The following is a 57,671-nucleotide window of genomic DNA, read 5'->3' on the forward strand; positions in this document are numbered from 1 at the left end:
CATGGGGCTGTATCGATCTTGTTTCAGCTGGAACTGGCGAAATGAAAAAACGCTATGGATTCATTTATGTCGATCGCGATAACGAAGGAAATGGCACCTTGAAACGTTCGAAGAAAAAATCATTTGACTGGTATAAAAAAGTCATTGCGACAAATGGGGAAGATTTGACGAACTAAGAATTTCTGTTTAAAAGTATACGAAAAAAAGTTGTCTTGGACATGTTATGCTCAAGACAACTTTCTTATTATAATTTACTATAATCATGGTGAGGTTTCGGACTGTGTTTTAAAAATGAAAGAGCAGCAAACATAATTGCTGATAATGTTGCTCCTGTAACCAAAATCTTTTTCATAATACCTCATTCCTTTCATCAGATTTGTATATAGGATTAAGTACATAGAGTGCACATACGTGGACGGTAGGATTCGAACCTACACCTCATCAGGTCGAGAATAAACATCCGTTAGTCCTCAAAGAGTTTTAACACCACGTTCATCCACAAAATTATTGGTTGTTTACTATGATTAAACTATAGCCTTAATAGATTAAATCAAACATAAAAAAGGTTGAAAAAAGTGTGAATTCATTTGAAGTTGTTATGAAGAGTATGAACTTCAATATGAGAAAAAATGGAAATAAGATACAGAATAATTGAAAATCAATGAAAACTCTTAAAGATAAATTTATGCTATAATAAAATGAATAGCAATAGTACTGATTCCAGATGGAAAAGAGCGTGAATGAACAATGTGGAAAAGCAAAAAAGAGAAAATAGAGGCGTATGAACTTCTAGTCCAACAACAAGCTGCAATCATTGAAATTGAACAGGATAAAATTGCCAATTTAGCAAATTCTTCAGCATTGTTGGCGGATGCCTTACCGAATACAGTTTTCGCTGGTTATTATTTGTTTACAGGAGAAGAATTAGTTTTGGGACCGTTTCAAGGTAAAGTCTCTTGTACCCGAATCAAAATGGGGAAAGGAGTCTGCGGCGAATCTGCTGAAAAGCGAGAGACGGTGATTGTGACTGATGTGAAAAATCATAAAAACTATATTTCGTGTGATTCTGCTGCACGATCAGAAATTGTTGTACCACTGGTCAAAGCAGGAACGTTGTTTGGTGTTTTAGATTTGGATAGTTCAGTGACAGATGGCTATGATGAAATAGATCAAGAGTATTTGGAACAATTTGTTACAGCGCTCTTAAACAATACAGATTTTTCCTGAAAACGGAGCATTCCTTTCGCCTAATCTATTTTCACATGAGATAATCGAAAGAATCGATTGAGAGGATGATGAACATGTTAAAAGTGTATCTGAACTTTAAGAATGATGCAGCTGCCGCAATTGCATTTTAAGAAAAAGTATTCGATGTAAAAAGCGAAGAAGTCATGACTTTTGCCGATGCTCCCGAAGATCCAGAACACCCCACACCTGAAGCATGGAAAGACTTGATCGTCAATGCGTCGATGACGATAGAAGGAGTTCCGGTTATGTTTTCAGATGTTCCAGACGGAATGGGCTGACGTTTGTGAGAGGCAATAATGTTTCTTTAGTGATCAATACGGATGATGAAGCAAAGCTTGATCTGTTTTTCGCCAGTTTATCAGAAGATGGGCAAATAACAATGCCGTTTGGGGAAACTTTTTGGTCTAAAAAATATGGGATGGTCATAGATAAATTTGGAATCAACAGGATATTAAATTACACTGTAGATCGTTGAGTTTATATCGGTGCGATTACATATAGTCGAATAAGAATCATCGAGGGATGTTGAATGACTAAATCTTTCGATGATTTTTTAGAGTAAGTAATGGAGGAGGAGAGTTATGTGATTGGATACTTGTATCTATTTGTTGCTATAATAAGTGAGGTCATTGCAACAAATTTATTAAAGGCAACAGATGGGTTCAGCAAATTACTACCATCAGTTGAATGCTTGATTGCTTATATTGTTTGTTTTTACAGTTTATCTAAAGCAATCAAATATATGCCTTTAAATGTAGCCTATGCGTTATGGGGAGCGATCGGGATCATATTGATCACTATTTTTTCCGTGATATATTGGAAAGAACAAATCAATACCCCTACGATCATTGGTATTGGTTTTATTGTGATTGGAACGATTCTTGTCAATACATTTGGGACAGGTCACTGATTTTTAGAATGGTTGCGCCATTGTCAGTTTCTTTTGTTATCATGTATGAATAACGAGGCAGTAAATCAGCCTCTACTCCTTTGAAAGTCTGGAAAAATATGTTATACTAAGCAAAGCATAAAATATGCTATCAATCATAACGGGGACGTTACGGATTCGACAGGCATAGTTGAGCTTGAATCGCGTTTCGTAGGTTACGTCTACGTAAAAACGTTACAGTTAAATATAACTGCTAAAAACGAAAACACTACTTTCGCTCTAGCTGCGTAAAAACAGCGGGTGAAGATCCTCCCGGCATCGCCCATGTGCTCGGGTAAGGGTCTCAAATTAAGTGGGATACGTTAAATTTTTCCGTCTGTAAAATTTAAAAGAGATCATCAGACTAGCGAGAGTTTGGGCCTGTTATGCGGCATGAACTTCAGCGAAGCCTTAAAATAGTATGACTATGAGCGTAGAAGTTTAAGTGACAATGTGTTTGGACGCGGGTTCGACTCCCGCCGTCTCCATTTTTAGTAAATGTGAGAAGAAAAGTTGAAACGAAGAAATAGTTATAAACGCCTTTTTATAAGGGTTTATGGCTGTTTTTTTATTTTTTAGTAAATGGGAGAAAAAGGAAGTAATGCAAAAGTTACTGATTTTGTATTAGAAATAAAAAAAACGGCGTTAAGTATCAGCGTAAATTAAATTCATTAATCAATAATTATAGTTCTTGAACTATTAAAAATATTAAGAAGTCGTGAATCCGACAATAAAAAGAAGTAAGTTGGTCTAAATGAATGTTAATGTGCGTTATTCGTGTATTTCTTTTTATCCGTTACATATTTAAACGTTTCTTTGTGAAAAAGAGATTGTTTATAAGTGGTAGTTTAGTAGTTTTTTTGGTTAATGTTGAATGCTTTATTACCAGTGGTGGCATCAGCCGAGGATTTATCGCCTAGCGAAGTATTTTATCGAGACCACATAGTCGTGTATAATGTGGCAGCAAAAGCACCACAATTAAAAAATGAGGCACCACTTGATCCAGGAGGTTCATTTATAAGTGGCGGTGGTTTTGTAGGGGCAAGATCAAGTTCAGGTAGATCAAGGCAGACAAGTTCTCGAAGTAATTCAAATTATACATCTTCTAGTAGTAGAAGCTCATCCGGTCGTTTTTCCGCAGGACGGAGATAATAACAAAACAAGTAGATAGCGTAAAAGTTATCTACTTGTTTTGTTATTACTCAAAGTCTAAATCACCATGATATTAATTTTTGGTGTAATCCTGCTGAAAGCCTACATTATATCCACTTTTGAAAAGAATAATTTTATAGAAATTTCTAAATGATTATCCTTTCTCTCATCAAAATTTTGTATTCAACATCATGAAGCTTCAGCTTAAGGCTATTTTCATAAATAATTGAATTTTATAAAACACGACTTTTGATCGTTATACAAGTGAACGATTACAGTGAAGCTTTAATCATGCGTAAGAATTCTTTTGAAGCCCGTGAAAAGAATTGATCTTTTTTCCAAACAAGATTGACATTTGCACTCAATGGAGGTGAGAAAGGAACAAACGTTAGATTTGTATTGGTTGTATTCACAATACCATCGATACAAAGAACACTGGCGACATTCTCTTTCACCAACAGTGAAGCATTGTAAAGTAAGTTATAAGTACCAATCACATTAAAATGATCCATATTTCCACCAAGCCATTCGGAGAGTTGATTATCAACCAATGATTGGTTTGAAATGAGCAAAGGTGTACGTTGAATATCTTTTGGTTGAACTTTGTCTAGGTTCGCAAGAGGATGCAAGTTATTGACTAATATTCCCCAAGAATCGATTAGAGGTAGCCGAATATATTCGTATTTTTGTTTTTCTACAGGGTCAATAACGAGTCCAAAATCTAAAAGCCCTGTATCAATTTTTTCTAATACATCATCAGCATTTCCACTATAAAGATGGATGTCAATTTCCGGGTAGTCGTTTCTAAGATCGTGAAAAATACGACCAAGAAACTCAAACGCTTGTGTTTCTCCGCCACCGATCGTTATTCGTCCACTGATTATTTCATTTTTAATGAGGTTTGTTGTTGTTGACTCAACTAAAGATAGAATTTCTTTTCCTCTATTCATTAAATAGATACCATCTTCCGTTAAAGTGATAAATCGATTTCCTCTAGTAAATAATGTAACACCGAGCTCTTCTTCTAATTCTTTTAATTGTTTTGAAAGAGTCGGCTGGGACAGATGTAAGACTTCAGCGGCTTTACTAATTGTTTTTTCGCTTGCAACAGTTAAAAAATAGGTTAAAACACGAAGTTCCATTGACTATTCCCTCCTATAACTAAAATGAATAGTTATATATATTTAATTGGTATTAGTTAAGTATAACGGGTTTAGGTATAATTTGGATAGTGAAAAATGAACGAATATGTAAGGAGGGAAAATGAATGTCAGCTTTAGAGTTACAGCAGAAGATTATAGGGAAAGAGATATTAAAAGATTCGCCCTTATTTAAAGAAATCCATTTGGTCAAACAGGATAATGAACGATTAATAATGTTGTTGAATGCAAAATATTATTCCAATGAAGAGGTTTTACAGTATTTAGGGAGAATTACTGGACAAACAATTGATTCATCGGTAAAAATTTCTCAACCTTTCTATACTGATTTTGGGAAACATATCACTTTTGGCAAAGATATTTTTATTAATCAAAATGTTACGTTTGTTGATTTGGGTGGTATTACGATTGAAGATCAGGTGTTAATTGGTCCAGGTTCTAGATTAATTACAGTGAATCATTTGATTTCCCCCGAAAAAAGACGCGGAATTAAAGTAGAGGCGATTTGTATTAAGAAAAATGCGTGGCTTGGGGCAAATGTGACGGTTTTACCAGGCATTACTATTGGAGAGAATTCGATTGTTGCTGCGGATTCAACAGTAACAAAGGATGTTCCTGATAATGTGGTTGTAGTAGGAAGTCCAGCCAAAATAGTGCGAAAGATTGAAGAAGATGACGAAACGTAAAAGAATACGGGGCTTTTTACTGCTAAGTGTAATAACTTGCTCTAATTGCACAACAAACGAAAAAATTAAAAGATCCACTTCCAATAAGAATTTGTCCGACTACAATCAATACAAAGTTATTCGCGAAAATTACAGACTGAAAAGCCGTTGATGGAATGTTTAGTTTGAGAAGTAAATCAAAGAAAATACGACTAGACCTAGACTGAGCAAATAGAAGGAAGAAGAGCAGAATAAATCATTTAGCAACTATTTGCGATGGCTGTTTACCTTTTTCGAAAGAAGGACACAGTTCAACTATCTAACGTCAAGAAATAAGAAGAACTTCCATCTTATTTCTTGACGTTTCCTTCGCTTTCAATTGACTGAGTCTATACAGCGAAATTTGAAAAGAGAAACTGTATCACTTGTTGAGTATTTTTTTACCTATATATTGAAAGCATAGTATCCCAAAAATCAATATTGAAAAAATAACCGAAATTTTTTGAACCAATGTTTTCTTATATGAAATAGAAAGAGCATGCTCCCCTTCATTAAGTTTTACAGTAACGAGTCCTGCTTTATTATAGTTAGGAATCACTTTTTGATTATCAATGACTTCATAGCCTTTATAGAAAAACTTGGGTAGTTGGACTTCTTGAGTACCATTAGTTCGTAACGTAAAGTGGTTATAATTATATTTGTTGCTACTTGGATCAGAAAAATTAGTGGTAGAAGGAACGCCATCAATAATCAGAGCGGGACTGGCAAAATATTTTTTGAAGTCAGTGTCTTTTACTAAATATTCTTTCCCATGACCGATTTCCGATTCATAAAAATCAGAAAAATTTTCATTTGTCACGGTCACATTGTTTTGAATGCGAGCTTGCACTAAATTATTACTATTAAATCCAATTGTTAAAAAAATAGATAATGCAATAAATATTAGAAACTCTTTTTTAGAATCCAGTTGAAATTGTTCGATCAAATAAACTGCAAGTAGACTAGCAAAAAAAGAAGCAAATAATAATAGTCTCCAAGGAAATTGAATCGTTGCTAGGATTGATGTTTTAAAAAATGCCCATGGGAAAAGATTAGTAGCCAGTAAAATAACAAAAAGAGTCAGTAACGTAAGTCGTTGATTCGTTTTTGTGAGTTTAGGGTAACTAAATAGAGCAGCGATAATGGTTACTAAGAGAAACAAGCCGATATTCGGTTTTAGTTCGGTAAACGGGGCACTTAAGTTGGTAAGACTATTTATAAATAAATCGCCTAAACTAAAATGCAAACCGTTCGCCCATAATGTGGTGTTGTTAAAATTAAATTTTAGCTGTTCGATTTGTTCTAGATAAGGGAATAAAAACCAGGCGGATAAACCAACTGTTAATAAGAAAGCTTTAGTAAGGCTTTTTAGCTGAGCTAGCTTGCACTTTTTCCAATTGAATATGAGAAAAATAAGTAGCAAGAGAAAAGAATAAAAAGCTGTGATCAAATGACTGGCAATCAACAAGCTCATTCCTATTGCGAGCAGCTTCCAGTGATGTTGATGCGTATAAAAAAGGGTGTAAATACCTAAGACTAATAAAGGTAAAAAGGCAAATGCTAATGTTTCACCAAGTGCAGCTCTCACAGACTGATCGATTAAACGATAGGTAGATAGCGTATAAAAACAAGAAAATAGTAAGGATGATTTTTTTGAATGGTGTATAGAATAGAAAAAATAATAAGAGATAATAGCTGTAATAAAGCTGATAAATAGTTGAAATAGGTAGTAAGAAGATACGAAAGAGAATCCACCAATTCTAAAAAGTGCAAATGGCAGCAATAAAATAGAAGGATAAAATAAATCAGCACCGTATCCAAAATTTAGCCCCATTGTAGGAAAGATGCGTGGGAAAAAATCTAAATGCTTTACCGCTAAGGTGTAGCTTTCTAATCTGGTTCTGTGAAATAAAAGGTCATCTTGACTGAAAATATAGTTATTAAAAAAATAAGGAAAGATAGAAGTAATACTAATCAATATTAAAAATATAATTATAATTCCGTTTTTTCTAAATATAACATTCAATTTATGTCGCCTTCTTTATCTTTTTTCTTTATTTTAACAGAAAAAATAATAATTATGAAAATAATTGGACTAGTAGTATCAAAATAGAGAGGCGAAAAGACTTTGAATAAAAAGTGAACTAAAGGGTTGAAATTGATAACATGGTGTAGTATTATAAATGTACCCTAACAGTATTTCATTTTACTCAATCCGAGTAATACTCCTTATCCCACCTTGAAAAAGGTGGGATATTCTTGTTTTAAGGTGATTTCAAAACATAAAATAGACTAAGTTTCTTTTAAAAGTCCAACTGAATAGCTGCTTAATAATTTTTCACCATCTTTTTCATGGGTGAGAATCTTTACTTCTTTTTTTACTTGTGCAGCCTGCAAAGTATCTCCAGTATTTTCTAGTAAGTGAATGAAATCATAGACACGTTCCATATAAAAGGGTTCGCCTTCACGAATGTAATTTAGAAGGTTCGACAAATACTGCAAATTCAATCTGAAACTATAATTTTCACTTTGTTTATCTTGTTTCTTAGCTAATCTGATATATTTTTCAGCACCAATATAATCTTTGGCATACAATTTTAAGGAGATTAGATTAATCAGAATATTATAGGCAAATTTTTTAGTAGTGAAGTCTCGCTGTTCCTCATATTTGATGGGAAACATTCGAGCAACCAATAAATCAGCTTGTTTTGCGCTAAAAAAACGAGTTAAGTTCGCAGTGATTACATAGTCATATTGAAGATAAAATGATTTTTTTAATAGTTCTTCAAAAATATCATTGACTTCTTCTGATGTAATTGGCTCGACCTCTTTCCAGTGCGCGTGGAAAAAATTCTTAATCGCTATATAGTTTGACAGTTCTCTTAAGTTTTTTTCTCTTTTATCATTTAATGAATAAAAGTAAGTTAATAATTTTTGTTTGGTTGTTTTATTCTCTAAGTGAGCGCCACAATAATAAAAAAATTCTCTAAAATCTTGTTGCTCTTTGTCGAAAGTTGTAAAACTAAAGAATTCATCCGCATTAATAGAAATCTGTCCTAATATTTCTTCCAATTCATTTACTTTTAAAGAACGCTTACCACTTTCAATTTTTGAATACGTAGAAGGATCTGTGTATTCTGACATCATTTCTCTTTGTGTAAGTTTCAATTTTAATCTAAAAAAACGTAAGGTTTCTATGATATTCAAGCGTTTCTCTCCCTTCTTATGCGATTATAGCATGGAGTAATCATAAAATTCTTGTTTTTAATAAAAAAAAATGTAATATATTAGGTTTTTATGCCAATTTCGCACTTTTCAATATTTCTACTTTATTTTTTCGAGTCTGTTTGTTATTCTTTACTTAAGGAAAATTATTTGTTTGCAAACGTTGATCCGAAAAAAAATGATTTGGGGGTGCGCTAATGCTATCATTAATGGCTCTAGTCTCTATTGTTATTTCTGTATTTGTTATTACTGGTGGGGGCTAGATAGATTATTAAGGTGCCTTATATTTGAGTTTTAGAAGACAATGATGTAAACAAATAATTTAACTAAAAAAACTAAATGTATAAGTAAAAAGTGCGTAACAAAAAAAGTGCAAAATAATAGCTTCTGATTTACTTTTCCTGTTGAATGAAGTAAATCAGAGGCTATTATTTGTTTTTTTAAGAATCTTTAGCAAAAATGTCTTTGGCTTATGTTTCACTTAAATACTGTTCTATCTGATAATTTTCTGCTAAAGATTTTGAGTAAACTTTTTCTTGAACTTTTTTCATATAATAGAAAAAGGCACTTTCGCTTTCGGTCGGTTCTTCTGTAACCAGAATCTCTTTATAATAAGTTAGTGCAATTTCCTCAGAAAAATAATAAGAATCGTTTTTTTAAATAGACAAACGAAGTGTATCGCCAAATAATATATTATTTTCTTCAGAAAAAAGATCTTTTTTCTGATCGACCAACCATGTATTATGGAAAGTCGTCGTTATTTTGATTAAATTTTGTTTCATTTAGTTGTTCTCCAATCGTTAGCTTAATAGACTCTACTTTTATTATATCAAATAGTCCGTAATTTTAAACAAAAAGATTGTTTAGAAGGATTGTTGTTTTTGCTGAATGATTTAAATAATCATCAGATCAGGAAGAGATATGATAGAATAAGCAGTGGAATAATTTAGTGTATATGGAGGAGCAAATAAATATGAAAAAAATTACACCTAAAATGTTTATCACACTATTAGAAAATAAAGAAGAACGGTTTGTGGTGGTGATAAATCATTGGTTTTATTACATAGAACAAGGACGCATTTATAGATTTCAACAACATAATAACACAAAGATGCTAACACTGTTAAGTTCATTTTATGCAGATGAGATTGATGATCTGTTGATGAAGGATGGGTTGAAAAAGAGTATTATCGATCAAATAAAATATGATTGGTTTACAGACGTCTGGAAAGAGACGCTCATGGAGCGTATCGGACGTTCATACTATGATTTGGAAGTATTTTTTTTCTGAAAAATAGGAGAGTAAGACAAATCTATTCTAACAATAAGTTTTTTGTTTGCTCTCATGAGTAAAACTTCTTTCCTAGCTTTTTTAGTTAGATAAAGTTTACTTGTAAAGAAGTTGTAATTTCAGATTATTTTTGCTAAGATAAGATTATACAAATAAAATGGTTGGGCGTAAGCTTCAAGGATCAGGTTCTTCAAGGGGTGAGAAGAATGTTTTTTTGAACTTATGCCCTTTTTTATTTTTTAAGGGAATAAGTTTGTGCTTTTTGTCAGTTAAAGTGCAGATTATTCCCTTTTTGATTGTAATAAAGGCTGATACGTACAATAATAAAATGGAAGAAGAACGACTTAAAAGATAGGGGTGAAAAAATGGTTTTAGAAGCTTTGGACAAAATTCGTGAAGCAGAAAAAGACGTAGAAGTAATGAGACAACTAGTTAAAGAAGAACTTACTGTATACGAGCAAGAAAAAACAGATGCTTTAAAGCAAAAAAAAGAGGAAAGTCAAAAAAAAGTAACGTGTTTACTTCAAGAGTTAGAGACACAAAAAGAACAACAACTGCAAAAAGAAAAGGACCTGCTATTAAGTGAAGCAAAAGAACAAAATAAAGATTTCGAAAAAAAATATGAAAAAAATAAAGACTCGATCATTGATTATGTAATAGAAAGGGTGAAAGAAATCTATGGCAGTCAATAAAATGGAAAAAATGACAATTATTGCTGCGTCTGAAAAAGAAGAAGAGATTCTTCAAGCTATACAAGGACTGCAAACGATCGAGGTCAAAGATTTTTTTCATTCAAATGTAGATAGCTCTTATATAGAAAAACATTTTGCTTCAACGTTGTTGAAGGAAGATCCAACGCAGCAAAAACATTTTGAAGCAATGTTATCTGAAATTCAAGAAGCATTAACTTTTATTGAACGATTTTCAGAGAAGTCCTCCAAAAAGAAAAGAATAAAAAGGCAAGTCCTGACTTTGGGTTCGTTAGAAAAAAAGTTTGATGAACCTAAAATCAGTAAGTATCTAAGAGAAATTGCCTTTCTTAAAAATGAGTTAACTAGACTTGCATCAACAAGGAAAGAATTAGTAACAAAAGAAAAATGGTTGGCTCGTTGGCAATATTTAGATGTAATTCCCAAAAAAAATGTATTGGAAAGTAGCAATCTTTTATTGGGCTCAATCAATGCTGCGAACCAGTCCCTTTTCTTAGCAGATTTAGCAAATGTGAATTCTGTTTATGTAGAGGAAATTTATCACAGCCAAAATCATATATATTACAGTTTACTCTATTTAAAGAATCAAACTGCTGAAGTAGCGGAGGTTATTGCAAAATATAGCTTTAACGAATTTAATTATCCATACGATCGTTTGCCTAAGGAAGCATATCAACAAAATAAAGAAAAACTGGCTGCACTTGTAGAAGAAGAAAAGCAATTAAAAGTTAAATTGTCTTCTTATCATGCTTATTTAGAAGAGTTATATTTAGCTGAAGAGATGACTTACGCTTTTATTCATCGTGAAGCGGCTAAAAAGCATCTCTTGAACACTTCTTACTTTTTCATTATGCAGGGGTGGATTCCTATAGACGAAAAAAACGAGTTATTGACTGTCTTGCAAGAAAATAGGCCAAAAGATGAACTTTATATCGTTTTTGACTTACCTACAGATGATGAAATTCAATTGGACATTCCAGTGAAGTTAAAAAACAATTCTGTAGTAGCACCATTTGAGATGCTGACAGAAATGTATAGTTTGCCCAAATACGATGAGATTGATCCAACGCCGATCATGACGCCTTTTTACATGGTGTTTTTTGGGATGATGGTAGCCGATATTGGCTATGGACTGATTATGTTAGTGGGAGCATTGCTTGCACTCAAATTAATGGTTTTACCACGTGGAATGAAGCGATTTGCAGATTTCTTTCTGATCTTATCATTTCCGACGATTATCTGGGGGTTTATATATGGCTCGTTTTTTGGTGCTACTTTACCCAAAGTATTATTCGGAATACAGCTCCCGTTTCCTATTTTATCAACCACGGAAGATGTGAATACAATTTTGATTTTATCGGTTGTTTTCGGATTTATCCAGTTATTGACTGGTTTGATGGTCAATGGGATCGAGTTAACGAAGCGTAAGCGTTATTTAGAAAGTATCAGTGAAAGTTTTGCATGGCAAGGGTTACTGATCGGGCTAGTGATCGTAGTTTTAGGTATGTTGATTTTTAGTAATGATGGGTTTGTTACAGTGGGAATCGTTGTAGCTGCTATTTCAGCCTTATCGATCATTGTCGTACCAATCATTCAATCAAAATCAAAAGTCAAAGGGTTAGCCAAAGGGTTATATGGCCTATATGGTTTGACAGGGTATATTGGTGATCTAGTTAGCTATACGCGTTTGATGGCTTTAGGTATTTCTGGTGGAAGTATTGCGGCAGCATTTAATATGTTAGTAGAATTTATGCCGCCTGCTGCACGCTTTACCGTTGGGATTGTATTGATCATAGCCTTACATGCATTGAATCTCTTTTTAAGTTTACTAAGTGCTTATGTACATGGTGCACGATTGCAATATGTAGAGTTTTTCGGAAAATTTTATACTGGCGGTGGACGGGCATTTAATCCACTAAAAGCTGAAGAAAAATATATGAACATTGAAAAAAAATCAAAAGTAAAAGACTGATGGAGGAATAAAAAACATGATAGATTACTTAATTAACAACAATGGCGGCATTCTTTTCGCCGTTTTAGGAATGGCAATGGCAACAATTTTAGCTGGGATCGGTTCTGCTAAAGGGGTTGGTTTTACCGGGGAAGCTGCGGCAGCATTAACGACTGAACAACCAGAAAAATTTGGTCAAGCATTGATTTTACAATTATTACCAGGTACGCAAGGGTTGTACGGATTCGTTATCGCGTTCTTGATTTTTATTAATTTAGATAACAGCATGTCAATGGTTCAGGGATTGGATTATTTTGTAGCGTCTTTACCGATTGCTTTTGCGGGTTTGTTTTCTGGTATCGCTCAAGGTCGTGTTGCAGCGGCTGGTATTCAAATTTTAGCTAAAAAACCCGAACACGCAACAAAAGGGATCATTTATGCTGCGATGGTTGAAACATATGCCATTTTAGGGTTTGTTATCTCATTCTTACTTGTACTAAATGTGAAGTAGTAGGAGGATAAAAATGGATGCAATTGAAAAAATTGTCGAACAGATTCTAGAAAAAGGTCGAATAGAAGTTTCTGAGCAAAAAAAAGTAGAAATTATGCGGATCGATCAAGAATATCAAGAACAAGAAGAAGCGTTGTATTTACAAGAAGCAAAACGAATTGAAAAAAATGAAGAGCAAACTATGAAAGCCTTTAAGCAAAAGCAAAACCGTCAACAATTAGACATAAAACAAGCAACTTTAAATCAAAAACAAGGTTATCTAGAACAGCTTTTTACAGAAGCAACTGAACGTATGAATGATTGGTCGGAAGTGGAATTTCAACAGTTTGTAGAACAAATCATTCATCAACTGCCAATAGAAGGACGAGCTGGTCTGAAACTAGGAGAGTTTTCCAAAAATAAACTGTCTGATCAATGGCTACAAGTACATTCGCCAGAGAAACTAGTTTTGGTTTTAGAAAAAGAAGTGATTCCAAACGCTGGAGGCTTTATCGTAGCAAAGGATGGCATTGAGTATAACTTTTTATTTTCTAGCCTTGTGCAAGAAATCAAGAAAATAGATAGTTTTAAGGTAGCGAAATTGCTTTTACAGTAACAAAGGTTCTTTTACTCATAGTGAGTTAAATTGGATAAAAAAGCTTTTTAATAATTAGATATAGAAATAGAAATGATTTGTTTCACTTTTTATGACAGGAGGATCATGATGAAAGAAACTGCGTATAATCAAATCAATCCTTTGATTCGTCTTAAAGAAACAGAACTGCTAAGCAATGCTCAGTACGAGCAATTATTGACTGCAAAAACTGTTGAAGAACTAAAAGATATCTTGAAAAATACAGTTTACAACGCTTATATGACGGATGATTTTGCTGAAAAGTTTGACTATATTTATGCAAAAGAAAAAGGGAAATTGTATGAGTGGCTGTACGAAATGGCACCCGAACCAGAAGTGATCACAATCTATACGTCAAGAGCCACTTTTCATAATTTGAAAGTATTGACGAAAGCAGAGCTAACAGGTAGGGACTTGGATTATTTATTTTTAGATGACGGACGATATTCTATAGAAACGCTAAAAAGTGCGATTCGTACCCGAGTGTCTACAGAATTACCTGAAGCTTTGATGGATGCTATTCTTGAAGTATTGGATTATTTTCAAGAATCATCTACATTGCAAGCAATCGATATCATTTATGATCGGAATTTTTTGACCTTTCAGCGCCAATTAGCTGAATCCTTAGAGAATAAAGATATTGTGAGAGAAGTTGCTGCATTTATTGATTTGACGAATATATCCACGATGGCTAGAGGAATTATTCAAGGGCAGCACGAGAATTTTTTATCAACTGTCTTATCTAGTTCAGGGACGATCGCAAAAGAGAATTTTCTTGCCTATGCCAAACAATCATTACAGGCTTTCACCGATTTTACATTAAATACAGCGTACGGTGGACTGTTAACAGCGATTGTTTCTACTAGTACAAAAGAATTAGATTTAATTGCCTTTGAAAAGGTTAAAGATAATTATTTAACAAGTTTGTATGACAAAGCAAAAATCATGGCCTTTGGGCCGTTGCCACTCTTGGCATTTCTAAATGCTAAGGAAGTGGAGTGGAAGAATTTACGGTTGATTTTAGTTGGGAAACGAAGTGGTTTTCCACTAGAAGTCATTAGAGAAAGGATGAGGATGACAGATGACCTATAAGATCGGCGTAATCGGTGATAGAGACTCAGTGATGCCTTTCAAACTTTTTGGCTTTGAGGTTGTCTACGCAATTTCGGAAAAACAAGTGAGAGAAACGATTGAAATAATGGCCAAAGATGATTTCGGTGTCATTTTTATCACAGAAGATGCTTCTGAATTAGCTGTTGAAACGATTGAACGTTATAAAAGTAAAGTCACACCTGCTATCATTTTGATCCCAAGTCATAATGGGACAAAAGGGATCGGGCTGAAAGAGATACAAGATAATGTGGAGCGAGCAGTAGGGCAAAATATTTTGTAGGATGTTAGAGTACTTTACAATAATATGTGGGATCTAGCTTTACGAGTCAGCTTTCGACTGAGAAACACAAGGAATAACTGAAATGATGTCGAACCGTAACAAGCGACTTTAGGAGCATTACTACATTTGATAGGAGGAATGATTTTGCAAACTGGTACAATTATTAAAGTATCTGGTCCTTTAGTCATGGCAAAAAATATGTCTGATGCAAGTATTCAGGATATTTGCCATGTGGGAGAATTAGGTGTTATCGGAGAAATTATCGAGATGCGGGGAGACGTCGCATCGATTCAAGTATATGAAGAAACAACAGGCATCGGACCAGGTGAGCCTGTCGTAACGACTGGTGAAGCGTTATCGGTTGAATTGGCGCCAGGATTGATTTCAGAAATGTTTGATGGCATTCAGCGGCCACTAGATACATTTGCACAAGTAACAGAAAGTAATTTTTTAAGTAGAGGCGTTCAGATTCCAGCATTAGACAGAAGTAAAAAATGGTTGTTTGAGCCAACTGTTGCTGTAGGAGATAATGTTTCAACAGGAGATATTATTGGGCTCGTCCAAGAAACGAAAGTAATCCCACACAAGATCATGGTTCCATATGGCATCAAAGGGAAGGTCAAAGAAGTGAAACAGGGTGAATTTACCATTGAAGACACCATTTATGTGATTGAAACATCGATAGGAGATCAAGAATTTACAATGATGCAAAAATGGCCTGTTCGCCGCAGTCGTCCGATTCTGGAAAAAGTAAATCCAGATGTTCCTTTATTGACAGGACAACGTGTGATCGATACCTTTTTTCCAGTAACTAAAGGTGGCGCTGCTGCAGTTCCAGGACCTTTCGGAGCTGGTAAAACAGTGGTTCAGCATCAAATTGCGAAATGGGCAGATGTTGATTTAGTGGTTTATGTTGGCTGTGGTGAACGTGGAAATGAAATGACCGATGTGTTGAATGAGTTTCCCGAGTTAATTGATCCAAATACAGGTGAATCTGTTATGGAACGCACCGTTTTGATTGCTAACACGTCTAATATGCCGGTAGCAGCGCGTGAAGCATCGATCTATACAGGAATCACAATTGCTGAATACTTCCGTGATATGGGCTATTCTGTTGCGATCATGGCAGATTCAACTTCCCGGTGGGCAGAGGCACTTCGGGAAATGAGTGGCCGTTTGGAAGAAATGCCAGGGGATGAAGGGTATCCAGCTTATTTAGGCAGTCGTTTGGCAGAATATTATGAACGTGCCGGCAAAGTTGTAGCTTTGGGTAAGGATCATCGTGAAGGCAGTATTACTGCAATCAGTGCAGTTTCGCCATCGGGTGGAGATATTTCTGAACCAGTGACACAAAATACATTGCGTGTGGTCAAAGTATTTTGGGGACTAGATGCGACTTTGGCACAAAAACGTCATTTTCCATCCATTAATTGGCTACAAAGTTATTCTTTGTATGATTCAGAAGTTGGCAAATATTTAGATCAACAGCTTCAGGTGAATTGGTCTGATATGGTGATGGAAGGGATGAGGATTTTACAAGAAGAATCGCAATTGGAAGAAATCGTTCGCCTTGTTGGGATTGATTCTTTATCTGATAAAGATCGTTTGACGCTAGAAGTTGCGAAGTCGATTCGTGAAGATTACTTGCAGCAAAACGCTTTTGATGATGTTGATACCTTTACTTCAAGAGAGAAACAATACAAAATGCTTCGCTTGATTTTGACTTTTTATGAAGAAGGACAAGTTGCTTTGACATTAGGGGCATATTTGTCTGAGATCATGGCTGGAACCGTTGGATTAAGAGATCAAATAGCTAGAAGTAAATATTTACCAGAAGATGAAATTGACCGATTAGATGGTCTAATTGATGATATCAAATTAACCTTAAAACAAATTATTGCTGATGGAGGGATGACAAGTGATTAAAGAGTATCGTACAATCAATGAAGTTGTTGGTCCCTTAATGATCGTTGAAAAAGTGGAAGGCGTTAAATATGAAGAATTGATCGAAGTCCGAATGCAAAATGGAGAGATCAGACGTGGGCAAGTGCTTGAAATAAATGGTGACAAAGCAATGGTTCAAATTTTTGAAGGAACGAGTGGAATCAATCTGCGTGATTCAAAAGTCCGTTTTCTTGGTCATCCATTAGAGTTAGGCGTTTCAGAAGATATGGTTGGTCGGATTTTTGACGGTTTAGGACGTCCTAAAGATAACGGACCTGAAATTTTACCTGAAAAAATGGTGGATATCAATGGTGAAGTGATCAATCCAGTCGCTAGAGACTACCCTGACGAATTTATTCAAACAGGAATTTCAGCGATCGACCATCTAAATACATTAGTTCGAGGGCAAAAGCTACCAGTTTTTTCTGGATCAGGTTTACCCCATAAGGAATTAGCAGCACAAATTGCTCGGCAAGCAAATGTATTAAACAGTGATGAAGAATTTGCTGTAGTTTTTGCCGCAATTGGCATTACGTTTGAAGAAGCTGAATTTTTCATGGAAGATTTTCGTCAAACTGGCGCTATCGATCGCTCAGTAATGTTTATGAATTTAGCCAATGATCCAGCAATCGAACGAATTGCTACACCAAGAATGGCATTGACGGCGGCTGAATATTTAGCTTATGAAAAAGGCATGCACGTTTTAGTGATCATGACAGATATGACTAATTATTGTGAAGCACTAAGAGAAATCTCTGCAGCGCGTCGTGAAGTTCCAGGACGTCGTGGCTATCCAGGTTATCTTTATACGAACTTAGCCACATTGTATGAACGTGCTGGACGAATTAGGGGCTTAAAAGGCTCTGTAACACAGATCCCAATTTTAACAATGCCAGAAGATGATAAAACACATCCAATTCCCGATTTGACAGGATACATTACCGAAGGACAAATCATTTTATCTAGAGAGCTGTATAAAAGCGGGATTCAACCGCCAATTGATGTACTGCCGTCACTTTCTCGTTTAAAAGATAAAGGGACTGGAGAAGGAAAAACTCGGATCGATCATGCGCCGACAATGAATCAATTATTTGCAGCTTATGCACAAGGGAAGCAAGCGAAGGAATTGGCTGTTGTCCTAGGCGAATCAGCACTTTCAGATGTCGATAAAATCTATGCTAAATTTGCTGATCGTTTTGAAAAAGAGTATGTAAATCAAGGCTTTTATACGAATCGTTCAATTGATGAAACGTTGGATTTAGGCTGGGAACTATTATCGATGTTGCCAAGAACGGAATTAAAACGAATCAAAGACGATATGTTGGATGAATACCTGACTGAAGGAGAGTGATCGAACATGGCACGGCTAAATGTGAATCCTACTCGAATGGAGCTCTCTCGTCTAAAGAAACAACTAGGTACGGCAACTCGAGGACATAAATTATTAAAAGACAAGCAAGATGAGTTGATGCGCCGTTTTATTTTACTTGTCAAAAAAAATAATCAACTACGGATCGATGTAGAACAAGAATTAACAACAGCTTTGTCTAACTTTGTATTAGCGAATGCAACGTTGAATGAAGCTTTTATCGAAGAATTAGTTGCAATTCCAGCAAATGAAGTCACACTAGATGTGATTGAAAAAAATATCATGAGCGTGACTGTACCAATCATGAACTTTCACTATGATGAAACGGTAGTCGAAGCACCATTGAATTATGGCTATCTAAATTCAAATGCAGAATTAGACGGAGTTTTTGATAGGATTTCGACGATTTTACCCAAATTGTTGGAATTAGCTGAAGTGGAGAAAACATGCCAGCTAATGTCAGAAGAGATAGAGAAAACACGTCGTCGAGTGAATGCATTAGAATATATGACGATTCCTCAATTAGAAGAAACGATTTATTATATCCAGATGAAACTGGAAGAAAATGAGCGAAGCGAAATTACTCGTTTGATTAAAATAAAAAATATGGGTAGTTAAATAAAATAGAAGTAAGTGAGAACATTAAAAAATTGATTTGTTCTTACTTACTTCTTCATTTTCTTATGGAAATCGTATAGTTACCGATATAGTTAGTGAGTGAATAATAGTTTTTATTTGAATCAGATAAAGTGGCTAAAACAGGGCTCCCTTCATTTAGAGGAGTAGACGAATTAAAAGAAGTACCGTGATGGTTTACGATTATTTCTTTCGGTGCTTTATATCATGATCATTCAATTTGGCTGTTAGTTGTTGAATTGCTTGAAGTAATGACCGTTTCTAGTTGTCGAGATTCTCCTTTATACATAATCATATTTTTTCTTTTATAGTTAAAAATTCTGATGATACTTCGGGTAATTATTTTAAATCATCCGTATAAACATGGATATAAAAGTCAGTTTTGAGACTTTGAAAATTTAAAGAAGTATCAGAACGGCTAGAAGAATAAAACGATTGATTACTTACATCTACTTTATCAGATATCCAAGTAAACTCAGCAGGAAAATATGCAAGAGCTACACCATCAGGACGTTTAAACTTGATTACAACTGAAAATTTGTCTTTACTATAAATAGGAATATGTTCTTTCAAACGAACGGTTTCAAAACCTGGTGATTCTTTTATTCCTTCTGCAACTTTAATCAGATTTTTCAGGTTTTTATTTTCAGTACCATTAGGATTTATATAGATTTCATAAGGCGTATTATATTGAACGGTACGAATTCCAATGGCTTTAATAATTTCATGATTATTTTTTGGCGCATCATAGTTGTTACTAAGGTAGTAATGTGGACTATCAATAGAATAACTTGATTCTGTGCTAGGGGTAATGAAATCAGTTTTACTATATTGATGTGTATAATTATTATTGTTTTCAATAGAGTTGATAGCATGTGAGTCGTTCGTCATAAGATGATAATCTTCATATGACACATAAAAATAACCACCATCATTATATGAAGTACCCCAACTGTTTTTTACTATAAACGCACCATTTTGTGATGGCGGGGTAGAAAAATTACTTTTGCTGAAATTATCATCCCAACCAACAATTAGACACACATGATTGATAGCACTTGGATTATTCTTTATCGCAGTAAAGTAAGAATCAGTTTTAGCATTGTAGTGTGCGTTCGTTGATTGTAAATATTTACCATTGTTGCGAAAGGTAACACCACCATTGGTGAGTGTTTCTTTTTTTATTTCATTGACTCTGGCTACTTGTTCAGAATTGGTATAGTCTTTGCTCAATTTTGGTATATCAACAATTCCTTGGACATGGAAAGGAGTTGGTTTATCCAAATCTATCAAGGACAATGGCTTAAGTGATAATTGAAAAGGCATATCTTTTTCTAAAACTGGAGATTTCCATCGAATTGAACTGTAAAACGTAGCGGCTTCTTGTCCACCTGCCCCTAAGTAACGATTATAAGCTAAAGGGTTCTCATTTAAAATAGAAGTGGCATTTCTTGCAAAAAAATAATCACTATGACGTTCAGAAAGGGAAATCGGTGTTCCATTTTTTTTCTCGTAATGATGTTCCAATGCTGCATTTGAAGCGAAGGCCCAGCAGATATTCAAACTGCCTTGGTTTTTAACGGCTAAATTATTCGTGGTTCTTGGATCATGAATTCTTGGTAACGTTGTTCTTGTTTGTCTTTCCAATAGTTTAGGTTGCTCGATTGCAGGACTATTATCAGGAATGACACCATTTGTTGGTGGGGAGGCTAGGACCTCATTTGATGGATACAAGAATAGAACACTAAACAATAACAACCCACTTTGTTTAAACAATCTTTTTTTCATGATTCTCTCCTTTGATTTTATTTTGTCACGTAATTATTATAATATATTTTAATTAATATGTAAAATATATTTAACTTTATTTTTGGTCTATAATTAGTGAATAGGTTTTATTTCCGAAAAAAAAATTATTGAGGAAGTTATGAATTGATAACTTCGCTCAATAATCTGTTTAAAAATGATTATTCATTTGGATAATTATTTTTTTGAATCGTCCACAATTGATCAGTGATCGTTGAGATAAAAGCAATACCAGCATCTGTTTGACCCTTTGTAAACACCGTCAAGATAAAAGGCTGTTCTGTTTCCAAAATACCAATGTCATGTAGAAAGCCTTCATAGGAGCCAATTTTATGGGCCACTTTACCTGCGGTTGTTGGAGTCTCCATTCGTTCATGGAAAACAGTGTTTTTCATATAGTCATAAATCGTTTGATACTCCACATTTGATGCTTTTTCTTTATACAAAATCTTAAGAATCTTAGCCGCATCTTCAGAGGTGAATTTTGCGTCATCCCAATCCGTTTCTTTTTGTAAAAAATGAGCATAAAGTGCTTGTTTTGCTTTAACATCACCACCAAAAGTGTCATATAACATGTTTTTTGCAATATTATCAGAATAGGTGATGTTATATTCTTGCAAAGTTCTCACCGAATATTGTGGCTGGATATTATTGATAATGATCCCGGTTCCATCTTCATAATCTTCTTTTTCATTAAAAGTAAGCTGATCTTCCCATTTTAGACTCCCTGATTCAACTTTATCCGCAATCATCATTGCTAAAGGAACTTTGATCGTACTAGCGCTGTAAAATTCTTTCGTTCCATTTACAGAAATTTGCTTGCCTGTAGTTAAGTCAACATAAGTCATACCTATGTCGCCATTAAATGTTTTGGCAGCATCTATCATTGTTTGGTTGATTTTATGGTAGAAATCCGTCAGCTCAGGAGTTTCTATAGTTTTTGGTTCAGGATTTTTGTTTGCCGAAACAGCTGCTGATTTGATTGGAATACTAATTTTTTCACTTATTTCTGCTTCGTTTGCATAATCTACTGTATGAGCAGAAAAAAAGAACGATACGATCAAGAAGAAACAAATAGAGAAAATCATTCCATATAGAGTCATTTTCTTTTTTTCCAAATACCTTTCGTTCCTTTCTAACAATTGTAAGATAGCAATCTTATCTGATACTTATTTATCTAGTTCATTAAAAATAGAGCCACAATCATTTAATCATTTTTCTTGTAGATTTGCAAGGTTAGATATGGACGAAAATAATTGAAATCTGTATTTAAGGTTTGTTTAAGGTCTGTAAACTAAAGTAGTATCTGTCCAGAAGAAATAGTATTAATTGCTTTGGCAAATCATTAATACAGATGGATCAGCTAGAGTTGGCGGATTAATTTTTAGGAACAATAAAATGAGTCCGTTGCGTTTTTTATTTAAGGAGGAATTATATGAATTTTATCAAACGAGCAGCATTAAGTATGAAAGCTAAAAAGGGACGAACATTTTTATTATGTGCTGTTTTTTCAGCGATTTTAATTTTTGTTTTAGCTGGATTAACCATTCAAAGCGCTGCAATCACTGCAACAGAAAATGCCAAGAAAAGTGTTGGTGCCAGTGTCACGCTATCGGCGAATCGTGAAGCTGCGATGAAGAAAAGTCAAGACAGCATTACCAGTACAAAACCAGATCCAGGTAGTTTTAGTTTGACGCCAGTTTCATTAGCAGATGCGCAAAAAATCGCTGCTTTAGACAATGTGAAATCCTATTCATTTTTAGCCTCTTCATCGGCTGGAGCAGGTGATGGGATCACACCGATTTCAACTGATTCGGAAAGTGAGACGACAACTTCTTCAACAAGTAATAATGAACAAGCTGTTAATGAAGGGGAGGAACAAGCTCGAGGTGATGGACAAATGGGCGGTGGACCGATGGCTATGCAGCAGCAAAGCGATTTTCAAGTAAGTGGCGTAATGGATTTGTCGATGTTGAGTGATTTTTCAGACGGCATTGCTGAAATCACAAGTGGTGAAGCAATCAGTGAGGCTGATGTGGAGACAAATAATGTCGTTATTGAGCAAACCCTTGCTGAGGCAAATGAATTAAACGTTGGCGATACATTTAAACTGACAGATCCCGAAGATGAGACGAAAACTTATGAATTAACGATCAAAGGAATTTATAAGACATCTGAAAACGGAGACAGCATGGGGATGCAGTTCAATTTCTTGAATCCAGCGAACACCTTATATACATCATATACCTTTGCAAATACCTTAAAAGGAGATGACGCAACAGGAACGATTGATTCAGCAAGCTACACACTTAGTGATCCAAAAGCAATGGACACCTTTGTTGCCTCTGCTGAAAAGCTGATTGATACAGACAGCTTTAGTTTGCAAACTAACGATCAAGCCTATCAACAAATGCTACAACCTTTGAATAATGTTGCAAGTTTTGCTAAAAATATTGTGATTTTAGTCGCGGTCGCGGGAGTAATTATTTTAACTCTGATCGTCATGATGACAATTAGAGAAAGGCGATATGAAATTGGTGTATTATTATCACTTGGAGAATCACGCTTTAAAGTTGTCTTACAATTTTTCAGTGAGATCATTATTTGTATGGTTGTTGCTTTAGTCATTGCAACATTTAGTGGGAATATTGTCGGAAATGTTGTCGGTGAACAATTGATCAACCAACAATCTCAAAATGCTCAACAAACGGAAACGAATCAAGGTCAACCAGATAAAATGGGCGGTGACGGACAACAGCGCCAAGGCGGGCCAGGAGGAGCCATGGGTCGAATCGGAGCAAGCTCTGTTGAAGCAGCAGAAGCGATCCAAGAGTTAAATATTTCTGTACAACCAAAAGAAATCGCACTATTAGCAGGTTTAGGTATTCTAATCAGTTTCTTCTCGATAGTTTTATCTTCCGTTGGTATTTTGCGATTGCAACCAAAAAAAATCTTGACCACATAGAAAAGAGGAATTGCGATGTTACAAACACAAGAAGTAGGCTATTGGTATAAAAATGAAGACGAATTTCTTTATAAAAATGTGAATTTAACGTTTCAGCGAGGAAAAATGTACGCTATTTTAGGAGCGAGTGGTTCTGGCAAGACGACATTTCTTTCTTTAATTGCAGGACTAGACTTGCCAAAGGCTGGAGAGATCCTTTACAATGAAGAATCCTTGAAAAAAATTGGTCTTAGAAATTATCGTAAAAACGATGTCTCGATTATTTTCCAAGCGTATAATTTACTCCCTTACATGTCAGCGCTGGATAATGTTTTAACAGCTATGTCAATATCAAGTTCAAAACAGGCTGATAAAAAGACCTATGCTCTAGAAAATTTAGCGAATGTTGGGATTGATGAGGTCCTTGCCACTAAGAATGTGACCCAGCTTTCTGGTGGACAACAACAACGTGTGGCAATTGTTAGAGCGTTATGTTGTGACCATGAACTGATTGTAGCCGATGAACCTACCGGGAATTTAGATGAGAAAACATCCAAAGAAATCGTTCAGTTGTTCCAAAAAGTGGCACATGAACAACAAAAATGCATAATTATTGTGACCCATGAACAAGAAGTAGCGAATGCTTGTGATGCGGTTTATGAACTAAAGAATCAACGATTTGAACTGGTTAAGTAAAAAGGAAAAACGTGGAACAAAACTGTACTTTAGTTTTGTTTCACGTTTTTTTAGTTAAAAAGCTGATTGACCAGAATGTTTCAATTGATTGTTTAGCTGCTGGGTTTCTTTGATCAAAGTATGACCAATCGTTGTATCTTTGACCTTTAAACGTTCAATTTTCCGGTCAACGATTTGGCGGGTAGAAATAATATCATCATTTTTTTCGATGGCAGTTTCTTGATCAGAGAAGGGTTTATGGGCGGCTAACTGCATTCCAAAAGAATTATATAAAAGTGTATAACCGCCAATTCCAGTGACTTTTTGATAAGCTTTTGAAAAACCGCCATCAATAACGATCATTTTGCCGTCAGCTTTGATTGGTGATTCGCCTTTGATTTGTTTTACAGGAGTATGGCCGTTGATAATGTGGCTATCAGGTTCATTAAGCCCGAAAGCTTTTAAGATATTTTGGCATACTTGAGGATCATTTCTTAATGAGTAATAAGCATTTTTTTCTTCCACGTGGGTTTGACATTCTTCAATAAAATAGCGCTCGAATGTTTTCATTGCTTTTTTTCCAAAGAGTGATGAACGCTCACCACACCATAAGTACCAAACGAGATCTGTTGAAAAATCTTCGGTTAACCATGGTTTTGAAAAGGCCTGCTGAATATTCGTTTCAAAAAAATCTAGTAACGCTTTACCCGCATACTTATTTTTGTTAAAGCTAATTTCTTGAAATGATCCATCATCATTAAGAGGAATACAGCCATGAATCAATAAATTGTGGTTATAAGACAGATACAATGCGCCTTTTTCCATAAGAAAAGTCATGTGCTGTTTTAATTTTGGGGAATTTTGAAACTGCTCCAATAAATCACTGATGACCAATTCTTCTTCTGCTGATAATTGACAAGGCTGCTTCCAGTCAACTGTTTGAAAACAGGTATTGACTAACTGATAAGCTTGACCATCGATCATAAGCTGATTTTCATGAATCTTGTCTAATAATAATCGATGGTCCATTTGAAATTCGGGACGGCGCTGAATTAATTGTCCTTCTAATTTTTCTTGGATCATTGCCATCGCCTGCTGGATTTTCATTGCATCTGTGCTTTCTAGAGTTGTAAGTTCTCTGTAAGGATTTTTTTTAGGGAAAAAATCCTTATTTTCCTGATAGATTTTACGGCTAAATGATTTTAGTAACTGTAAATCAATACCGTAGGCCTCTTCCAAGAGGTCTAAGTTGCCATAACGGGCACAAATTCGTAATACATTCGCTAAACAAGCTTTAGAGCCGCTGACAGCGCCAAGCCAAATGATATCGTGATTGCCCCATTGAATATCAAGTGAGTGGTAGTCGAGCAAAGAATCCATTATTTTATCAGGGTGAGGTCCTCGATCATAGATATCTCCAATCACGTGAAGATGGTCGATCACAAAACGTTGCGTTAAATAAGACAAGTCGGCTATAAAACGTTCAGCTTCTCCAAGTTCGATGATTTTTTGAATGATTTGTCGATAATAGGCTTTTTTATCTGTGGTTTCATCGTATTGATAAATCAATTCTTCTAAAATATAGGCGTAAGTTTGTGGTAATGCTTTACGGACTTTAGAACGTGTATATTTACTTGATGCAAATCGGACAATGATCAGTAACTGTTCAATCGTTTCAAACCACCAATTTTGCGGTAAACTTTGCGCCTTCTTTAATGACTGTATCTTTGCTTCTGGATAATAGATTAAAAAGCAGAGTTCATCTATTTTGTCTTGAGAAAGTTCTTGACTGAACAGCGTACTTACTTTGTCACGAATACTTCCTGAGCCATTTCTCAAGATATGATTGAAGGCGGCAAACTCACCATGAAGATCACTGATGAAATGTTCCGTTCCTTTTGGTAAATTTAAAATAGCTTCTAAATTAATAATTTCGGCAATCAGCTCATTTGAGTGAAGATTACTCATCAAGAGGACTCCTTACTATTGGTTTTGTGCCAAATCTTCGATTATTGTTGTCGTTTCTTCAATTGATTTTTTATCAACATTGATTACTAGGGCATTATATTTTTCAAAGATTCGATTAGCATAATCTAGCTCTTCTTGGATACGCTGCGCGTTTGTATAAGCAGAATCTTCTTTCAATCCCAGTGAATGTAAACGCGATTTGCGAATGCCCATCAAGCTATCAATACTGGTTGTTAATCCGATGATTTTCTTTGGATCGATCTGGTCTAGTTCTGCAGGTAAAGCAACTTCTGGAATCAAAGGTAAATTAGCTACTTTATGATTGCGATTGGCCATATACATACTTAATGGCGTTTTGGATGTACGTGAAACACCTAATAAGACATAATCAGCGTCCAAGAACCCTTTTGCATCTTTTCCATCGTCATATCTTACGGCAAACTCAATTGCAGAAACGCGGCTAAAATACTGTTCGTTTAGCTTGTGAATAGCACCTGGTTCTTGCAAAGGCTGAACCCCAAAAGTTCCCTCAACAATTTCACTTAAAGGACTCATGTAATCAACAAATTGTAATCCAGTTCGAGTAGCGAAATCTTTCACTAAATTGACTAGTTTTTTGTTGACTAGCGTTGTAACAACGATTGCTTTATCGTGAAGGGCATCTTTTAGAATCGGCTGTAATAATTCTTCATCTGTAATAAATGGGAATCGTTGAATATCGCTCATATCAATGCTCGGATATTGAGCTGAGACAGCAGAAATGATTTTTTGTGCGGTTTCTCCAACTGAATCTGAGACTAAATAAATTTTAATTTTATCCTTTTGCATGAATACACTCTCCTAATTTTTAAAGGTTCGGTTGTTTGATCCGTTTTTTGATTAATAATTTTCCTTTTCAATATCATTGCCTGCATTGATAAAATAGGCCATCATTCTCGTTTTTGTGACTTTTCCAATCACTTTTTTTGGTTGATCAAGTGTAACAACGGGCAAGGTATCAATACTATGCTGCATCAATAAGCCGCCAGCTTCTAAAATCGTACGATCACGAGTGATGGTGATGATGTTGGGCATACGACTCATGATCATGGCTACTGGTGTTTTTTCAGTATTTGGATTACTGATAGCTGCTCGAAGCAAATCCTTGCGAGAAAGGATACCATTCAACTCATCATTGTCATCTTTGACGTATAAAGAACCAACATCATACATGAATAAATTGGTTACAGCATCATAAACTGTCGTACTTTGATGAATGAGGATAGGAGGTAACATGATGTCTTCCACCTTTTTTTTGTACAATTTTTCATAGAGTAAGGGTTCAATTGTTTGACCAGTATAAAAATAACCGACTTTTGGTCTAGCATCAAGCAAACCAGTCATCGTCAAAATAGCTAAATCACTGCGCAAGGTCGCCCGACTCAATCCTAGTATTTTTGCAATATTATCACCACTGATCGGTTCATTCTCCTTAACGATTTTGATGATTTCTAATTGCCTTGAGGTAAGTTTCATTTTATTGACCTACTTTCTAAATGTGACACACTAATTATTATATATTTCTTATAAAAATAAAGCAACCATAAAAATAAGATACACTAATAATGATTGACAACAAATGTGATACACAATATAATGATTTTTATACAAATGTGATACACTATTAGAGAGAAGGAGAGTTTGCGAGTGAAATATGTGATTGATTTTTTAGAAGGAAGTAAAGAACAAGCTGATTTGTTAGGAGGTAAAGGAGCAAATTTAGCGGAGATGACGAAATTGAAATTACCTGTTCCTACTGGTTTTACAATCACAACAGAAGCATGTTTAGCTTATTTAAAAGAAAAAGAGCAGGTCTTAAAGGAACTGAATGAAGAGATTCAAGTGCATATTCATAGTATGGAAAAAAGCACGGCAAAAAAATTTGGAAATGTCGCTGATCCATTATTAGTTTCAGTAAGAAGCGGATCCAAATTTTCAATGCCTGGCATGATGGATACTATTTTGAATTTAGGGTTAAATGATGAGACGGTGCTTGGTCTGGCTAAAAAGACTAGTGATGAACGTTTTGCATACGATTGTTATAGGAGATTGTTGCAAATGTTTGGTGATGTTGTTTGTGGTATTGATAAAAATCGTTTTGAAGAACAATTGGATTTTTATAAGTCAAAGAATAACTATCACTCGGATACAGAGATGCAAGCGGCTGATTGGCAAGAATTGGTAACGGTTTATAAAGATATATTTTTGGAAGTGATCCATCAACCGTTTCCGCAAGATCCATACGAGCAATTGACTCTAGCAGTTGAAGCTGTTTTTCGTTCGTGGAATAATCGCAGAGCTATCACTTATCGCCGTCTACATGATATTTCTGATTCACTAGGAACGGCGGTCAATATCCAAGAGATGGTCTTTGGTAACTTTGGGACTGATAGTGGAACAGGGGTAGCTTTTACAAGAAATCCTGCTACAGGTGATAAAGGAATTTTTGGAGAATTTTTACTCAATGCACAAGGGGAAGATGTTGTGGCAGGAGTAAGAACGCCACAACCAATCAGTCAACTTGAAACGTTGATGCCAGAAGTTTATCAAGAATTTTTGAAAATAAGTCATTTATTGGAATGTCATTATAAGGATATGCAAGATATTGAGTTTACGATCGAAAATCGAAAATTATATATTTTACAGACGCGAAATGGTAAGCGGACGGCCAAATCTGCGTTTAAGGTTTGTATTCAATTAGTAGAAGAAGGAATTATTTCTAAAAAAGAAGCAATTCAGCGAATTAATCCAACAATGGTGACGCAATTACTCCATCCGGTTTTTGAACCAGATGAATTAGAAAAAGCGACTATTTTTGCGAAAGGTCTGCCAGCAAGTCCAGGTGCTGCTAGTGGAAACATTTATTTTACAGCTGAAGGGGCAAAAAAAGCGAGTGAACAAGGAGAAAAGGTCATCCTAATTCGGCAAGAAACCTCACCAGAAGATATTGAAGGGATGGTAGTGAGTGAAGCAATCGTCACTTCTAGAGGTGGTATGACATCGCATGCTGCAGTAGTCGCTCGTGGGATGGGCGTTTGTTGTGTTGCCGGTTGTGAAGAAATATATGTTGATGAATTTCTAGAGCAAGCCACAGCAGGAAATGTTATTTTACGTCAAGGAGAGATGATTTCTGTCGATGGAACAACAGGAACCATTTATAGAGGTAGTATTCCCTATGTTGAAGGTGATGAATGGCAGTTGCTAGAAACGATCACGGATTGGGCAAAAGAAGAAGCCAGTATTGGTGTGAAAGCAAATGCAGAAACACCCGCAGATATTAAAACTGCGCTAAAATTAGGAGCCGAAGGAATTGGCTTGGCGAGAACAGAGCATATGTTTTTTGGTGAAAAGCGAATATTCGAAATGCGCAAAATGATTTTGGCGGAAAATGAAGAATCACTAATGAAACCGTTAAATAACCTAAAAGAATTTCAAAAAGAAGATTTTCGGACGATGTTTACGTTATTAAAAGGCAAAGCTTGTACAATTCGTTTATTAGACCCACCCTTACATGAATTTTTACCACAGACGGAAGAAGAAATTGCCCATTTAGCCAGTGCGACACAACGAACAATAGAGGAAATCAATCATCGAATTGAAGAACTGCATGAACAAAACCCAATGCTTGGGCACCGTGGTTGTCGTTTGGCGGTTACCACACCACAAATATATGAGATGCAGGTAGCTGCTATTATTGAAAGTGCTTTGGAGATTTCTCAAAAAGAAACAGACAGCGTGATTGTTCCTGAAATCATGATTCCACTGATTGGCAGTCAAGCAGAGATGAAATGGCTAAGAGAACGTTTGGAGCAAACAGTTCAATCAATTTTTTCTAAAACAGGCCAAGCTATTGCTTATAAAATTGGTACGATGTTAGAAATTCCAAGAGCGTGTTTAACTGCAGAAAAAATTGCTGAAGTTGCTGACTTTTTTAGCTTCGGTACAAATGATTTAACGCAGTTGACGTATGGCTTTTCACGAGATGACTCTGGAAAATTTATCAGTGCGTATCAAGAAAAAAAATTGTTAAAAGAAGATCCCTTTCAACATATTGATGAAGACGGTGTAGGTATTCTAATGAAAATGGCTGTAGATAAAATAAGAAGTTATGATGCTACGATCAAAATTGGCGTTTGTGGAGAAGTAGGTGGAGATCCTCAATCGATTCGTTTCTTGAAAAAAATCGGTGTAGATTACATTTCATGTTCTCCCTATCGCATCCCATCTGCGATTTTAACAATTGCACAAGAATAGAAGCAACTCATTAATTCAACATTTTTTTTCATAGCTTAAAGAGCTGGAATATGACTTATTGAAGTCAGTTCCAGTTTTTCTATTTCTTAGTATTCTTTATTTCAGTCAGCTAATGCTATAATTTAGTGGAAGTAATTGGGAAAGGAAGAGATATTCGTGAATCGACTACGTAAACGAGTTCTTTTAATAAGCGTGTTCTGTTTACTTGTAGTGCTGGTAGGTGGTTGTTTCTTTTACAAAGAGTATCATTTAATTGAAACTAAACAGAGTAAACAAACGGAGACTGATACTACATCCAGTCGGCAAGAAACAATCGATCAAATCATCAATGATTCTCATTTTAAAGGGACGGTCCTATTGATTGACCAACAAACAAAATTCTATGAAAAAAGTTATGGCTATGCAGATGTGAAGAATAAGTATCCAAATAAAATTGAGGGGATTTTTCCTATTGCTTCATTACAAAAAATAATCACAGGAGCCATTATTTTAACATTAGTGAAAGACGGAAAGCTTGAATTAGATGCGACCTTAGATAAATTTTATCCGCAAATCGATTTTAGTCAAACGATTACGATCCGGCAATTACTCGATCATCGTTCAGGTATTTCGATGGTTGAAGAAGCACCAAAACAACTGTTGATTGACGAGGAAAGTCAGTTGGAGAATGCACTGGATACGTTGACTGTAACGCATAATAAAGAATTTGACTATACAAATGGGAACTATACTTTATTAGCTGGAATTATTGCCCAAATCACTGGACAATCATATGAAATGGTTGTAAAAAAAAGGGTGATCGATCCATTATCATTGACTCAAACTTATTTTTGGGATCAGTTACCGACGGATGAAATAACTCCGCAGCCTTATTTTTATACAGGGCAAGATTATCAAGACGATCCTTATCCAGCAAGCAAAAAATTATTTTCTAGCTTATTGGGTGCTGGTAATTTATATATGTCAGCGGAAGATTTTTGGCTAGTTATACAAGGCTTAGCCGACGGTCGACTTTTCCAACAAAGAGAGTATGAACAACTTGCTGATATCGATCAAGAAGGATATCGGGCAGGGCTAATTTATTTTGATGATTTAAAATATTCTCAAGGAAGTCTTGGTGGGTACGAAACGGCCGTGTATGGTGATCAGGATAATCAAAAACTAGTGATTCTTTTTGCAAATCAGCCAGCTTTTGATGGCATGAGAAAGCTAAGCGAAAAGTTATATGAGCATTTGTCACAAATTTGAATGGTTCGTTATAAAAAAATGGAAAATAGATAGGAAGTTTTTCATTTTTGTGCTATTATTTTTAATAAATCTGTTGAAGAAGGTGAAGAGATGCCACTATTATTTGGAACGGCAAAATTTAATGAACAAGAACATTTAACAATCGGTGGATGTGATACCGTTGTTTTAGCTGAAAAATACGGAACACCGTTATTTGTTTATGATGTTGCCCATATTCGTGAACGCGCTCGAGGATTTAAACAAACATTCAATTCTTTAGGCGTAAAAAATAAGGTGATTTATGCCAGCAAAGCTTTTTGTTGCTTGGCTATGTACAAACTTTTAGAAGAAGAAGAATTAGGTTGTGACGTGGTTTCTGGTGGAGAACTCTATACGGCAATCAAAGGTGGGATGTCTCCTGAAAATATTGAATTCCATGGAAACAATAAAACAAAAGAAGAACTAAGTTATGCAGTAGATCAAAATGTTGGGATGATCATCATTGATAACTTTTATGAGATCGATTTATTAAGTACTATTTTAAAAGAAAAAGGAAAGCAGCAAAAAGTGATGTTTCGTATTACACCTGGTGTGGATGCCGAAACCCATGAATATATCCTAACTGGACAGGTCGATTCAAAATTTGGTTTCGATGTTATGAGTGGACAAGCGACAGACGCGTTAGAAAAAATCTTAGCGGATGAGAATTTGTTACTAAAAGGAGCGCATTGTCATATTGGCTCACAAATTTTTTCTGCAGAAGGATTTTTGGCGGCTGTTGAGAAGATGTTGTTGATTTTGAATGATTGGAAAAAAACGTTTGGTTATACTGTAGATATTTTAAATATGGGTGGTGGTTTTGGTGTTCAGTACACTGAGGCTGATGATCCGCTAGAGCCAGAAGCGTTCGTCAAAGCAATTGTCAATGGCGTAAAAGGTCAATGTGAATTGTTGGATTATGCGTTTCCAGAAATTTGGATTGAGCCAGGTCGTAGTATTATTGCAGAAGCAGGAACTACGATTTATTCCATTGGATCGCAAAAAGTGATACCAGATGTCCGTCACTATGTTTCAGTAGATGGTGGTATGGGGGATAATATCCGACCAGCATTGTATGATGCTGTATATGATGGTTTTTTAGCTAATCGAATTAGTACAGAGGCGACCCAAGAAAGTAGAATTGTTGGGAAGTATTGTGAATCAGGTGATGTTCTAATCAAAAACATCGAGTTACCTCCAATGAATCCAGAAGATTTGTTTGCGATGACTAGTACCGGTGCCTATGGTTATTCAATGGCAAATAATTATAATCGTAATTTAAAACCAGCCGTTGTTTTCGTGGAAAATGGTCAAGACAAACTAGCCATTCGACGTGAAACATTTGAGGATCTGATTGCATTAGATTGTGAATAAATAGAGTATTTCTAAATCGTATAATGAAAACCAGCATACTGCAGATAATGCAGAGGCTGGTTTTTAATTTAGTCCCGCAGAAATCGAATTTTTTACTTTTTTGTTTTTGAGTACATTCATACTTTTTTTCTTAAATAAGAGTATACTTAAGAGAGAAATGAAAATAAAGAATCGAGGTGTCATTATTGAAGTGGATTGTGTTTGGTTTAGTGATTGTAGTGATTTTCATCGTTGCGGCTTCATTTTATGCGGCTAATTTTTTCTTGAGCGTAGCTCTTTTTAGAAACAATAAGTGGTATGACAAAACAGGTCACAAGATGATGAATCCAGATAATTTTAATAAAGGGACATCAAAGTATGACCTAACTGAAGAGCAGCAAAATCAACAAGGAGAATTTTTTTGGCAGCAAGAAGTAGCTAAAGATCATTGGTTGGAAATAGGTCGTGAAAAGCTATATAGTCGTTTGATCGTTTCCCATCCTGATAGCAAAAAATGGGTGATTTGTGTTCATGGTTATCGCTCATATGGTAAACGGGACATGGCTTTTGTTGCTTCAAAATTTTCTGATCAACAGTATAATATTTTAGTTCCGGACTTAAGAGCCCATGGTAAAAGTACAGGTAACGTGATCGGCATGGGGTGGTTAGATCGTTTAGATTTACTAAAATGGATTCAAGAAGTGATCACGATCGAACCATTGGCTGAAATCGTTCTATTTGGTGGGTCGATGGGCGCATCTACTGTGATGATGACAAGTGGGGAGAGACTACCTAAAAATGTCAAAGGATTAGTGGTTGATTGTGGGTATTCTTCGGTTTATAGTGAATTTGGCGTGATGCTGAGTTCGGCCTTCAAATTGCCTGCCTTTCCCATTTTGACTATTGCCAATCATTTAGCGAAAAGAAAAGTGGGCTATTCACTGAAAGAGGCGTCCTCAATTTCTCAACTGGCACAGAACAAATTACCGACGTTGTTTATTCATGGGACAGGAGATAAATTTGTCCCACATCAAATGCTCTATGAAAATATGGAAGCTACAAAAGGCGTAAAAGAAAGTTTGATAGTGGAACAGGCACCGCATTTGTCTTCGTTTATTTATGAACCAGATCACTATTTTGACACTGTTTTTGAATTTATTCATCGTTATTGTTAAGTGAGGAGGAAGTGGGATGGATGAAAGAAATAAACAACAGAAATTAAGTTTGGGTATTTTACTGATTTTGATTGCTGCAACATTAAGTAGTTTAGGTCAATTGGCATGGAAATTTGGCGCTGATGGAGTTGGGAGTTATGCAATTATACTCTATGCTATTGGTTTCGTAGCAGCAGGAGCAGGAATGTTTGTGATGATGGCCGCTTTTCGTTACGGTGAAGTTTCCATTTTACAGCCAATGATGAGCTTAGGTTTTGCACTGTCAATTGTTTTAGGGGCATTATTCCTAAATGAGAGCATTACGTGGTATAAATTGTTGGGAACAGGCTTCATCATTGTAGGCTCGATCCTTTTAGGAATCGAAGGGAATGAGGAAAAAATATGATCAATTATGCAGCGATTTTAACGATTTTGATCATTACGACTTTTTCGGGGAGTGCTGGGGCTTTAGCACTTAAAAAAGGGATGAATGATTTGCCTCAAATGAGTCTTAAGTTAGTATTGACTAATGCTTGGATTTATTTAGGGTCTTTCTTATATATTTTGAGTGCTGTGACGAATATTGTGTTATTGAAATTTTTAGATTATTCAATTGCGTTTCCGATGACGTCATTGACGTATGTTTGGACAGTTATTATTAGTTATTTTATTTTTAAAGAAAAGCTAAGTATTCGTAAAGTATTAGCGGTTGTGTTCATTATTATTGGTGTGTTTATCATCAGTCAATGAAGCGAGATATTGGTAATGAATTTGTTCTAGTTGTATTATAGAGATAGAAACAACAGGAGGGGTAACTATGACCGTCAAATCAAAAAGTATCGATAAAATCAAGTTAATTCAGGCCGTAACAACAATTGTTACTGGGATTATTATGTTAAATGCGGTACTAAAAGCAAACAAAAAATAAGTGATTACAGTAATATTTTTATCTAAAAATTTTATTCTTTAGAGTCAATCAGCTTGATCATGATAGCTAAAAATTAAAAAAAGCTTTCTAACAACTATTGTTGAGGTAGTTGTTAGAAAGCTTTTTGTTGTGTCTTAATAGGAATGTTAGATAGAATCAACGGATTCCTAATGCAATTCTTGCGTAGCGGCTCATCTTATCAGTTGTCCAGGCTGGATACCAAACAAGTTTTACTTCTGGATTTTTAACTTCTGGAATTTCTTTTAATGCTTCATGAATCTGTTCAGTAAGAACATCAGCTAGTGGACACCCCATCGTTGTAAGAGTCATTTTAATGACAGTATCACCAGTTTGTGCAAATTCTACTTCGTAAATCAATCCTAAATTTACGATATCAATACCAAGCTCCGGGTCAATTACCGTTTCTAGAGCTGTTAAAATCTGCTCTTTGATATCTTCAATCTCTTCAGCAGACCATTCTTGATTTGTTTCAGTCATTGTATCTACTCCTTTTTCTTAGTCGTCTGTTTTATCAATGCGCGCATATTTGCAAGAATAACACGACTCTTTTACAGTATGTTCTTTCCATATAATACCTTTTTTTAAATACTTTGTAAATGAGAATCTTTTTCAGTAAAGCAGGAACGATAAGCTGCTTAAGTCTGTAAACATAGGTAGAAAATCAAAATTGTAGAGTGAATAGCATCAATTCATTTTCAGTTGCATTGACGATATTATGTTGAGTAAATGCTTCTAAAAAGATTGCATCGCCTTCGTGTAAAGTAAGTACTTCATCTTTTAGTTCGATGGTGGCTTCACCTTTTAGAATGTAGTTGATTTCACAAAGATTATGAGCGATTTTTCTACCGCTAGATGATGATTGAGCATCAATTGAAATTTTTGAGATAACCATGTTATCCGTATGTACGGGTAAATTAAATAAAGTATCATAATAAGTAGAATTTGTATGCCATGGATTATAGATAGTACCTGAAGAGTTTCGAATTACTTTATAACCATTTTCAGTCGTTTCATCTTCGTGTTGGATAACTTGAGGGGCTTCATTTGCCAAAAGATAAGCGACAGTGACATTTAGTGCATCAGCGATTTTTCTTAATGCTTCCAGTGATGGGCGATTGATACCACGTTCGATTTGTGATAAAAAGCTAGCAGAGTAACCTGTTTTTTCTCCTAATTCAGTTAATGTAATCCTTTTTTCTTTTCGTAAATTCTTGATTTTTCTAAATTCCATCTATAGCCGTCCTTTGTTTAGAGTCCTTTTTTCATTCATATTATCTCGAATTCGTTACAAAATTACAAGCACTTAGATTTTAATGAAAAAAACCACAGTTAATTCTCATTAATATGTTGACAATTCCATAGAGGAAACTTAAAATTGGAACTAATAATTCAAAATCTTCAATAAAATTTAACTAGAAATTAAAAAAAGAACGTTTAATATTTCTTTGAGAATGATTTAAATATTAAAGAGTAATTAGAGATGCGAATGAAATATAATGATGACTACTGGGGGAAATATTTTGAAAATCACGAAAATTAATGTAGCGGCAAAAGCGGTAAAGTTAAAAGAACCAATTACGATTTCATTAGGAACGATCGAGCATTCAATGAGCGCAATCGTTGAAATCGAAACAGATGAAGGGATTGTTGGCTATGGTGAAGGCTCACCTGGAATCTTGATTACAGGTGAAACCTTAAAGGGGACAACTGAGTGTATTCAATTATTTGAAAAACAGTTACTAGGTACTGATCCTTTAGATATAGAAAAAGTTCACAACGTCATGAATTCTGTTGCAGCAATGGCGCCTTCTGCAAAGACTGCAATTGATATTGCTTGTTATGACTTACTTGGAAAAAAAGCTAACCTACCAGTGTATAAACTTTTAGGGGGATTTGATTCTGCGGTCAAAACAGATATGACGATCGGACTTGATACACCTGAGATCATGACTGAAAAGGCGAAATTGGCTGTTTCTCAAGGATTTGATACGTTGAAAATCAAAGTAGGAACGGGTTTTGCAGCGGATCTTGCACGAATTAAGGCGATTAGAGAAGCGATCGGTAGTCAAATAAATCTGCGATTAGATGCCAATCAAGGTTGGAAACCAAAAGAAGCTGTAAATACAATCAATCGTTTAGCAGAATATGGTATTGAGTTAGTTGAACAGCCGGTAGCCTATCATGATATTGAAGGGTTGACCTTTGTTACAAATCACGTATCAACGCCGATTATGTCTGATGAAAGTTGTTTTAATTCTAAAGATGCGCTGCGTTTGATCAAAGCACATGCTGTTGATTTTGTGAATATTAAACTAATGAAATGTGGTGGAATTCATGAAGCACTTAAAATCAATAGTATTTGTGAAGCAGCTGGAGTTGAGTGTATGATCGGTTGTATGGTTGAAGAAACCAACATTGGTGTAACTGCCGCAGCGCATTTGGCCGCCGCAACTAAAAATATTACAAGAGCTGATTTAGATGCAACTTTTGGATTGAATGAAGTCGCGATTCCAGGTGGTGTTGGCTTAGAACCGACCAGCTTGATTACGTTATCCGCAAAGGCAGGCTTAGGTTTGAGTAAATAAGAAAGGGGAATACAAGATGTATTATGAGTTAAACTATATGAGCGTACCGTTACCAGAAGACGTAATCAAATTAAAAAATTATGGGGATTTTGATGGTGCTGGGAAATTGATTGACTATCTACTTGAAAGTGAATTACCACAAGCTTTAAAAAAACGCTTAGAGATCGAACAAGATATTATTCGAATCGTTGGCATTAATGAATATCCATTTGACTTCGTCGAAGCAAATAAAATGATGAAGGAAACCTTTAAAGAGTATCAGGAGCAGGAACTAACTATTTTGAAGGAAACAGGAAAAGTTGATTGGCTCTATATAGATGGCAAGGTCCATTTCCAACGACGTTTCTTAATGAACCTGATCAAAACTCAAGCCGATTATGAAGCAAGATTGATCGTCAAAGAAGATAATGAGACAGATCGTCTACGCAAACAAGAGTTAACTCAAAATATTCAGCTAATGAAAGAACGTGGCTATCGGAAAGTAAAACTACATTTGAAAACAAGTATTCAAGTAAAAAAAGAATACGAACGACCAGGAGAAACAGTCAAGGTTTATTTACCATTGCCAAAAGACTGTAAACAAATTTCGGATATACAAATCATAAAGACAACACCTGAGGCAAGTTTTATTGCTCCTGAAAATGAAGCACAGCGTACTGTTTGTTTTGAAACAGTTTTACAAGAAGATCAAACTTTTTCAGTAGAATATAGCTATGTCAATCAAGTCGATTATGTTGATTTAGATCCGAACAAAGCCTCAGAGCTACAACCAGAATTCGAATTAAGCGAGCAACTTCCGCATATTCGCTTTACGCCGTACTTGGAACAAGTGTTAGCAGAGATTTTAGCAGGGGAGACTAATCCAATTATCAAAGCACGTAAAATCTATGACTTTATTACAACAAAAGTCAATTATTCGTTTATGCGGGAATATTTTACAATTGAGAACATATCGGAGTATGCTGCTGTCAATTTAAAGGGCGATTGCGGTGTTCAAGCAATCTTGTTTATCACCTTATGCCGAATGGCTAAAATTCCGGCAAAATGGCAATCAGGCCTATATGTGTCCCAATATTATACCGGCTGTCATGATTGGGCGCAATTTTATATTGCACCGTATGGTTGGCTTTTCGCAGATTTATCATTTGGCGGCGGTGCTCGTAGAAATGGTGATTTAGATCGTTGGAATTATTATTTTGGTAATTTAGATATTTTTAGAATGCCAGCAAATAGTGAAATTCAAACCGATTTTAATCCACCAAAACAATCTCTCAGAGCTGATCCCATCGACAATCAGCGGGGAGAATTCGAATATGAGAACCAAGGACTTCCATATGCCTATTTGGATGTAAAACAAGAGTTAGTTGCGATGGAAGAACTTGTCTAATAAATAAAAATGAAGGAAAAGGTGGAACGTATGAAAAAAGGGTTAAAACAAAGTTTAACAGTGTTAACAACAGTGCTGCTGCTTTCGGCTTGCGGGGGAAATTCAAGCGATAAATCAGCAAACAGTACAGACAAGAAGAATGAAACTGGGCAAAAATCAGCAAAAGTCTTAAACTTGATGGAAGCTTCAGAAGTAGGATCGATGGACACGATTTTCACGCAAGATGAACCAAGTGTCAATGCCCAATCCAATGTTTTTGAAGGACTCTATCAATTAGATGAAAAAGATACAATCATTCCTGCTGTAGCAAAAGAATTACCAGAAATTTCGGCAGATGGTAAAACATACACTATTAAACTTAGAGATGATGCGAAATGGTCAAATGGAGATAACGTAACAGCCAACGATTTTGTTTTTGCTTGGAAAAAGATGGCTGATCCTAAAAATCAGGCAAACTACTTCTTCTTGATGGATGGCACGATTCTCAACGGGACAGAGATCGTAAATGAAGAAAAATCAGCAGATGAACTAGGCGTAACAGCTATTGATGATTACACACTTGAAATCAAAATGGAAAAGCCTGTTACTTATTTCACTTCATTACTAGCATTTTCACCTTTCTTTCCGCAAAATGAAAAATTTGTAACGGAAAAAGGCAAAGAATATGGAACATCTAGTGAAAATATCGTATCTAATGGCCCATTCTTGATGGAAAACTGGGATCAATCATCAATGTCTTGGGATTTGGTTGAAAATCCAAATTATTATGATGCAGATAAAGTCAAATCAGAAAAAATCCATTTTGAAGTGTTAAAAGAAACCAATACGGTTTTCAATCTATATGAATCAGGCGAATTAGATGTAGCGATTCTGACAGGAGATTTCGCTAAGCAAAATAAAGATAATCCTGATTATGAAGCAGTTCAACGCTCAAAAGTGTATTCTTTACGAATGAATCAAAAAAGAAACGACAAGCCATCGATCTTTGCAAACGAAAATGTACGTAAAGCTGTTGCCTATGCGCTTGATAAGAAGAGCCTAGTAGAAAATATCTTAGCAGATGGTTCCAAAGATATTTATGGTTATATTCCAAAAGACTTTGTTGCAAATCCTGAAACAGGAGAAGATTTTAGAAAAGAAGCTGGGGATCTAGTAAAAACAGATGAAAAATTAGCCAAGGAATATTTAGAAAAAGCGAAAAAAGAATTAAATGGAGACGTGACCATCGAATTATTATCTAAAGATGGTGATGGCGATAAAAAAGTGGCAGAATTCATTCAAGGTCAATTAGAAAAAACACTGCCAGGTTTAAAAATCAATGTGAAGACAGTTCCATTGAACAACTCCATCGAACTGATGAAAAAAGGGGACTATGAACTTTCTGTCAGCATGTGGGGTCCAGATTATCAAGACCCTATGACCTTTTTAGAAAGCTCAGTTAGTACCAAGAATAAAACTAGCTATCGTAGTGAAAAATATGATCAATTAATCGATGATGCGTCGAACAAATATGCAAACGAACCGGAAAAACGTTGGGAAACATTGATTGCAGCTGAAAAAGTCTTGGTAGAAGAAGATGTTGCATTGATTCCATTATACCAACAAGCAAGAGGACAATTAGTTCGACCGGGTGTCGAAGGAATCGAGTACCATAACTTTGGTGCAACTAGCACGTATAAAAACGCTTTTATCAAAGAGTAAACGAATATCGATTTAAGATTTTACTAAAAAACTAAACATCTTCGATCAGAAACACTTGACCTCAAATTGATTTGCTTGTATTATACTACTTGGGCACCTTTGAGAAGGTCAGAAGTTTACAACGAATTTCAGCTCCCTATTCATTTTGGATAGGGAGCTTTTGCTTTTTGTTTTCAGAAAAAGAAACAGTTCATTGTTTGCTTCTCTCTACAAATCTATTTTAAGAAAGGGTTTTTTTATATTATGACAAAATATATCTTTGTTACAGGCGGCGTAGTTTCTTCGATTGGTAAGGGAATTGTCGCAGCATCTCTAGGACGTTTATTAAAAAATCGTGGCTTGAAAGTAACGATTCAAAAATTTGATCCATATATCAATGTGGATCCAGGAACAATGAGTCCTTATCAACATGGAGAAGTTTTTGTCACAGATGATGGTGCCGAAACAGATTTGGATTTAGGTCATTATGAACGATTTATTGATATCAACTTAAATAAATATTCAAACGTGACAACAGGGAAGATCTATTCAGAAGTATTAAGAAAAGAACGTAAAGGTGAATACTTAGGCGCAACAGTACAAGTGATTCCTCATATTACAAATGAAATCAAAGATAAAATCATGCGTGCAGCTAGTATGACGGATGCGGATATCATTATTACAGAAGTTGGTGGAACGGTTGGTGATATTGAATCATTACCTTTCTTAGAAGCTTTACGCCAAATGAAAGCAGAAGTAGGCAGTGATAACGTGATGTATATCCATACGACCTTGATCCCTTACTTAAAAGCAGCTGGCGAAATGAAAACAAAACCAACCCAACATAGCGTAAAAGAATTACGCAGCTTAGGAATCCAACCAAACATTCTAGTTGTTCGTACAGAATTACCTGTTTCTCAAGGGACAAAAAATAAATTAGCGCAATTTTGTGATGTAGAACCAGAAGCAGTTATTGAATCACGTGATGTAGAAACACTTTATTCTATTCCATTAGCCCTACAGGCGCAAAACATGGATCAAATTGTTTGTGATCATTTAAAACTAGATGTACCTGTTGCTGATATGACAGAATGGCGTACATTGGAAGAAAAAGTTTTAGGCTTGAAGAAAACGACAAGAATTGCTCTAGTCGGAAAGTATGTCGAATTACCTGATGCCTATCTGTCAGTAGTCGAAGCATTGAAACACGCTGGTTTTGCTTTTGATTCAGACATTGTGATCGATTGGATCGATTCACAAGAATTGACTGCAGAAAATACTGCAGAAATTTTAAAAGATGCCGATGGAATCTTGGTGCCAGGTGGATTTGGTGATCGTGGTGTGGAAGGGAAGATCGAAGCGATTCGTTTTGCCCGTGAAAATGATGTGCCGTTTTTGGGAATTTGTTTAGGCATGCAAATGGCCTGTGTTGAATTTGCGCGCAATGTCGTTAAATTAGAAGATGCTGGTTCTGCTGAAAACAATCCAGAGATTTTAAATAACATTATTGATTTGATGGCAGATCAAGAAAACGTTGAAAATCTTGGCGGAACATTACGCTTAGGCTTATATCCATGCAAACTTAAAAAAGGCAGTGTCACTGCAACTGCATATGAAGGACAAGAAGTCGTGCAAGAGCGTCATCGTCATCGTTATGAGTTCAATAATAAATACCGTCAATTATTTGAGGAAAAGGGCTTAGTCTTTTCGGGTGTATCGCCAGATAATCGTCTAGTTGAAATTGTTGAGCTGCCAGAGAAAAAATTCTTCGTCGCTTGTCAATTCCATCCGGAATTGATTTCTAGACCAAACAGACCACAACTTTTGATCAAAGGGTTTGTTGAAGCAGCTTTAAATAATCAATAAGCTAAAAAGGTACGCTATCATGAATAGATAGCGTACCTTTTTTTGTTTCTATATCAGTCAGAAGTCGAACGCCTTCTGACTGAATTATTTTGTATAACAGGAGGAACAGATGATTGTTCTGGCGGATCACTACTTGGCAATACCTCGCTTGGGGATGTTGACACCGGTGGCTCAGGTTGCTGCGTAGAAGTAGCAGGAATTTCATTAGGCTCTGTTGCAGAAGGTTCAGTTTGTGAAGGCATTGTCGAGCTGCTAGACGTCGAATCAGAACTTGTTGAACCTTCAGAAGATGAAGAAGTTACAGAGCCTGTATTTGAAGGCAATAGTTGTTCTTCATAAGCACCTTTAACATACAACTCGCTACCAGAACGTATCACCGTATCCGGCATGACCCAATCATCATTAGAAACGCCTTCTGAAAGATAAGTCATCATTTCTCGATAAACGTCTGAAGCTGTTCCCCAGTATTCGTAAGGAATAGGGGTTAAGCGCTGCTTATAGCCTGTCCAAACCGAAACTGCATAATGGGGAGTATACCCAACAAAAGTGCTGTCAGGGGCAATGCTGGACGATTCAGAAGCGCCCATTTTTGCAAGATCATCCTCTGTATAATTGGCTGTACCTGTTTTCCCAGCTTGTATCAAACCAGGAATGCCTGCATTGAATGCTGTACCGCCAGATATAACGTCTTTTAGCATGTCAGTCATCATATAAGCTGTGGAATCTTTCATTGCTCGTTTACTTTCAGTTTCTGTGACATCTTCAGAACCGTCTTGATAAACAACTTTATTCACGTAATAAGGTTTATTATAGACACCCATATTAGCAAATGCAGCATAGGCAGCTGCTAATTTTAAAGAAGAAACACCATATTTATTGCCATCTAGTTCACTGGTGTTACTAGAGATCGCATTTGCGGCAACAATTTCTTTAAATTCAATACCTAAATCTTTTAGGAAGGCAGCAGATTTATCACTACCAACAGCGTCAAATGTTTGAATAGCTGTTGTATTACGAGAATACATAATGGCTTTACGCATCGTTAATGCACCATAATATTGCATGTCCGCATTGGTAACTGGAATAGTTGTTCCTTCATAAGTAGTAGGTTTATCCATCATGATACGACCAGTTGAATAGTTCAGGTTTTCGATAGCTGGACCATAATCTGCAATAGGTTTCATCGTTGAACCAACATCTCGATCGGTTTCGATAGCAGAATTTGTACCTAATTGTACATCATCAGGGATATTACGTCCGCCAATTTGAGCTTTGACTTGCCCGGTTTTGACATCGATGACGGTTGAAGCAACTTGGAAATCGGGATCAGGATATTGGACATAAGTGTCACTGTTAATAATATCATAGAGTCGTTTTTGGGCATTCATATCAAGATTTGTATGGATATCTAAACCATCGGTGTAGACATTTTTCCCCATAGCTTCGACTTCAGCGATCACTTCTCGGATATAATTATCAACGATCTTACGATTTTCATTCGATTGTTTTAATGGTTGTAGGCCATCATCGATTGGAGTCGCTTTAGCTTCATCATATTCTTTTTGTGAGATTTTTTCATTTTCTTTCATGGTGTATAACACAACGTCACGTCGTTCTTTCGCGACATCCGGGTTGACATATGGGTCGTAATCATTGGGCGCTTGCGGCATACCAGCTAGTAAGGCAGTTTGTGGAAGGGTTAATTCAGCTAACGGTTTTCCATAATAAGATTGAGCTGCCGTTTCCATGCCATATAAACCATTGGCCATATATACTTTGTTAATATAATAGGTTAGAATCTCTTCTTTTGATTTTTCTTTTTCTAATTTCATTGCTAGCCAAGCTTCTTGTGCTTTTCGTTTAAGATTTTGATCTTTTTCTTTGGTAGAAAAATAGGAAAGTTTGATAAGCTGCTGGGTTAGTGTACTACCACCTTGCAGACCACCTGTTTTAAAGTTTGAAAAGGCCGAACCAATGATTCGGATCGGATCAACACCGCTATGCTTATAAAAACGTTTATCTTCAACAGACACAACAGCATCTTTCAGTAAGTCTGGAACGTCCGTAGGTTTGATGATTTCGCGTTTTTCAGCACCTAATTCTTCAAAAACTTCATTATTTGCGTCATACAATTTGGAAGATACAGTTGCACTTAGTTTATCATCTTCTAATTTTGGTGCGTCCTTTGCATAGGACCAGAAGAGTCCAAGGCCTGCAAGGAAGCCTAGAATACCAAGCAGAACTAATCCAAGAAAGAGTTTCAGAAAGATTCTTTTTTTCTTAGGTTTTTTGCCACCATTAGAGGGCGGAATGTCAGCGCCTGTGGGTATATGCCCGTGTCTGGCAGCACGTGATCCTATTTCATCAGTTGTCATTAATCGCAACTCCTTTGTTTGATTGAATATGTTGCCGAACTGCGTCTAAATAAGGGATTCTTGGCGCAATTCCAATTTGGATTTCTATCCCATTTTTTTCAATAATAGATAAAGGCAACGATTTTTTTCCAGTGCTTTCTTGTTCTGACCAATAGGTTACTAATTCTTCTCCGCTAAAAAAGAAACATTTATTCAATGAAGAAAACCACAATAGAACAAAGCAAATTCCTTTTTGCGCTAAGCACTGCTCCATATGATCAATCTGGTGTTGGTGAAAGTTTTTTAAAGGAAAAGAAGTTTTATTCTTAGTTTCCTTTGCTTCAAAATCCAGATAGTAACCATTATAAACACCATTATAATCAGTTGTAGAGGCTTGTCTAAAATAAGCTTCCTTGATCACAGCGGCACTGCGGCTTGGATAATCAACTTTGACAATTTGAACAGGAGTAGGTTTTTTGTGGACAACCGCAGTATTGCGCATTAAATAGTACGCATTACTTTTATTGATTTCTTCCTCAAAATCCATGCCACGTTTACCAAATTGAATTGATTTTTGTTTTTTTACTTGTTTTTTTGATTGGGGTGCTTCATGATTATTGTAGGGAGTACCATTAGGATAATGAAAAGCCATTTCTATCACACTCCTAGCTAACATTATAACAAAAAATCTTTATGAAAGAAAAGGAATGTCTATGGAAATTGTAAAAACACTTTATGTGACTGGCTATAAAAGCTTTGAAATCGGGACTTTTCAAGACAATGACCCTAAAATTACAGTTATTAAAAATCTATTAAAAAAGGAAATCATAGGCTATTTAGACATTGGATTAGAGTGGGTTTTGGTTTCTGGTAACCTTGGAACAGAGATTTGGGCAGCAGAAGTCGTTGCGGAGTTAAAGAATGATTATCCAGAACTAAAATTAGGGCTTGTTTATCCTTTTAAAGACTTTGGTAGTAACTGGAACGAAAAGAATCGAGCAAATTTAGAAAAAATCGAACTATTAGCCGACTTTGTAGATTCAGTAAGCCACCAGCCTTATAAATCACCGGCACAATTAAAAATGCATACCAAATTTTTACTAGAACATTCTGGTGCTGCTTTATTGATATACGATAAGGAATATCCAGGTAAAACGGAGTATTTTCTTAAGGATGCGGAACGTTTTTCTGAAAAATTTCCTTACGAAATCCGCCTGATAACGATGGATGATTTACAAAACTCGATGGATTTGTGATAATCTGTTTGATTTTCTGACGATTTTCCGATACAATAATGCTGTTGAACTATGAACTTTTATCCTAATCAAAGAAAATAATGAGGTGTAAGTATGGCAAATTTAGTATACAGTCCAAAAGATATTTTACAAAAAGAATTTAAAACAAAAATGCGCGGTTATGATCCAGTGGAAGTTGATGAATTTTTAGATAATGTAATCAAAGATTATGAAGCTTATAATAAAGAGCTTCTAACTTTACAAGAAGAAAACAACCGTTTATTAGCTAAACTTGATCAAGCGTCTAAGGTACAACAAGCAATGCCAACACGCGGCGCCCAAGAGATGCCGAAAAGTGCTGCTGTTACTAACTTTGACATTCTAAAGCGTTTGTCTAATTTAGAGCGTGAAGTATTCGGGAAAAAATTGGATGATACTCCTGCTTCAAATCCAATTTCAGGTATGAGTCATTCTAACCCATATGAAAGTAATCTACACAATTCTTATGAACGTGAAATCGACCACTCAGAAACACGTCAGTTTTAATTGATAAACATCAAATTTTGTAATTTTCGGGTGATCGCGGTTTGAATTTTATTCAAGCTGAGGAAAGTCCATGCTCGCACAGACTGAGATGTCTGTAGTGTTCGTGCTTAGCGAAATCATAAGCTAAGGTATTCTAGTAATAGAATAACGGCAGGAAAAATGACTAAGGTTTCGGCTACGTCAAAGTACCCTTGAAAGTGCCACAGTGACGAAGCAATTTTGGAAACGGAATTGGTGGAACGCGGTAAACCCCTCGAGCGAGCAACCCAAACAATGGTAGGGGCACTCTTCTAAAGGAAATGAACGAGTAGAAGAGGCAGATTAATTTCTGCAGATAGATGATGACCGTCGAATGTTTTCTCCTGAGAGGCATTCGATACAGAACATGGCTTACAGAAAATTACAAGTATTCAGGATGACCTTCCAACTTTGTTGTGAAGGCTTTTTTTAAAGTAAGAGATAAATAGAGTAACGAAGTTCTTAACGATAACAAGAACAAGAGGAGATATAATGACAAAAGAAAAAACATTTAAACTTGTTGCAACGGCAGCAAGTGGTCTAGAAGCGTTAGTAGGAAAAGAATTACGTGATTTAGGTATTCCTTGTGAAGTAGAAAATGGCAAAGCCTTGTTTGAAGGAAACATGGAAACAATTGCGACAGCAAACTTATGGCTCCGTACAGCAGACCGTATTAAAATTATTGTCGGTGAGTTTGATGCCTTTAGCTTTGATGAGCTATTTGAAAAAGTCAAAGCGTTGCCTTGGGAAGATTATCTACCGATGGATGCTGAATTTCCTGTGGCTGGAAAATCAATTAAGTCCAAATTATATAGCACACCTGATTGTCAATCCATTACGAAAAAGGCCATCGTTAATCGCTTGAGAGAAGTGTATCATCGTCCAGCAACAGTGCCATTGGCTGAAACAGGTGCTTTTTTTCAAATAGAAGTGGCTCTTTTAAAAGATCATGTTACTGTAACGATTGACACGACTGGTCCGAGCTTATTTAAACGTGGTTATCGTATTGAAAAAGGTGGAGCACCACTAAAAGAGAATATGGCTGCAGCCTTAGTGATGTTAACGAATTGGCGCAAAGACCGACCATTCTTTGATCCTGTGTGTGGGTCTGGGACGATTTGTATTGAAGCCGCACTTATCGGACATAATATTGCGCCAGGCTTTAACCGTGAATTTGTCTGTGAAACATGGGATTGGTTTGATGCTGCTGTTTTCGAAAAAGTTCGTAAAGAAGCAGATGAAAAAGCCGATTATGATATCGAATTAGACATCATGGGTTCAGATATCAATGGAAAAATGATCGAAATCGCCAAAGCAAATGCAGAAGAAATCGGATTGGGTGACTCAATTACCTTCAAGCAATTAGCTGTGCATGATTTTACAACAGAAAAAGAATACGGTGTAATGGTTGCAAATCCACCTTATGGAGAACGACTTGGGGAAGAAGAATCTGTTCGTAAACTTTATAAAGAGATGGGAGAGGTTTTCCGTCCCCTTAAAACTTGGAGTAAATATATCTTAACGAGTGATTTAACATTTGAACAATATTATGGGGCTAGAGCAACCAAGAAAAGAAAACTTTATAATGGTGCCCTGCGTACCGATTTATTCCAATATTGGGGCGAAAGACCGCCAAGAAGACCAAGAGAAGAGTAGGTAAAATAATATGAAAGAACAAGAATTTTTACAAGAGATAAAAGAAATCGAATTGCTGAAGGAAGCATTGGGATTACTGGAGTGGGATAGCCAAACAGGAATGCCAGAAGCTAGTAGTGCCTTTCGCGGAGAAACTGTAGGCTATCTATCTGGGATGGCATTTGAGCGCAGCGTTGGGCCAAAAATTCAAGAAGGATTGACTTATTTTGACACACATTCGGATGAGCTATCAGAACTAGGATTAGCGGTTTACAAAAAGGTCAAAGAAGAGTATGAGCTAAATCACAGTATTCCAACGAATCGGATGCAAGCTTACAATACGGCACTTACTAACGCGCATAATGCTTGGCTACAGGCTAGGAAATCTAAAGATTTTGCTCAGATGAAAAATGAAATTCAAACAATCGTTGATTTTTTGAAAGAGTTCATTCCATATTGGAAGAAAGACGAAGCCACAAATTATGATGTGCTATTAAATCAATACGAACCAGACCTAAGTGTTGAAAAACTAGATCAGATTTTTGGGCAAGTGAAATCTGGTATTATGGAGATTAGAGCGAAAATTGCTGAAAAAGGAACGATACCACGTACAGATTTTTTATCGAGACGTGTCACAAAGGAGCAGCAAAGAACCTTTGTTATAGGAGTTGCAGAGCAGTTAGGCTATGATTTTTCTCGAGGACGTTTAGATGATACCGTTCATCCATTTATGTTGGATTTAAATCGGAATGATGCGCGAATCACGACACGTTGGGATGAGTTAAATTTTGCGATGGCAACATTTGGCGTTATTCATGAAGCCGGTCATGGTATTTATGAACAAAGTATTGACCCAAAATATGATCATACACCCCTTTCGGCAGGTGCTTCGATGGGAATCCATGAATCTCAGTCGCTATTTAATGAAATTATTCTTGGAAGTAATAAACATTTTTGGAAAAAACAGTTCCCTTTTTTCCAAAAATGTACAGAAGGTACTTTTGATGATATTGAATTTGAGACTTTCTACGATTCCTTAAAGGAAACGAAAGCAAGTTTAGTCCGAATTGAGGCAGATAGTTTAACCTATCCACTGCATATCATCATTCGTTATGAAATAGAGAAGATGATTTTTAATGAAGGGGTTTCTGTAGCGGACTTACCACAAATCTGGAATGACAAATATGAAGAGTATTTAGGCATTCGTCCGATTAATGACTTAGAAGGAATTGTTCAAGATGTTCATTGGTCAGGCGGTAGTTTTGGCTATTTTCCTTCGTATGCTTTAGGTTATATGTACGCTGCGCAATTACGTCATGCGATGGGCAAAGAAATCAATGTAGATGCCGTTTTAGCTAGTGCAGATTACTCATCGATCAAAGACTGGTTGACAAAGCACATTCACCAATATGGTGCTTCGAGAAAGCCAAATCAATTGATCTTAGATGCAACAGGTGAAACGCTGAATCCACAATATTTGATCGATTATATGAAATCAATTTATTATGATGTCTATAAAATTAAAGAGTAATGCTGTTATTGAGCAACAGAAACGAGGGAGCGGTTATGTTATCAATCAAAGAATACCTAAATGCTGGTGAAACAACTGTCTCCAATTTAGTAATCGAGAACTATCAGAAAATTGGTCTAACCGATGAAGAGTTTCTATTTTGGCTACAATTATTTCGTTCTCAAGCTAAAGGAGATTTATTTCCAGATTTGGCTGAGATCAGTTTGATCATGGGAAAACCTATAGATGTTATCTATAAATTATTGAATCAACTTGTTTCACGTGGATTTTTAATCATTGAAACAAAACAGAATGATCAAGGCCAAATGATGGATACGTATGATTTACTACCCATTTTTGAAAAGATCGGTCTTTTACAACAAAAGCAGATAGAAAAACAAAAAGAAATCACATCAGAAGAAACAATCAAACAGCTTTATCAAGGATTTGAAAAAGAGTTTGGTCGTCAACTATCGCCAATCGAGCTTGAGATGATCGGTCAGTGGTTAGAAACAGATCACTACCAACCGGAACTTATTCGATTAGCATTAAGAGAAGCAGTGTTAAATCAAGCTTATAGCTTAAAATATATCGATCGGATCTTATTAGCTTGGGAGCGTAAAAATATTACGACAAAAGAACAAGTTGCAGAAGATCAAAAACGACGAAAACAAGTGCTTATCCAAAAAGAAATCGAACAACAAGGTGCTCAAAATGAGCCAATTCCAAAAGTTACCTTACACAATTGGCTTAATCCAGAAGATAGTGAGTAGGAGGTAGATAAATGCTTTCTAAAGAGAAAACAATGGAAGCAATAGAAATCATGTATGATATGTTCCCAGAAGCAGCATGCGAACTTACACATAAAAGTCCATTTCAACTATTAATTGCTGTTATTTTAAGTGCCCAAGCAACGGATGTTTCTGTTAATAAGGCCACACCTGCCTTATTTGCTGCATATCCAACACCTGAGGCCCTTGCGGTAGCACCAATAGACGATATCATTCAAAAAATCAAAACGATTGGCTTGTATCGAAATAAAGCAAAGAATATTAAAGCTTGTGCTGTACAATTATTAGATCAGTTTGATGGAAAAGTGCCTGAAACTCGTGAAGAGCTGGTATCTTTACCAGGCGTCGGCCGTAAAACGGCAAATGTTGTGATGGGTGATGCATTTGGAGAACCTGCGATTGCAGTCGATACACATGTAGAGCGCGTATCAAAGCGTTTACGCATTTGTAAATTAGAGGCAAATGTTATGGAAGTAGAAAAAACATTGATGAGAAAAATTCCTAAAGAATTATGGGTCAAAACACACCATACGATGATTTTTTTCGGTCGTTACCACTGTTTAGCTCGAAATCCTAAATGTAATATTTGTCCGCTTCTATACCTGTGCCAAGAGGGGAAAACTCGAATGGCTTCTAAATAAAAAAAGAGTGAACTATAAAAAAATTATAGTTCGCTCTTTTTATTTAGCCAATGCCAATAACAAAATGAAGTAATTTATCTGAATAAGTTAGCTCATCTAAATCAGTTTTAATTGTTTTATTAAGTAATTTCAATTCATCGGTAACAATGCCGTCCACGCCATAAAACATCATACGTGTCATCGTATCTTCATCATTAACAGTCCAAGCATAGACTTTTTTACCATCATTATGGGCTGCATTAATAAAGTTTCGGTTTAATGTCGTATATTCCATTGTAAAAAAATCTACGTTTGAAACAGGCGGCCCAACGATGTTGAATGGCAAAATATAACCAACATAAAATTGCGGTTCCAGTTCCTTTAGTTCTGTTGCTGTACTAAATGTCAACGTTTGTAGAATATGCTTCTCAGATAAAATAATCGGGCGGTATTTCTTGGTAAAACGGGCAACTAAATCTGGACTATCTTGCGGTGTCGTTTTGATTTCAATCAATAACTTCTGCTTGAGTTGTTTGGCTTTAGTTAAATATTGATCAAAAGAGCAAACACTCGCCTCCATCCCATTCTCCTTGGCAGTCAGTTGAGTCAATTCAGCTAATGTTAATTGATTAGGTCTTTTATCTATACCAGTCAGTTTTTTTAGATTGAAATCATGCATCACGACAAATTGTTTGTCTTTTGTTTCCTGAACGTCCATTTCTATATAACTGGGCTTCTCTAAACTTGTCTTCTCAAGAGCAGTCAAAGTATTTTGAACACCATTTGCTGCATCGACTCCTCTGTGAGAAATGGTTAATGGCTCTGTTAACGAGGGTCTACTTAGAAAGTCTGTATTATAAGCTCCCACACCAATACCAAAAATCGTTGCAATAAAGGCAAATGTTCCAACTTTTATGGCTGTCCATTCCTTTTTTTGCTGTTGTGGCTGATCAAAAAACCACTGGGGTAAATCTGGCAAAAAGCCTTGGTCATCCATATAATCGATTGTTACATAGAAGATTCCCACAGTAGAGAAGACAATATTAAGTAGCAAAATAAACTGTAAAAGCGTCATTCCAATAACGGCACTCACTAAAGCGTAGTTGGGGAATGTTGTTTCAATAATTGCTTGAACACTTAAGATCACTGTCGAACTGATAATAAAAACCAGAAGAATGCTACCACCGATCACGATAAACTGTCCTAAGATTTTAAAGAAATGCTGTTTTGTTGAGCGCCAACTTTCAGTAACAGCTTGACGAAAGGGAACATCCCTTAAAATCATTTCTGGTAAGGCAAAAATCAAACGAATAGACAGATAGAAAAAGAGCAAATAGCCTAAGATAACGAAGGCAATGATTGTTACACGATTGGCAAAGATAAAGTCCATAATAAATGCTGGAATCTTTATTTTTGCAAGTAAATCTGAGTTAAAACCCAATCCACTCAATGGCAAAACCAAGAAAAAATAAAATAAAAAAAACAAAATGGTACTGAATTTAAGTTTCTTTAGTTGAAGAAGTGTTCCTTTAAGCAAATTAGTCAGTGCAATCGGTTCTTTTTTCTTTATGAAAAAAATGCTCAAAAGCAAAAAAGTATATTCAAAAAAAACAGCAATGACAATCATCAATAAGACAATAATCAAAGCAAGTAGAACGACTGGATGTCTTGTCAAAATCACTGGAATCGTATCATAAGATAAATAACTGATATTTCCTTGTTTTAATATAAAACGAGTAGAACTAGCTAAAAGCGGTAAGAGAACAAAAAGCATAAAACCATGCATCAATAAAACATCACGAAAATACGCTGAAGTCCCTGAGAAAAAATCTAACATATTTTTAAAACTATTTTTTAAGTATTTCATCATCTGATCCACCCTTATACAAATTAGAAGAAAAGAAAATAGGATACAATTGCATCCTATCATTACAGTTTCTATTATATATTTTTACGCTCTAAAAGCCTAATAAACCGTTTAAAAATGTGCCGCCATAGATCAAAGCTAAACTATATAAGAAAATGGAAACAGGTTTTGCTAAAATAATGATCAATGTAAATTTCTTTAAAGACATTTTAGTTAAGCCTGCCATCAAACAGAGCGCATCATCAGGAGCTATTGGCAGAAAAATTGCTAAAGCGAATAAACGCTCAAAACGTTTTTCATTATCCAACCAGCCAATGTATTTATTATAAGTCTTATCACTAACTAAACTTAAAATAAACGGTTTTCCATACTGACGACCTAATAAGAAAATGATGACAGAGCCAATCGCAATCCCTACATAATTATAGATGAATCCTGCGAAGGGACCAAAGATCAGTACACCAGCAGCACAACTAATGCCTCCAGGAATAATCGGGATCACCACTTGAATAATCTGGATCAGCATGAATAGTATTGGACCTAAGATAACTGAGTCACCGACTAACCCTCTCAAAGCGTCTACATCTTTAAAAACACCTAATCGTATAAAATAAATCGTCACAGCAATTGTGGCTATAATCCCCACGATTGAAATGCAATTGATAATTTTTCTTGAAAGCGCGATGCTCATTTGTATCATCTCCTTAAAATTACTATCTATAGTATAAAAGTCTTCTACCTATTTTACCATTGTTATTTATCAAATCTTACGAACAAAGTTGTAAGGAGGTAACTTATCTAAAAACATTATACAAAAAAGAACGACTAGAAACATCCTACTTTAGCCCTAAATAAAAAAATAGCCAAAGGTTTTCTATTTACAAGCAACAATGAGAGGTCTATAATTATGTTAAATATTATGGTGTCCCTAAAAAATAAATAATATAAACCTGATGATTTATAGTTGGAAGAAGGATAAATGATGAAAGAGGAAAAAAAGGAAGTAGAAAAGTTGTTGGATTACGCAAATGGTCCTAGTTTAGAAGAAATTAACAATACTGTTGATGTTCCCAAAAATGCTAGTTTTTGGCGGACATTGATGGCTTATAGCGGCCCCGGTGCATTAGTAGCAGTGGGATATATGGACCCAGGGAACTGGATTACTTCCATTGCTGGCGGTGCTGAATATAAATATGCATTATTAAGTGTTGTTTTATTATCGAGTTTGATTGCTATGCTACTTCAAAGTATGGCAGCCAAGTTAGGGATTGTTACAGGTAGAGACTTAGCCCAAGCGACACGCGAACATACTAATAAGAAAACTGGGTTCGTTTTATGGATTATTACAGAGTTGGCAATCATGGCCACAGATATTGCCGAAGTGATTGGCGGCGCGGTCGCTTTGCAATTATTATTTGGTTTTCCATTATTGATTGGTGTATTGATTACGACATTCGATGTTTTGTTATTATTGCTTTTAACAAAGCTAGGATTTAGAAAAATTGAGGCAATTGTAGCCTGTTTAATTGCTGTTATCTTTTTTGTATTTGCATATGAAGTAGCACTGGCTGATCCAAATATTGGCGAAGTACTTCGTGGCTTTATCCCTGATCCCAAAATTGCTAGTGACAAATCAATGCTTTTTTTAGCGTTAGGGATTGTTGGGGCAACTGTTATGCCTCATAACCTATATTTACACTCTTCAATTGCCCAAGCAAGAAAATTCGATCGTAATGATGATAAAGAAAAAGCCAAAGCCATTCGTTTCACGATTTGGGATTCAAATATCCAATTAACTGTGGCTTTTATCGTCAACTGCCTATTACTGATTCTAGGTGGCGCTTTATTTTATGGAACAAATAGTGACCTAGGCAAATTTGTAGATTTGTTCGATGCATTAAAAAACCCAGATATTGTTGGGAATATTGCTAGTCCGGTTTTAAGTATCTTATTTGCAGTTGCATTACTTGCTTCTGGTCAAAATTCTACGATTACAGGCACACTTTCTGGACAAATCGTTATGGAAGGCTTCATTCATTTAAAAATGCCTTTATGGATGCGTAGAGTCGTCACACGTCTGATTGCGATCGTACCGGTGATTATATGTGTTATTCTTTATGGTGGTAGAGAATCAGCAGTGGAAGATCTATTATTGTATACCCAAGTATTCTTAAGCATCGCATTACCAATTTCAATTATTCCCTTAACGATGTATACAAGTGATAAAAAAATTATGGGCAAATTTGCCAATCCTATGTGGGTCAAAGTGCTAGCTTGGATCATCGCTGTTGTTTTAACTGCCTTGAATTTATTCTTGATCTATGGAACAGTAACAGGAGTTAACGCTTAATAGGATAAAAAAGAAAGTAATTCTTTTTAGAATGGCTTTCTTTTTTATTCTATATAATAGAATTCGTTCTATAGAAATGTTAGAATGAAAAAGACAAAATATTGAAATGAGGGTTTTAAGTGACTGAATATTTAAACGTTGGAAAAATCGTCAATACTCAAGGCTTGAAGGGAGAAGTTCGTGTGATCTCACAAACTGATTTTCCAGAGCTGCGTTATAAAAAAGGATCGGTATTGATGCTATTTCAAGAAAAAAAGGAACCAATTGAATTAACGATCAAAACCCATCGGAAACATAAAAATTTTGATATTGTGACTTTTGAAGATCATTTTTCGATCAATGATGTTGAAAAGTATCGTGATGGGATTTTGAAAGTGTCAAAAGAGGACCTGACAGATTTACCTGGGGATGAATTTTATTATCACGAAATCATTGGTTTGACTGTTGTGGATGAAAATAACAAAGAGTTGGGAAAGATAAAAGAAATTCTTTCACCTGGCGCAAATGATGTCTGGGTTGTTCAAAGACCGAAGAAAAAAGATGTGTTGATTCCTTATATCGAATCTGTTGTTAAATCTATTGATTTAGAATCAGGCATCGTTCGTGTAGAAATTCCTGAAGGTTTGATTGACGATGAAAATTGATGTATTGACGCTTTTTCCAAGAATGTTTGAAGGCCCAATGGGGGAGTCGATCATTGGGAAAGCTGTAGAGAAAAATTTACTGGAAATAAATATTTCCAATTTTCGTGATTACTCAGATAATAAGCATCAGTCAGTGGATGATTATCCTTATGGCGGTGGTGCTGGGATGCTTTTAAAGGTTCAGCCGATTTATGATAATTTACGAAGGATCGAAGAAGTATCACCAGAAACTGAAAAACGTGTGATTTTGCTAGATCCAGCGGGGAAACGATTCAATCAAAAAATGGCGGAGGAATTTTCTGAAGAAGAGCATCTAGTTTTTATTTGTGGTCATTATGAAGGATACGATGAACGGATTCGTTCTCTTGTTACGGATGAAGTTTCTTTGGGAGATTATGTTTTGACAGGCGGTGAGTTAGGTGCGATGGTTATGATTGATGCAACGGTTCGTTTGTTGCCAGATGTATTAGGGAATAAATTGTCCGCTCAAACTGACTCGCATTCAACAGGTTTATTGGAACACCCGCAATATACCCGTCCTGCTGAATTCAATGGTATGAACGTGCCAGAAGTACTTACAAATGGAAATCATAAATTAATTGATGAATGGCAGCAAAAAGAGTCGTTACGAAGAACCTTTGAGCGTAGACCAGATATGCTTAAAAAAGTAGAATTAACTGGACAACAATTAAAATGGTTAGAAGAAATTTACAATGAAAAAGTGTAGCATTAGCCTAAATTGAATCATATTAGAGGAGGTGTATCGATGGTCATACCAGCAACAGTTATTGATCAAAATAAATGGGAGCGTAAAGAACACTTTGATTTTTTCTCTAGTAATTGCCTACCTCTGTATGATATCACGACTCAAATTGACGTAACGCATTTTTATCACTACGCAAAACGCAATGAGATTTCCTTTTATTATGGCTTAGTATATGCAACGACCAAAATCATTAATCGCATCGAAAACTTTCGTTATAAAATTTGTGACAATGAGGTAGTTTCTAATTCCTAGTTTTACTGATTTAAAAGCAAACAGTGAACTATTCCATATTATGACACTTGATTTTGAAGGAACGATGAAGGAATTTTCTGATGAAGCGAAAAAAGTAAGTGCTGCTCAACAGATGTATTTTCCTAAATCAGAGTACCCGCAAGATACAATGATACAGTTTTCTTGTCTACCGTGGTTTTCATTTACAAATTTAGGGAATGAATTAAGTTTAGACCGAGATGATTCGATTCCAAAAGTAATATGGGGCAAGTTTGAAAAACATGGGAATCATTTGTTATTACCTTATTCAGTTCAAGTTAATCACCGTCTTATTGATGGCATT

General features: G+C 35.7%; 52 protein-coding genes, 2 other RNA genes, 2 pseudogenes and 1 other annotated feature (1 of these 57 running past the window's edge). Of the genes and pseudogenes, 41 read left to right on the forward strand and 15 right to left on the reverse strand.

Annotated features, from left to right (window positions below):
• The 6 genes and pseudogenes from BCR24_RS16400 to BCR24_RS16665 form a co-directional block, all read left to right on the forward strand.
• Window positions 1-176 (forward strand): family 1 glycosylhydrolase (locus BCR24_RS16400; protein WP_141707032.1); only part of this gene is annotated, 176 nt, incomplete at its 5' end.
• Between the two features lie 571 nt (window positions 177-747).
• A complete protein-coding gene (locus BCR24_RS05955) occupies window positions 748-1,227 on the forward strand; it encodes a GAF domain-containing protein (protein WP_069639658.1) in 480 nt (159 codons plus the stop codon).
• A 65-nt stretch (window positions 1,228-1,292) separates the two neighbouring features.
• Window positions 1,293-1,723 (forward strand): annotated as a pseudogene (locus BCR24_RS05960) (VOC family protein).
• A 111-nt stretch (window positions 1,724-1,834) separates the two neighbouring features.
• A complete protein-coding gene (locus tag BCR24_RS05965; RefSeq protein WP_069639707.1) occupies window positions 1,835-2,158 on the forward strand; it encodes a DMT family transporter in 324 nt (107 codons plus the stop codon).
• A 141-nt stretch (window positions 2,159-2,299) separates the two neighbouring features.
• Window positions 2,300-2,667: a transfer-messenger RNA gene (gene ssrA, locus BCR24_RS05970) on the forward strand.
• Window positions 2,668-3,043: 376 nt separating this feature from the next.
• Window positions 3,044-3,328 (forward strand): hypothetical protein, encoded by a 285-nt coding sequence (locus BCR24_RS16665; protein ID WP_141707033.1) that lies wholly within the window; start codon window positions 3,044-3,046, stop codon window positions 3,326-3,328.
• A gap of 272 nt (window positions 3,329-3,600) precedes the next feature.
• On the opposite strand, the gene BCR24_RS05975 is transcribed toward BCR24_RS16665, so the two are convergent.
• Window positions 3,601-4,470 (reverse strand): LysR family transcriptional regulator, encoded by an 870-nt coding sequence (locus BCR24_RS05975; RefSeq protein WP_069639659.1) that lies wholly within the window; start codon window positions 4,468-4,470, stop codon window positions 3,601-3,603.
• A 125-nt stretch (window positions 4,471-4,595) separates the two neighbouring features.
• Between BCR24_RS05975 and BCR24_RS05980 the strand changes: the two genes are divergently transcribed.
• Window positions 4,596-5,174: a DapH/DapD/GlmU-related protein gene (locus BCR24_RS05980; protein WP_069639660.1), complete on the forward strand. Its 579-nt coding sequence runs from the start codon at window positions 4,596-4,598 to the stop codon at window positions 5,172-5,174.
• Window positions 5,175-5,574: 400 nt separating this feature from the next.
• Here the strand turns inward: BCR24_RS05980 and BCR24_RS05985 are convergent, their stop codons facing one another.
• The 3 genes from BCR24_RS05985 to BCR24_RS17260 all read right to left on the reverse strand — a co-directional run bounded on the left by BCR24_RS05985 (window position 5,575) and on the right by BCR24_RS17260 (window position 9,199).
• Complete coding sequence (locus BCR24_RS05985; protein WP_239574247.1) at window positions 5,575-7,026, reverse strand: YfhO family protein; 1,452 nt, start codon at window positions 7,024-7,026, stop codon at window positions 5,575-5,577.
• Window positions 7,027-7,484: 458 nt separating this feature from the next.
• Entirely contained in the window at window positions 7,485-8,399 is a 915-nt protein-coding gene (locus tag BCR24_RS05990) for a helix-turn-helix domain-containing protein (RefSeq protein WP_069639662.1), read from the reverse strand.
• Between the two features lie 674 nt (window positions 8,400-9,073).
• Window positions 9,074-9,199 (reverse strand): hypothetical protein, encoded by a 126-nt coding sequence (locus BCR24_RS17260; protein WP_275579449.1) that lies wholly within the window; start codon window positions 9,197-9,199, stop codon window positions 9,074-9,076.
• 191 nt (window positions 9,200-9,390) lie between these two features.
• On the opposite strand from BCR24_RS17260, the gene BCR24_RS06000 reads away from it, so the two are divergent.
• From BCR24_RS06000 to BCR24_RS06045, 10 genes are all read left to right on the forward strand, one after another.
• Window positions 9,391-9,708 (forward strand): hypothetical protein, encoded by a 318-nt coding sequence (locus tag BCR24_RS06000; protein WP_069639663.1) that lies wholly within the window; start codon window positions 9,391-9,393, stop codon window positions 9,706-9,708.
• A gap of 159 nt (window positions 9,709-9,867) precedes the next feature.
• Window positions 9,868-9,915: a sequence feature (sodium ion sensor (DUF1646 type); this cis-regulatory element may regulate processes involved in with the transportation of sodium ions), on the forward strand.
• Window positions 9,916-10,073: 158 nt separating this feature from the next.
• Window positions 10,074-10,400: a hypothetical protein gene (locus BCR24_RS06005; RefSeq protein WP_069639664.1), complete on the forward strand. Its 327-nt coding sequence runs from the start codon at window positions 10,074-10,076 to the stop codon at window positions 10,398-10,400.
• On the forward strand, window positions 10,387-12,390 hold the full coding sequence (locus BCR24_RS06010) for a V-type ATP synthase subunit I (RefSeq protein ID WP_069639665.1): 2,004 nt from the start codon (window positions 10,387-10,389) through the stop codon (window positions 12,388-12,390). The genes BCR24_RS06005 and BCR24_RS06010 overlap by 14 nt, the downstream gene beginning before the upstream one ends.
• A gap of 16 nt (window positions 12,391-12,406) precedes the next feature.
• Window positions 12,407-12,880 (forward strand): V-type ATP synthase subunit K, encoded by a 474-nt coding sequence (locus BCR24_RS06015; protein WP_069639666.1) that lies wholly within the window; start codon window positions 12,407-12,409, stop codon window positions 12,878-12,880.
• A gap of 13 nt (window positions 12,881-12,893) precedes the next feature.
• Complete coding sequence (locus BCR24_RS06020; RefSeq protein WP_069639667.1) at window positions 12,894-13,475, forward strand: hypothetical protein; 582 nt, start codon at window positions 12,894-12,896, stop codon at window positions 13,473-13,475.
• 108 nt (window positions 13,476-13,583) lie between these two features.
• Complete coding sequence (locus BCR24_RS06025; RefSeq protein WP_069639668.1) at window positions 13,584-14,585, forward strand: V-type ATPase subunit; 1,002 nt, start codon at window positions 13,584-13,586, stop codon at window positions 14,583-14,585.
• Window positions 14,575-14,886, forward strand: coding sequence for a V-type ATP synthase subunit F (locus BCR24_RS06030; protein ID WP_069639669.1), 312 nt, complete (start codon window positions 14,575-14,577; stop codon window positions 14,884-14,886). Before BCR24_RS06025 ends, BCR24_RS06030 begins: the two co-directional genes overlap by 11 nt.
• Window positions 14,887-15,030: 144 nt before the next feature.
• Window positions 15,031-16,812 carry a V-type ATP synthase subunit A gene (locus BCR24_RS06035; protein WP_069639670.1) on the forward strand — a complete coding sequence of 594 codons (1,782 nt, stop codon included), beginning with the start codon at window positions 15,031-15,033 and terminating at the stop codon, window positions 16,810-16,812.
• On the forward strand, window positions 16,805-18,181 hold the full coding sequence (locus BCR24_RS06040) for a V-type ATP synthase subunit B (RefSeq protein ID WP_069639671.1): 1,377 nt from the start codon (window positions 16,805-16,807) through the stop codon (window positions 18,179-18,181). Before BCR24_RS06035 ends, BCR24_RS06040 begins: the two co-directional genes overlap by 8 nt.
• Before the next feature lie 6 nt (window positions 18,182-18,187).
• Window positions 18,188-18,817, forward strand: a complete 630-nt coding sequence (locus BCR24_RS06045; protein WP_069639672.1) for a V-type ATP synthase subunit D — start codon at window positions 18,188-18,190, stop codon at window positions 18,815-18,817.
• A 357-nt stretch (window positions 18,818-19,174) separates the two neighbouring features.
• Here the strand turns inward: BCR24_RS06045 and BCR24_RS06050 are convergent, their stop codons facing one another.
• Entirely contained in the window at window positions 19,175-20,623 is a 1,449-nt protein-coding gene (locus BCR24_RS06050) for a C1 family peptidase (RefSeq protein ID WP_069639673.1), read from the reverse strand.
• Window positions 20,624-20,802: 179 nt separating this feature from the next.
• A complete protein-coding gene (locus tag BCR24_RS06055) occupies window positions 20,803-21,744 on the reverse strand; it encodes a serine hydrolase (protein ID WP_069639708.1) in 942 nt (313 codons plus the stop codon).
• Between the two features lie 332 nt (window positions 21,745-22,076).
• Between BCR24_RS06055 and BCR24_RS06060 the strand changes: the two genes are divergently transcribed.
• Window positions 22,077-23,606, forward strand: coding sequence for an ABC transporter permease (locus tag BCR24_RS06060; RefSeq protein ID WP_069639674.1), 1,530 nt, complete (start codon window positions 22,077-22,079; stop codon window positions 23,604-23,606).
• A 15-nt stretch (window positions 23,607-23,621) separates the two neighbouring features.
• The gene (locus BCR24_RS06065; RefSeq protein WP_069639675.1) at window positions 23,622-24,281 is read left to right on the forward strand and encodes an ABC transporter ATP-binding protein; all 660 of its coding nucleotides are present in this window, start codon (window positions 23,622-23,624) and stop codon (window positions 24,279-24,281) included.
• A 54-nt stretch (window positions 24,282-24,335) separates the two neighbouring features.
• On the opposite strand, the gene BCR24_RS06070 is transcribed toward BCR24_RS06065, so the two are convergent.
• The 3 genes from BCR24_RS06070 to ccpN are packed head-to-tail and all read right to left on the reverse strand — an operon-like array spanning window position 24,336 to window position 27,743.
• Complete coding sequence (locus tag BCR24_RS06070; protein ID WP_069639676.1) at window positions 24,336-26,228, reverse strand: fructose-bisphosphatase class III; 1,893 nt, start codon at window positions 26,226-26,228, stop codon at window positions 24,336-24,338.
• Window positions 26,229-26,243: 15 nt separating this feature from the next.
• Entirely contained in the window at window positions 26,244-27,056 is an 813-nt protein-coding gene (locus BCR24_RS06075) for a pyruvate, water dikinase regulatory protein (protein ID WP_069639677.1), read from the reverse strand.
• A gap of 51 nt (window positions 27,057-27,107) precedes the next feature.
• Window positions 27,108-27,743, reverse strand: a complete 636-nt coding sequence (ccpN, locus tag BCR24_RS06080; RefSeq protein ID WP_069639678.1) for a transcriptional regulator CcpN — start codon at window positions 27,741-27,743, stop codon at window positions 27,108-27,110.
• Window positions 27,744-27,914: 171 nt separating this feature from the next.
• Between ccpN and ppdK the strand changes: the two genes are divergently transcribed.
• The 6 genes from ppdK to BCR24_RS06110 all read left to right on the forward strand — a co-directional run bounded on the left by ppdK (window position 27,915) and on the right by BCR24_RS06110 (window position 35,044).
• Window positions 27,915-30,521, forward strand: coding sequence for a pyruvate, phosphate dikinase (ppdK, locus tag BCR24_RS06085; RefSeq protein WP_069639679.1), 2,607 nt, complete (start codon window positions 27,915-27,917; stop codon window positions 30,519-30,521).
• Window positions 30,522-30,677: 156 nt separating this feature from the next.
• Window positions 30,678-31,769: a serine hydrolase domain-containing protein gene (locus BCR24_RS06090; RefSeq protein WP_069639680.1), complete on the forward strand. Its 1,092-nt coding sequence runs from the start codon at window positions 30,678-30,680 to the stop codon at window positions 31,767-31,769.
• A 90-nt stretch (window positions 31,770-31,859) separates the two neighbouring features.
• Entirely contained in the window at window positions 31,860-33,161 is a 1,302-nt protein-coding gene (gene lysA / locus BCR24_RS06095; RefSeq protein ID WP_069639681.1) for a diaminopimelate decarboxylase, read from the forward strand.
• A 185-nt stretch (window positions 33,162-33,346) separates the two neighbouring features.
• A complete protein-coding gene (locus tag BCR24_RS06100) occupies window positions 33,347-34,315 on the forward strand; it encodes an alpha/beta hydrolase (protein ID WP_069639682.1) in 969 nt (322 codons plus the stop codon).
• Between the two features lie 16 nt (window positions 34,316-34,331).
• Window positions 34,332-34,700: an EamA family transporter gene (locus BCR24_RS06105; protein WP_069639683.1), complete on the forward strand. Its 369-nt coding sequence runs from the start codon at window positions 34,332-34,334 to the stop codon at window positions 34,698-34,700.
• Complete coding sequence (locus BCR24_RS06110; RefSeq protein WP_069639684.1) at window positions 34,697-35,044, forward strand: EamA family transporter; 348 nt, start codon at window positions 34,697-34,699, stop codon at window positions 35,042-35,044. The genes BCR24_RS06105 and BCR24_RS06110 overlap by 4 nt, the downstream gene beginning before the upstream one ends.
• Window positions 35,045-35,378: 334 nt before the next feature.
• On the opposite strand, the gene BCR24_RS06115 is transcribed toward BCR24_RS06110, so the two are convergent.
• Window positions 35,379-35,720 (reverse strand): metal-sulfur cluster assembly factor, encoded by a 342-nt coding sequence (locus tag BCR24_RS06115; protein WP_069639685.1) that lies wholly within the window; start codon window positions 35,718-35,720, stop codon window positions 35,379-35,381.
• 184 nt (window positions 35,721-35,904) lie between these two features.
• Window positions 35,905-36,474 (reverse strand): helix-turn-helix domain-containing protein, encoded by a 570-nt coding sequence (locus BCR24_RS06120; RefSeq protein ID WP_069639686.1) that lies wholly within the window; start codon window positions 36,472-36,474, stop codon window positions 35,905-35,907.
• A 289-nt stretch (window positions 36,475-36,763) separates the two neighbouring features.
• Here BCR24_RS06120 and BCR24_RS06125 point away from each other — a divergent pair, with 289 nt between their 5' ends.
• The 4 genes from BCR24_RS06125 to BCR24_RS06140 all read left to right on the forward strand — a co-directional run bounded on the left by BCR24_RS06125 (window position 36,764) and on the right by BCR24_RS06140 (window position 42,761).
• On the forward strand, window positions 36,764-37,828 hold the full coding sequence (locus BCR24_RS06125; protein ID WP_069639709.1) for a dipeptide epimerase: 1,065 nt from the start codon (window positions 36,764-36,766) through the stop codon (window positions 37,826-37,828).
• 16 nt (window positions 37,829-37,844) lie between these two features.
• Entirely contained in the window at window positions 37,845-39,215 is a 1,371-nt protein-coding gene (locus BCR24_RS06130; RefSeq protein ID WP_069639687.1) for a transglutaminase domain-containing protein, read from the forward strand.
• A gap of 30 nt (window positions 39,216-39,245) precedes the next feature.
• On the forward strand, window positions 39,246-40,916 hold the full coding sequence (locus BCR24_RS06135; protein ID WP_069639688.1) for a peptide ABC transporter substrate-binding protein: 1,671 nt from the start codon (window positions 39,246-39,248) through the stop codon (window positions 40,914-40,916).
• A gap of 243 nt (window positions 40,917-41,159) precedes the next feature.
• Window positions 41,160-42,761, forward strand: coding sequence for a CTP synthase (locus BCR24_RS06140; RefSeq protein WP_069639689.1), 1,602 nt, complete (start codon window positions 41,160-41,162; stop codon window positions 42,759-42,761).
• A gap of 53 nt (window positions 42,762-42,814) precedes the next feature.
• On the opposite strand, the gene BCR24_RS06145 is transcribed toward BCR24_RS06140, so the two are convergent.
• Together BCR24_RS06145 and recU are read right to left on the reverse strand one after the other, a co-directional pair.
• Entirely contained in the window at window positions 42,815-45,136 is a 2,322-nt protein-coding gene (locus tag BCR24_RS06145; protein WP_069639690.1) for a PBP1A family penicillin-binding protein, read from the reverse strand.
• Window positions 45,126-45,767: a Holliday junction resolvase RecU gene (gene recU, locus BCR24_RS06150; protein WP_069639691.1), complete on the reverse strand. Its 642-nt coding sequence runs from the start codon at window positions 45,765-45,767 to the stop codon at window positions 45,126-45,128. The genes BCR24_RS06145 and recU overlap by 11 nt, the downstream gene beginning before the upstream one ends.
• Window positions 45,768-45,828: 61 nt before the next feature.
• On the opposite strand from recU, the gene BCR24_RS06155 reads away from it, so the two are divergent.
• From BCR24_RS06155 to nth, 7 genes are all read left to right on the forward strand, one after another.
• Window positions 45,829-46,371 carry an SLOG family protein gene (locus tag BCR24_RS06155; RefSeq protein ID WP_069639692.1) on the forward strand — a complete coding sequence of 181 codons (543 nt, stop codon included), beginning with the start codon at window positions 45,829-45,831 and terminating at the stop codon, window positions 46,369-46,371.
• Window positions 46,372-46,464: 93 nt separating this feature from the next.
• Window positions 46,465-46,896: a cell division regulator GpsB gene (gpsB, locus tag BCR24_RS06160; protein WP_069639693.1), complete on the forward strand. Its 432-nt coding sequence runs from the start codon at window positions 46,465-46,467 to the stop codon at window positions 46,894-46,896.
• A gap of 22 nt (window positions 46,897-46,918) precedes the next feature.
• Window positions 46,919-47,294: RNase P RNA component class B (rnpB, locus tag BCR24_RS06165), an RNA gene on the forward strand.
• A 112-nt stretch (window positions 47,295-47,406) separates the two neighbouring features.
• Window positions 47,407-48,570: a THUMP domain-containing class I SAM-dependent RNA methyltransferase gene (locus BCR24_RS06170; protein ID WP_069639694.1), complete on the forward strand. Its 1,164-nt coding sequence runs from the start codon at window positions 47,407-47,409 to the stop codon at window positions 48,568-48,570.
• Window positions 48,571-48,580: 10 nt separating this feature from the next.
• Window positions 48,581-50,080 (forward strand): carboxypeptidase M32, encoded by a 1,500-nt coding sequence (locus BCR24_RS06175; RefSeq protein ID WP_069639695.1) that lies wholly within the window; start codon window positions 48,581-48,583, stop codon window positions 50,078-50,080.
• Between the two features lie 35 nt (window positions 50,081-50,115).
• Window positions 50,116-50,832, forward strand: coding sequence for a DnaD domain protein (locus BCR24_RS06180; protein WP_069639696.1), 717 nt, complete (start codon window positions 50,116-50,118; stop codon window positions 50,830-50,832).
• Window positions 50,833-50,843: 11 nt separating this feature from the next.
• Window positions 50,844-51,491, forward strand: coding sequence for an endonuclease III (nth, locus tag BCR24_RS06185; protein WP_069639697.1), 648 nt, complete (start codon window positions 50,844-50,846; stop codon window positions 51,489-51,491).
• 43 nt (window positions 51,492-51,534) lie between these two features.
• Here the strand turns inward: nth and BCR24_RS06190 are convergent, their stop codons facing one another.
• Complete coding sequence (locus BCR24_RS06190; RefSeq protein WP_069639698.1) at window positions 51,535-53,337, reverse strand: glycerophosphoryl diester phosphodiesterase membrane domain-containing protein; 1,803 nt, start codon at window positions 53,335-53,337, stop codon at window positions 51,535-51,537.
• A 91-nt stretch (window positions 53,338-53,428) separates the two neighbouring features.
• Window positions 53,429-53,818: pseudogene (locus BCR24_RS06195) on the reverse strand (TVP38/TMEM64 family protein); the annotation flags it as partial.
• Window positions 53,819-54,319: 501 nt separating this feature from the next.
• On the opposite strand from BCR24_RS06195, the gene BCR24_RS06200 reads away from it, so the two are divergent.
• The 5 genes from BCR24_RS06200 to BCR24_RS17270 all read left to right on the forward strand — a co-directional run.
• Window positions 54,320-55,687, forward strand: a complete 1,368-nt coding sequence (locus tag BCR24_RS06200; protein WP_069639699.1) for an Nramp family divalent metal transporter — start codon at window positions 54,320-54,322, stop codon at window positions 55,685-55,687.
• A 119-nt stretch (window positions 55,688-55,806) separates the two neighbouring features.
• Window positions 55,807-56,331, forward strand: coding sequence for a ribosome maturation factor RimM (rimM, locus tag BCR24_RS06205; protein WP_069639700.1), 525 nt, complete (start codon window positions 55,807-55,809; stop codon window positions 56,329-56,331).
• A complete protein-coding gene (gene trmD, locus BCR24_RS06210) occupies window positions 56,321-57,058 on the forward strand; it encodes a tRNA (guanosine(37)-N1)-methyltransferase TrmD (protein ID WP_069639701.1) in 738 nt (245 codons plus the stop codon). Before rimM ends, trmD begins: the two co-directional genes overlap by 11 nt.
• A 39-nt stretch (window positions 57,059-57,097) precedes the next feature.
• Window positions 57,098-57,349 (forward strand): CatA-like O-acetyltransferase, encoded by a 252-nt coding sequence (locus BCR24_RS17265; RefSeq protein ID WP_204638639.1) that lies wholly within the window; start codon window positions 57,098-57,100, stop codon window positions 57,347-57,349.
• 40 nt (window positions 57,350-57,389) lie between these two features.
• Window positions 57,390-57,671, forward strand: partial view of a CatA-like O-acetyltransferase gene (locus BCR24_RS17270; RefSeq protein WP_204638641.1) — the 5' portion only. Its footprint extends 69 nt past the window's final position; the window shows 282 of its 351 coding nt (coding positions 1-282); it begins with the start codon at window positions 57,390-57,392; its stop codon lies off the right edge, out of view.

Origin of the sequence: Enterococcus ureilyticus (assembly GCF_001730315.1) — a bacterium.
Taxonomy (GTDB): domain Bacteria; phylum Bacillota; class Bacilli; order Lactobacillales; family Enterococcaceae; genus Enterococcus_L; species Enterococcus_L ureilyticus.

What these genes read in the sequence shown, in the direction of transcription:
- nth (WP_069639697.1), top strand. Translation starts at nt 50,844, where the DNA reads ATGCTTTCTAAAGAGAAAACAATGGAAGCAATAGAAATCATGTATGAT.
- BCR24_RS06180 (WP_069639696.1), top strand. Translation starts at nt 50,116, where the DNA reads ATGTTATCAATCAAAGAATACCTAAATGCTGGTGAAACAACTGTCTCC.
- BCR24_RS06050 (WP_069639673.1), bottom strand. Translation starts at nt 20,623, where the DNA reads ATGAAAAAAAGATTGTTTAAACAAAGTGGGTTGTTATTGTTTAGTGTT.
- BCR24_RS06010 (WP_069639665.1), top strand. Translation starts at nt 10,387, where the DNA reads ATGGCAGTCAATAAAATGGAAAAAATGACAATTATTGCTGCGTCTGAA.
- BCR24_RS06025 (WP_069639668.1), top strand. Translation starts at nt 13,584, where the DNA reads ATGAAAGAAACTGCGTATAATCAAATCAATCCTTTGATTCGTCTTAAA.
- ccpN (WP_069639678.1), bottom strand. Translation starts at nt 27,743, where the DNA reads ATGAAACTTACCTCAAGGCAATTAGAAATCATCAAAATCGTTAAGGAG.
- lysA (WP_069639681.1), top strand. Translation starts at nt 31,860, where the DNA reads ATGCCACTATTATTTGGAACGGCAAAATTTAATGAACAAGAACATTTA.
- BCR24_RS06020 (WP_069639667.1), top strand. Translation starts at nt 12,894, where the DNA reads ATGGATGCAATTGAAAAAATTGTCGAACAGATTCTAGAAAAAGGTCGA.
- BCR24_RS16665 (WP_141707033.1), top strand. Translation starts at nt 3,044, where the DNA reads ATGTTGAATGCTTTATTACCAGTGGTGGCATCAGCCGAGGATTTATCG.
- BCR24_RS06075 (WP_069639677.1), bottom strand. Translation starts at nt 27,056, where the DNA reads ATGCAAAAGGATAAAATTAAAATTTATTTAGTCTCAGATTCAGTTGGA.
- BCR24_RS06170 (WP_069639694.1), top strand. Translation starts at nt 47,407, where the DNA reads ATGACAAAAGAAAAAACATTTAAACTTGTTGCAACGGCAGCAAGTGGT.
- BCR24_RS06190 (WP_069639698.1), bottom strand. Translation starts at nt 53,337, where the DNA reads ATGAAATACTTAAAAAATAGTTTTAAAAATATGTTAGATTTTTTCTCA.
- gpsB (WP_069639693.1), top strand. Translation starts at nt 46,465, where the DNA reads ATGGCAAATTTAGTATACAGTCCAAAAGATATTTTACAAAAAGAATTT.
- BCR24_RS05975 (WP_069639659.1), bottom strand. Translation starts at nt 4,470, where the DNA reads ATGGAACTTCGTGTTTTAACCTATTTTTTAACTGTTGCAAGCGAAAAA.
- BCR24_RS06000 (WP_069639663.1), top strand. Translation starts at nt 9,391, where the DNA reads ATGAAAAAAATTACACCTAAAATGTTTATCACACTATTAGAAAATAAA.
- BCR24_RS06105 (WP_069639683.1), top strand. Translation starts at nt 34,332, where the DNA reads ATGGATGAAAGAAATAAACAACAGAAATTAAGTTTGGGTATTTTACTG.
- BCR24_RS06130 (WP_069639687.1), top strand. Translation starts at nt 37,845, where the DNA reads ATGTATTATGAGTTAAACTATATGAGCGTACCGTTACCAGAAGACGTA.
- trmD (WP_069639701.1), top strand. Translation starts at nt 56,321, where the DNA reads ATGAAAATTGATGTATTGACGCTTTTTCCAAGAATGTTTGAAGGCCCA.
- BCR24_RS05980 (WP_069639660.1), top strand. Translation starts at nt 4,596, where the DNA reads ATGTCAGCTTTAGAGTTACAGCAGAAGATTATAGGGAAAGAGATATTA.
- BCR24_RS06065 (WP_069639675.1), top strand. Translation starts at nt 23,622, where the DNA reads ATGTTACAAACACAAGAAGTAGGCTATTGGTATAAAAATGAAGACGAA.
- BCR24_RS06005 (WP_069639664.1), top strand. Translation starts at nt 10,074, where the DNA reads ATGGTTTTAGAAGCTTTGGACAAAATTCGTGAAGCAGAAAAAGACGTA.
- BCR24_RS06155 (WP_069639692.1), top strand. Translation starts at nt 45,829, where the DNA reads ATGGAAATTGTAAAAACACTTTATGTGACTGGCTATAAAAGCTTTGAA.
- BCR24_RS06135 (WP_069639688.1), top strand. Translation starts at nt 39,246, where the DNA reads ATGAAAAAAGGGTTAAAACAAAGTTTAACAGTGTTAACAACAGTGCTG.
- BCR24_RS06015 (WP_069639666.1), top strand. Translation starts at nt 12,407, where the DNA reads ATGATAGATTACTTAATTAACAACAATGGCGGCATTCTTTTCGCCGTT.
- BCR24_RS17260 (WP_275579449.1), bottom strand. Translation starts at nt 9,199, where the DNA reads ATGAAACAAAATTTAATCAAAATAACGACGACTTTCCATAATACATGG.
- BCR24_RS06055 (WP_069639708.1), bottom strand. Translation starts at nt 21,744, where the DNA reads ATGACTCTATATGGAATGATTTTCTCTATTTGTTTCTTCTTGATCGTA.
- BCR24_RS06060 (WP_069639674.1), top strand. Translation starts at nt 22,077, where the DNA reads ATGAATTTTATCAAACGAGCAGCATTAAGTATGAAAGCTAAAAAGGGA.
- BCR24_RS05985 (WP_239574247.1), bottom strand. Translation starts at nt 7,026, where the DNA reads ATGGGGCTAAATTTTGGATACGGTGCTGATTTATTTTATCCTTCTATT.
- BCR24_RS06030 (WP_069639669.1), top strand. Translation starts at nt 14,575, where the DNA reads ATGACCTATAAGATCGGCGTAATCGGTGATAGAGACTCAGTGATGCCT.
- BCR24_RS06120 (WP_069639686.1), bottom strand. Translation starts at nt 36,474, where the DNA reads ATGGAATTTAGAAAAATCAAGAATTTACGAAAAGAAAAAAGGATTACA.
- BCR24_RS05955 (WP_069639658.1), top strand. Translation starts at nt 748, where the DNA reads ATGTGGAAAAGCAAAAAAGAGAAAATAGAGGCGTATGAACTTCTAGTC.
- BCR24_RS06115 (WP_069639685.1), bottom strand. Translation starts at nt 35,720, where the DNA reads ATGACTGAAACAAATCAAGAATGGTCTGCTGAAGAGATTGAAGATATC.
- BCR24_RS06145 (WP_069639690.1), bottom strand. Translation starts at nt 45,136, where the DNA reads ATGACAACTGATGAAATAGGATCACGTGCTGCCAGACACGGGCATATA.
- BCR24_RS06070 (WP_069639676.1), bottom strand. Translation starts at nt 26,228, where the DNA reads ATGAGTAATCTTCACTCAAATGAGCTGATTGCCGAAATTATTAATTTA.
- BCR24_RS06110 (WP_069639684.1), top strand. Translation starts at nt 34,697, where the DNA reads ATGATCAATTATGCAGCGATTTTAACGATTTTGATCATTACGACTTTT.
- BCR24_RS06045 (WP_069639672.1), top strand. Translation starts at nt 18,188, where the DNA reads ATGGCACGGCTAAATGTGAATCCTACTCGAATGGAGCTCTCTCGTCTA.
- BCR24_RS06140 (WP_069639689.1), top strand. Translation starts at nt 41,160, where the DNA reads ATGACAAAATATATCTTTGTTACAGGCGGCGTAGTTTCTTCGATTGGT.
- BCR24_RS17265 (WP_204638639.1), top strand. Translation starts at nt 57,098, where the DNA reads ATGGTCATACCAGCAACAGTTATTGATCAAAATAAATGGGAGCGTAAA.
- recU (WP_069639691.1), bottom strand. Translation starts at nt 45,767, where the DNA reads ATGGCTTTTCATTATCCTAATGGTACTCCCTACAATAATCATGAAGCA.
- BCR24_RS06175 (WP_069639695.1), top strand. Translation starts at nt 48,581, where the DNA reads ATGAAAGAACAAGAATTTTTACAAGAGATAAAAGAAATCGAATTGCTG.
- BCR24_RS06200 (WP_069639699.1), top strand. Translation starts at nt 54,320, where the DNA reads ATGAAAGAGGAAAAAAAGGAAGTAGAAAAGTTGTTGGATTACGCAAAT.